Origin of the sequence: Streptomyces lomondensis, assembly GCF_014651035.1 — a bacterium.
Lineage (GTDB): Bacteria > Actinomycetota > Actinomycetes > Streptomycetales > Streptomycetaceae > Streptomyces > Streptomyces lomondensis.
Genome location: NZ_BMWC01000013.1, coordinates 1 through 57671 on the forward strand (window position 1 = coordinate 1; position 57671 = coordinate 57671).

Genomic DNA, 57671 nt, shown 5'->3' on the forward strand with positions numbered 1-57671 from the left:
CCGATGGTACTGCAGGGGGGACCCTGTGGGAGAGTAGGACGCCGCCGAACAAATATTGAATGGGTTGGACCCTGAACTTCGGTTCAGGGTCCAACCCTTTTTTGTTGCGCGTCACTTGAAGTTCACGTTGCGCAACCAGCATCCACAGCATGGGTACTGCTGCAATGCTCAGGGCCGCCGGTGTCGGACTCGGTGACGAGGTCGTCGTGCCGGCCTTCGGGAACGTCGAGGTCGCCGAGGCCGTGGCCATGGCCGGGGCGCTGCCGGTGTTCGCCGACATAGATCCCGTCACCTACTGCCTTGATCCCTTCGCTGTGGAAGCAGCGGTAACTCCGCGCACCGCGGCCGTCGTTGTCGTACACCGCTTCGGGCGGCTCGCCGACATCGCGCGGTTGCACGCGGTGGGACAGCGGCACGGGCTGCTGGTGCTGGAGCAGGGCGAGTCCGAGGCGCCGTACGACGAGATAGCCCAGCGCCGGGAGCGGGCGGCGTATCTCGACGCGAAGTTGAGGGGCGTGCGGACGCCGGACGACGGCGACGGGCACACCTACCAGCAGTACGTCGTGCGGGTTCCGGGCAACGGGCGACCGGACCGGGACGCCTTCGCGCGAGCCGTGCGGGCCCGGGGAGTCGAGGCCCGGGTGCCGGTGAAGACTCCGGTGCACCGGCTGCCCGAATTCCGGCGCTGTGTCTCTCTTCCGGAGACGGAGCGAGCTGCCGACGAGACGCTCGCGCTGCCGGTGGACGCCACGCTGACCAAGCGGGACATGCAGCGGATCGTGTCGGCCTGTAATGCCCTCGGAGGGCTTCTCCTGCCTGCCTTCTGACGTGGTTGGGAGCATGGGTCTGTTCGGGGTATGATCTATTCCGTTGCCGCGGGGGAAACCCGCAGAGCGACAGGCCCCTATAGCTCAGTCGGCAGAGCGTCTCCATGGTAAGGAGAAGGTCAACGGTTCGATTCCGTTTGGGGGCTCCAGCAGAAAAGGCCCCACCCTCGCGGGTGGGGCCTTTTGCATGTCCTAGTCCTTGTGGAGGCCCGGGACGCGCATCGCCAGGATCGCCATGTCGTCGGACGGGGCGTCCGACGCGAAGCGTTCCACCGCGCGCATGATGCGGGCCGCGACCGCGCCGGCCGTGAGGCCCGTGCAGGTCGTGAGGACGTCCGCGAGGCCGTCGTCGCCCAGCATGCGGGCGCCTTCGCGGCGTTCGGTGACGCCGTCCGTGACGCACAGCAGGACGTCGCCCGGGTCGAGGGTGACCGTCTGCTCGTACAGCTCCAGGTCCTCGATGACGCCGAGGAGCGGCTGGGGTTCGGCGGCCGGTTCGACCGTGCCGTCCTGGCGCAGGCGCAGCGGGAGCGGGTGGCCGGCGCAGACGACCTTCAGCTCGGCGCTGCCGTCCTCCTGGGGCCGCATCTCGCCGTAGAGCAGGGTGAGGAAGCGGCTGCGGGCGCCTTCGTCGAGGATGGCGGAGTTGAGGCGCTCCAGGACCGTCGGGCCGCTGAGGCCCTCGCGGGCCAGGAGGCGCAGGGCGTGGCGGGCCAGGCCCGTCACCGCTGCCGCGTTCGGGCCCGTACCGCAGACGTCGCCGATGGCGAAGCCGTAGGCGCCGTCGCGGATGGGGAAGACGTCGTAGAAGTCGCCGCCGACCTCGTTGCCCTCGCCGGCCGCGCGGTAGATGACCTCGACCTCGACGCCCTCGATCTCCGGCAGCTCCGGGGGCAGGAGGCTGCGTTGGAGGGACTGGCTGATCGCCGTGCGCTCGGAGTAGAGGCGGGCGTTGTCCAGGGCCAGGGCGGCTCGGCGGGAGAGGTCCTCGGCGAGTTCCAGGATCTCCTGGCGGAAGTGCTCGTCGGTCGGCTTGCCCAGCGTCAGCATGCCGATGACGCGGTTGCGGGCGACCAGGGGGAGGACGACCGTCTCGCCGCCGACGGCGGAGGCCGTGGCGAGGGTCGGGCCGATGCCGGGTGTGACCTGGCGGGTCGGGCCGCCGCTGAGGCCGAGGCTGCGCATGGAACTGCGCAGGGCCGCCTGGTGGGCCACCTCGCCGGGGGCCGTCCAGACGCGGGCGCCGGGCGTGGGCACCGGGTCGGGCGGCGGGACCTTCGACAGCAGGGACTTGATGCCGTCGATGAGTTCCTCGTCCTCGTGCAGGACGTACGACAGGTACGGCTCGGAGGCCTGGTCGGCGATCGTGTAGACGGCGCACCAGGTCGCCAGGGTCGGGACCGTCATCTGGGCCATCAGGGCCAGCGTCTGGTCGCGGTCGAGGGTGCCGGCCAGCAGGTCGGACGCCTCCACCAGGAAGCTCAGGGAGCCGCGGCGCAGGCGCTCCAGTTCGCCCAGGCGGGCCGACTCGACGGCCAGGGCGATGCGGTCGGCGGCGAACTGCAGGCGCAGCGCCTCCTCGTTGGAATATCTGCCGGGTGCCTCGGCGGCGACACCCAGGGAGCCGGTGAGGCGGCCCTCCACCTTGAGGGGGACCGTGACGACGGAGCGCATGCCCGTGCCGTTCAGCAGCGGCACGGCGCCCTGGACGGCCGTGAGGTCGTCGTGGACGGCCGGCATGCGGGCGGAGCCGTAGCGGCCGGTTCCAGCCTCGACGGGGACGCGGGCGAAGCGTTGGCGGGCCGAGGGCAGGCCCGTGGAGGCGCGGACCTCCAGTTCCGTCTCGTCATCCGTGGCGAGCAGGAGGAACGCCGAGTCGCCGTCGAGCATGTCGCGGGCGCGTTCGACCGTGCGCTGGAGGAGGCCGTCGAGGTCGTCCGGGGCGGGGGAGCCGATGAACACCTCGAAGGGGTCGGTGCTCTGGCCGTCGGAGCCGGTGGAGGTGTCGGAGGCGGGGATGCGCAGGGGCGTCTGAAGAACGGCCCGTTCGTGGTCGCGTACCAGGAGGCACACGGTTGACGGTTCGCCGCCGGTGTCGCGGACGCGCAGGTGGGAGGCGTAGACGGGGGTCACGCGGCCGCCCGCGTCGCGGATGCCGTAGCTGCCCTCCCAGCGGGAGAGCCGGAGCGCCTCCGCGATGCCCGTGCTGGTGCCGGGGGTGTGCGGCCAGGCCGCGAGGTCGGTCAGGGGCTTGCCGGTGACCTGCTCGGCGGGGTAGCCGAAGAGCTCCTCGGCGTCCTCGTTCCAGGCGGAGATGTGGCCGGTGCGGTCGATCTGGATGACGGCCACGCGGACCCGGCCGTCGGCGAGCGGGAGGAGGTCGGCGGGGAGAGCCGGGCCGGCCGCGCGGGTGCCCACCACGCGCGCGGGGAGGTCGAGTTGGAACCAGACCGTCTTGTGGGTGGGGGTGTACTCGACGCCCCAGCGGCCGGCCAGGGCCGCGCACAGCTGGAGGCCGCGGCCGCCCTCGCGGTCGGGGCTGCCCATGTTGACGGCCGTGCCCTGGAGGGGGATCTCCCGCTCGGGGTAGCGGTCGGCGACCTCGATGCGCACGCCCTCGTCGCTGCGCAGGCACAGCACGTCGGCGGAGGTGCCGGCGTGGACCACGGCGTTGGTCACCAGTTCGCTGGTGAGAACGACGGCGTCGTCGACGATGTCGGCGAAGCCCCAGCCCTGGAGGGTGTCGCGGACGAAGGAGCGGGCGCTCGCGACCGATCGCCCGACGGGCTCGAAACTGGCGGCCGCGCGCGCGGTGATCACAGAACTCCTCGACCGGTTCTCGACGTGCTGGGCTGCGGGGCCGACCGGCTCGCGCCGCTGATGCGGCAGGCCGCCCGTCGGCCGTGGGTCCGGGGGCTGTCCCCCCGGGATCAGTCCGGTGGTCATGTGTGCGGCCGCCCCTCCGATGCCCGCTCGTCTTCGTGCCACCGCCCAGGCCGGACGGACCGGCGCGGCTGGACAGCCGGATGCAAGGTTACTTACCTTCGCGGTCCATGCGGATGCCGGTCTGCAGTGTTTCCGTCCGGAGGGTGTGCGGACGATGTGCGAAGCTGCCGAACTGTTATGGCCTGGTTCGGCCGGGGTGAAACACTGGGCAAGCTTCTTGTGAAGGTCCGGGCAGGCTGCGTGCTGTAGGCGTACGGCGGGCAGCAGCCCCCTGGAACCGGCCTGGTATGCAGGGCAGAGAATACGCAGTAGTAACTGGTACGCCGAGCGGTACCGCGAGCACAGAGTGACGGTCGACCCCTGCGGGAGGGACACAGTGGAGTCTGGCGCAGCGACGCGTGGCACGAAAACGCGCGCGAAAGGCGGACAGTCCCCGAGGAACCAGGGCAAAGTGCGCAACGGCACCACTGAGGTGGACACGGCGGCGCTGAACCGGCTGATGGCGGCCCTGGTGTCCATGCGGGACGGGAACTTCCGCAAGCGGCTCACGGTGTCCGGCGACGGCGTGATGGCCGAGATCGCGGCGGTCTTCAACGAGGTGGCCGACCGCAATCTGCATCTGACGGGCGAGTTGTCCCGGGTGCGGCGGATGGTGGGCCGCGAGGGCAAGCTCACCGAGCGGCTGGAGACGGGCGCCTGCGAGGGCTCCTGGGCGACCGCGATCGACAACTCGAACGCCCTGGTGGATGACCTGGTGCGGCCGGTTTCCGAGGTGGGCCGGGTGCTGTCGGCGGTGGCCGAGGGTGATCTGTCGCCGCGTATGGAGCTGCGGACGCAGGTGTCGGACGGGAATAGCCAGCCGCTGCGGGGTGAGTTCCTGAAGGTCGGGCGGACCGTCAACAATCTGGTCGACCAGTTGTCGACGTTCACCGACGAGGTCACGCGGGTGGCCAGTGAGGTGGGCACCGAGGGCAAGCTGGGCGGGCAGGCCCGGGTGCGCGGCATGTCGGGTTCGTGGCGGGATCTCACGGACTCCGTCAACACGATGGCGTACCGGCTGACGGCCCAGGTGAGGGACATCGCGCTGGTGACGACGGCGGTCGCCAAGGGTGATCTGTCCCGGAAGGTCACGGTTCAGGTGGCCGGCGAGATGCTGGAGCTGAAGAACACCGTCAACACGATGGTGGACCAGCTCTCGGCGTTCTCCTCCGAGGTGACCCGGGTGGCCCGTGAGGTGGGCACGGAGGGCGCGCTGGGCGGTCAGGCGCAGGTGCCCGGGGTCGACGGTGTGTGGAAGGAACTCACCGATTCCGTGAACACCATGGCCGGGAACCTCACGGCCCAGGTGCGCGGGATCGCGGAGGTGACGACCGCGGTCGCCAACGGTGACCTGTCCCGGAAGGTGACCGTCCCGGCGCGCGGTGAGGTCGCACAGCTCGCCGACACGATCAACCAGATGACCGAGACGCTGCGGATCTTCGCGGACGAGGTCACGCGCGTGGCCAACGAGGTCGGCGCCGAGGGGCGGCTCGGCGGTCAGGCGAACGTGCCGGGTGCGGCGGGGACGTGGAAGGACCTCACCGATTCGGTGAACACGGTCTTCCGGAACCTGACCACCCAGGTGCGCGACATCGCCGCCGTGACGACGGCCGTGGCCAACGGTGACCTGTCGCAGAAGGTCACCGTGGACGTGGCCGGCGAGATGCTGGAGCTGAAGAACACCGTCAACACGATGGTGGACCAGCTGTCCGCGTTCGGTGCCGAAGTGACCCGTGTGGCACGCGAGATCGGTGTCGAGGGTGAGCTGGGCGGCCAGGCGCAGGTGCCCGGGGCGGCCGGCACGTGGAAGGACCTGACGGACTCCGTCAACACGGCGTTCCGGAACCTCACCGGTCAGGTGAGGAACATCGCCCAGGTGACGACGGCGGTGGCCAACGGTGACCTGTCGCAGAAGGTCACGGTCGACGTCTCCGGCGAGATGCTCAAGCTGAAGAACACCGTGAACACGATGGTGGACCAGCTGTCGAGCTTCGCCGACCAGGTGACGCGGATGGCCCGGGACGTGGGTACGGAGGGCCGGCTCGGCGGTCAGGCCCGGGTGGACGGCGTGTCGGGCACCTGGAAGGAGCTCACCGACTCCGTCAACTCGATGGCCGGCAACCTCACCTCCCAGGTGCGCAACATCGCGCAGGTGACGACGGCCGTGGCCCGGGGCGACCTGTCGCAGAAGATCGACGTCGACGCGCGCGGCGAGATCCTGGAGCTGAAGAACACCATCAACACGATGGTCGACCAGCTGTCCGCCTTCGCGGACCAGGTGACCCGGGTCGCGCGCGAGGTGGGTACGGACGGCCGGCTGGGCGGTCAGGCGCAGGTGCCCGGGGTCGCCGGTGTGTGGCGTGACCTGACGGACTCCGTGAACGGCATGGCCGGGAACCTCACCGCGCAGGTGCGCAACATCGCCCAGGTGGCGACCGCGGTGGCCCGGGGTGACCTGTCCCAGAAGATCACCGTGGACGCGCGCGGCGAGATCCTGGAGCTGAAGAACACCCTGAACACGATGGTGGACCAGCTGTCGTCGTTCGCCCAGGAGGTCACGCGTGTGGCCCGTGAGGTGGGTACGGAGGGCATCCTGGGTGGTCAGGCCGAGGTGCAGGGCGTCTCCGGCACCTGGAAGGACCTCACCCAGTCCGTGAACGGCATGGCGAACAACCTGACCATCCAGGTGCGCAACATCGCCGAGGTCACGACGGCGGTCGCCCGGGGTGATCTGTCGAAGAAGATCACCGTCGACGCCAAGGGCGAGATCCTGGAGCTCGTCACGACCGTCAACACGATGGTGGACCAGCTGTCGTCCTTCGCCGAGCAGGTGACCCGGGTGGCCCGTGAGGTGGGCACCGAGGGCATCCTGGGCGGCCAGGCGCACGTGCCGGGTGTCACGGGCATCTGGAAGGACCTGAGCGACAACGTCAACCTGATGGCCAAGAACCTCACCACTCAGGTGCGGAACATCTCCCAGGTGTCGGCGGCGGTCGCCAACGGTGACCTGACGCGGCAGGTGACGATCGAGGCGCGCGGTGAGGTCGCGCAGCTCGCCGACACCATCAACACGATGGTGAAGACGCTGAGTTCGTTCGCCGAGCAGGTCACCAAGGTGGCCCGTGAGGTGGGCACGGACGGCATCCTCGGCGGGCAGGCGCACGTACCCGGTGTGGCCGGTACGTGGAAGGACCTGACCGAGTCCGTGAACCAGATGGCGTCCAACCTGACCGGTCAGGTGCGCAACATCGCCATGGTGACCACGGCCATCGCCAAGGGCGATCTGACGAAGAAGATCGACATCGACGCGCGCGGGGAGATCCTGGAGCTGAAGACGACCATCAACACGATGGTCGACCAGCTGTCCTCCTTCGCCGAGGAGGTCACTCGGGTCGCCCGCGAGGTGGGTACGGAAGGACAGCTCGGCGGCCAGGCACGCGTGCGTGACGTCGACGGCACCTGGCGCGACCTGACGGAGTCCGTGAACGAGATGGCCGGGAACCTGACCCGGCAGGTGCGTGCCATCGCGCGCGTGGCCACCGCGGTGACCCGGGGCGATCTGAACCTGAAGATCGACGTGGACGCGTCCGGGGAGATCCAGGAGCTCCAGGACTACATCAACAAGATGATCGCCAACCTGCGCGACACCACGATCGCCAACAAGGAGCAGGACTGGCTCAAGGGCAACCTGGCCCGGATCTCCGCGCTGATGCAGGGCCGCCGGGACCTGGAGGACGTGGCCTCGCTGATCATGAGCGAGCTGACGCCGGTGGTCTCGGCGCAGCACGGCGCGTTCTTCCTCGCCATGCCACTCGTGGACGGCGAGGACATGAACGCCTCGGACGAGGACCAGTACGAGCTGCGCATGCTGGGCTCGTACGGCTACTCGATGGGCTCCATGCCGACGTCGTTCCAGCCCGGTGAGGCGCTGATCGGGACGGCCGCGACGGAGAAGCGCACGATCCTCGTGGAGAACGCGCCCAGCGGCTACCTGAAGATCTCCTCGGGGCTCGGTGAGGCGCCGCCCGCGCAGGTGATCGTGCTGCCGGTGCTGTTCGAGGGGAAGGTGCTCGGCGTCATCGAGCTGGCGTCCTTCACGCCGTTCACGCAGATCCAGAAGGACTTCCTGAACCAGATAGCGGAGATGATCGCCACCAGCGTCAACACCATCTCCGTCAACACCAAGACCGAGCGGCTGCTGGCGCAGTCGCAGGAGCTGACCGAGCAACTGCGCGAGCGCTCCGCCGAGTTGGAGCAGCGGCAGAAGGCCCTCCAGGCGTCCAACGCCGAACTGGAGGAGAAGGCCGAGCTGCTGGCCCAGCAGAACCGCGACATCGAGGTGAAGAACACCGAGATCGAGGAGGCGCGGCAGGTCCTGGAGGAGCGCGCCGAGCAGCTCGCGGTCTCGATGCGCTACAAGAGCGAGTTCCTGGCGAACATGTCGCACGAGCTGCGGACGCCGCTGAACTCGCTGCTGATCCTGGCCAAGCTGCTCGCCGACAACGCGGAGGGGAACCTCTCCCCGAAGCAGGTCGAGTTCGCCGAGACCATCCACGGGGCCGGTTCCGACCTGCTCCAGCTCATCAACGACATCCTCGACCTGTCGAAGGTCGAGGCGGGCAAGATGGACGTCTCCCCGACGCGGATCGCGCTCGTCCAGCTCGTGGACTACGTCGAGGCCACCTTCCGGCCGCTGACCGCGGAGAAGGGCCTGGACCTGTCCGTGCGGGTCTCGCCGGAGCTGCCCGCCACGCTGCACACCGACGAGCAGCGGCTGCTCCAGGTGCTGCGCAACCTGCTGTCCAACGCGGTGAAGTTCACCGACTCGGGCTCGGTGGAGCTGGTCATCAGGCCGGCGCGGGACGACGTGCCGCAGAAGATCCGGGAGCAGCTGCTGGAGACCGGGTCGCTGACCGACCCGGAAGCCGAGCTGATCGCGTTCTCCGTGACCGACACCGGGATCGGCATCGCGTCGAGCAAGATGCGGGTGATCTTCGAGGCCTTCAAGCAGGCCGACGGCACGACCAGCCGCAAGTACGGCGGCACGGGCCTCGGGCTGTCCATCTCGCGGGAGATCGCCCAGCTGCTCGGCGGTGAGATCCACGCACAGAGCGAGCCGGGCCGCGGCTCGACGTTCACGCTGTACCTGCCGCTGCACCCCAGTGAACTGCCGCCGCAGGGCTACCAGCAGCAGCTGCCCGTCCTGGAGGCCGGTGACCTGGTGGCGTCGACGTCCGACCTGTCCGAGCTCTCGGAGGTCGAGGTCGAGACGCCGGCCGAGGTGAAGTCGTACCGCGACACGCAGAACGGGCCGGCCGCCCTGTTCCGGCGGCGCCGCAGGATGCCCGAGCTGGAGGCACGCCCGGTGCAGCCGGAGCAGTGGACGGCGCCGGCGGAGCACGAGACGACGCCGAAGCCGCAGCGGGGTATCCGGTTCGGCGGCCAGAAGGTCCTGATCGTGGACGACGACATCCGCAACGTCTTCGCGCTGACCAGCGTCCTGGAGCAGCACGGCCTGTCGGTGCTGTACGCCGAGAACGGCCGTGAGGGCATCGAGGTCCTGGAGCAGCACGACGACGTGGCGGTCGTCCTGATGGACATCATGATGCCCGAGATGGACGGGTACGCGACGACCACGGCGATCCGCAGGATGCCGCAGTTCGCCGGACTGCCGATCATCGCCCTCACGGCGAAGGCGATGAAGGGCGACCGGGAGAAGGCGATCGAGTCGGGCGCCTCCGACTACGTCACCAAGCCGGTCGACCCCGATCACCTGCTGACGGTCATGGACCAGTGGATGCGAGGGGAATGAGGGGAACGTTGGGCTCTTACGCAACCGTGGCGGGAAGGTTCGGTGTTCACGCGGAGTTGCTGACTCGGTGTGCGCATAGTCGTGTAGAAGTACGAGATCTGGGGAACCTTCTGGTCTCCTGCTGCGTTTCTGCTACGTGCACAGTGACATCGCGGTGACAGGGTGTGGCGACGGGCGGGGTGCGGCTACGATGACCGGCACAAGGACGGGCGGCGCAAGGGAGTCGTCCCCTGGGGCGGCACCCACCGGTGCAACCTCAGGTCCTGCGGACAGGGGAGGCCCCACGCCGGGGCGAGGAGGGCGGGCCATGGTGCAGAAGGCCAAGATCCTCCTGGTCGATGACCGGCCGGAGAATCTGCTGGCGCTGGAGGCGATCCTCTCTGCGCTCGATCAGACGCTGGTGCGGGCATCGTCCGGGGAGGAAGCGCTCAAAGCGCTGCTCACGGACGACTTCGCGGTCATCCTGCTGGACGTCCAGATGCCGGGGATGGACGGTTTCGAGACAGCCGCGCACATCAAGCGGCGGGAGCGGACCCGGGACATCCCGATCATCTTCCTCACGGCGATCAACCACGGCCCGCACCACACCTTCCGGGGTTATGCGGCGGGCGCGGTCGACTACATCTCCAAGCCGTTCGACCCGTGGGTGCTGCGCGCGAAGGTCTCCGTCTTCGTCGAGCTGTACATGAAGAACTGCCAGCTCCGCGAGCAGGCGTCGCTGCTGCGGCTCCAGTTGGAGGGCAACGGCAAGGACGCGGGCGGCGAGGCCAAGGAGCCGGCCGGGCTGCTCGCCGAGCTCTCCGCGCGGCTCGCCGCCGTAGAGGAGCAGGCCGAAGCACTGACCAAGCAGCTCAACGACGAGTCGACGGACGCCGCCGCGGTGGCCACGGCGGCTCATCTGGAGCGCAAGCTCACGGGGTTGCGGCGGGCGCTGGACGCGCTGGAGCCGGGCACCGGGAGCACCTCTTCGGTGTCCTCGCAGAACTGACGCCCGGGCAGGCGGGGTTGCCCGCCCGTGAGCGCGCGTCAGTTTCGTGCCTCTCCCGGAGCGACACGAACGGGTGAAGCCGTAGGCACACGTGTCCCCTGTCGTCTCCACCGGTAACCTCACACCCATGGCCTCACGTCCCTCCGCAGCCAGGAAGTCGCCCGCGAAGAAGGCGGCCGCTGCAGCGAAGGCTCCGGCGAAGAAGGCCGCTGCCAAGAAGGCTCCCGCGAAGAAGGCGCCCGCCAAGAAGGCCGCGGCGAAGAAGCCCGCGCCCAAACCGGCACCCAGCCCGACCGGAGGCATCTACCGGCTCGTGCGCGCCCTGTGGCTCGGCGTCGCGCACGCGGTCGGCGCCGTGTTCCGCGGCATAGGGCAGGGCGCCAAGAACCTCGACCCGGCGCACCGCAAGGACGGCATCGCGCTGCTGCTGCTCGGCATCGCGCTGATCGTCGCCGCGGGCACCTGGGCCGACTTGAAGGGCCCCGTCGGCGATCTGGTCGAGATCCTGGTGACCGGCGCCTTCGGCCGGCTCGACCTGCTCGTGCCGATCCTGCTCGCCGTCATCGCCGTCCGGTTCATCCGCCACCCGGAGCAGCCCGAGGCCAACGGGCGCATCGTCATCGGCCTGTCCGCGCTCGTCATCGGCGTGCTCGGCCAGGTGCACATCGCGTGCGGCTCGCCCGCCCGCGGCGACGGCATGCAGGCCATAAGGGACGCCGGCGGCCTCATCGGCTGGGCCATGGCGACCCCGCTGTCGTACGCCATGGGCGACGTGCTCGCCGTACCGCTGCTCGTGCTGCTGACGATCTTCGGGCTGCTGGTCGTCACGGCCACGCCGGTCAACGCCATCCCCCAGCGGCTACGGCTGCTCGGGGTGCGGCTCGGAATCGTCCGCGACCCGGCCGAGGACGAGTACGGCTTCGCCGAGGACGACGAGCGGTACGAGGAGCAGTGGCGCGAGGCGCTGCCCGCGCGCCCGCGCGGCAGGCGTGCGCCGGCGCCCGCGGCGTACGACCCCGACAGCGCCGAGCAGGAGGCCCTCCAGCGGCGCCGTGGCCGTCCCCGGCGCTCGGCCGTGCCGCAGCCCGACATGGACCGGCCCAGGGACGCCGTGGACGTCGCCGCGGCGGCCGCCGCGGCGCTCGACGGTGCCGTGCTGCACGGGATGCCGCCCTCGCCGATCGTCGCCGACCTCACCCAGGGCGTGCGGGTGGGCGACCAGGAGCCGACCACGCCGACGCCCGTCCCGGCCGCCCGGCCCCAGCAGGACAAGCCGCAGCAGGACAAGCCCGAGCCGCAGAAGCCCAGGGCGGGCGTCCGCGACCTCACCAAGACCCCGCCCTCCGAGCCCCGCGACCTGCCCCCGCGCGCCGAGCAGCTCCAGCTGTCCGGCGACATCACGTACGCCCTGCCCTCGCTCGACCTGCTGGAGCGCGGCGGCCCCGGCAAGGCCCGCAGCGCCGCCAACGACGCCATAGTCGCCGCGCTGACCAACGTCTTCACCGAGTTCAAGGTGGACGCCACCGTCACCGGCTTCACCCGCGGGCCGACGGTCACGCGCTACGAGATCGAGCTCGGCCCCGCCGTCAAGGTCGAGCGGATCACCGCGCTGGCCAAGAACATCGCCTACGCCGTCGCCAGCCCGGACGTGCGGATCATCAGCCCGATCCCCGGCAAGTCCGCGGTCGGCATCGAGATCCCGAACACCGACCGGGAGATGGTCAACCTCGGTGACGTACTGCGGCTCGCGGAGTCCGCGGAGGACGACGACCCGATGCTGGTCGCCTTCGGCAAGGACGTCGAGGGCGGCTACGTCATGCACTCGCTGGCGAAGATGCCGCACATGCTGGTCGCCGGCGCCACCGGCTCCGGCAAGTCGTCCTGCATCAACTGCCTGATCACCTCGATCATGATGCGGGCGACCCCCGAGGACGTCCGGATGATCCTCGTCGACCCCAAGCGGGTCGAGCTGACGGCCTACGAGGGCATCCCGCACCTGATCACGCCGATCATCACCAACCCCAAGCGGGCCGCCGAGGCGCTCCAGTGGGTCGTACGCGAGATGGACCTGCGCTACGACGACCTGGCCGCCTACGGCTACCGGCACATCGACGACTTCAACCGGGCCGTGCGCGAGGGCAAGGTCAAGCCGCCCGAGGGCAGCGAGCGGGAGCTCCAGCCGTACCCGTACCTGCTGGTCATCGTGGACGAGCTGGCCGACCTGATGATGGTGGCGCCGCGGGACGTCGAGGACGCGATCGTGCGCATCACGCAGCTCGCGCGGGCGGCCGGCATCCACCTGGTGCTCGCCACGCAGCGGCCCTCCGTCGACGTCGTCACCGGCCTGATCAAGGCGAACGTGCCCTCCCGGCTGGCGTTCGCCACCTCCTCGCTGGCCGACTCGCGGGTCATCCTCGACCAGCCGGGCGCCGAGAAGCTCATCGGCAAGGGCGACGGGCTGTTCCTGCCCATGGGGGCCAACAAGCCCACCCGTATGCAGGGCGCGTTCGTCACCGAGGAGGAGATCGCGGGCGTCGTGCGGCACTGCAAGGAGCAGATGACGCCCGTCTTCCGGGACGACGTCGTCGTCGGCACCAAGCAGAAGAAGGAGATCGACGAGGACATCGGCGACGACCTCGACCTGCTGTGCCAGGCGGCCGAACTGGTCGTCTCCACGCAGTTCGGTTCGACGTCCATGCTCCAGCGCAAACTGCGCGTCGGCTTCGCCAAGGCCGGGCGGCTGATGGACCTCATGGAGTCCCGGAACATCGTCGGGCCGAGCGAGGGTTCGAAGGCTCGTGACGTTCTTGTGAAACCTGACGAGCTGGACGGCGTGCTCGCCCTGATCCGCGGGGAGTCTGAAGGGTAGGGAAGCGGGACACGATGGTCGCCACGCGGGGCGGTGTACGGCAATCGGGTGTCCGGATCGTGACTCACCCGTAAGGGATCATTGAGCAACCGTTTCCCTTCGGCGTACGTCAAGTTGAGGGAAGCGAAAAGCAGCGACTCCACCATCGGGATGTCGGGCCATTCCGATGGCGTACAAAGTGCCACCGCCCGGTTGCCCCACCCTTTTGCACCCCCCCTAGACTGAACCTCCAGCACAGGCGGCTACACGCTCGAAAGGCGCCCCCGTGTCCATCGGCAACTCCCCTGAAGACGAGCGTCCGTTCGAAGACGAGCGCGTCGAAGAAGACCGCGAGGAAGCCCGCCCCTCCATCGGCCGTGCCCTGCAGCAGGCTCGTATCGCCGCCGGGCTGACGGTCGACGACGTCAGTAGCGCCACCCGGGTCCGCATGAACATCGTGCACGCCATCGAGGCGGACGACTTCACCGCCTGCGGTGGGGACGTGTACGCCCGCGGACACATCAGGACCCTGGCCAAGGCCGTCCACCTCGACCCCGCACCGCTGCTCGCCCAGTACGGCGAAGAGCACGGCGGGCGCCCCGCACCCACCCCGGCAGCCCCCCTCTTCGAGGCGGAACGCATCCGTCCGGAGCGGCGGGGGCCCAACTGGACCGCGGCCATGGTCGCCGCGATCGTCGCCGTGATCGGCTTCGTCGGCTTCACCATGTTCCAGGGCGGCGACGACAGCGGCACCGGCGAGGCGAACGTGGCCGAGGGCTCCACGCCCAGCGACTCCGCCTCCCCGACCACCAAGACCAAGAAGCCCGCCGACCCCAAGCCCGACGCCTCGGACAGCGCCATCGCGGCCGCGCCGCAGGACAAGGTGACGGTCCAGGTGGCCGCCGCCGACGGCCGCAGCTGGATCGCCGCCAGGGACCACAACGGCCGGATGCTCTTCGACGGAGTCCTCAAGCAGGGCGACTCCAAGACCTTCCAGGACAGCTCCAAGATCCATCTGGTCCTCGGGGACGCCGGCGCGATCGACCTCTTCGTCAACGGCAAGAAGATCGAGGACGACTTCCAGCCCGGCTCCGTCGAACGTCTGACGTACACCAAGGGCGACCCCGAGGCCGGGTAACCGGCCCGAAGGGGTGCAGGACGTACGGGGTTGGCCATGATCGGCCAACCCCGTCGACGTGGGGTGTCAGCGGGACGAAGTAGTCTTGAGCCCATGCCTGAACGCCGTACCGTCGCACTCGTCACCCTTGGCTGCGCCCGTAACGAGGTGGACTCGGAGGAGCTCGCAGGCCGTTTGGAGGCGGACGGCTGGCAGCTCGTCGAGGACGCCGAGGCCGCGGACGTCGCCGTCGTGAACACCTGCGGCTTCGTCGAGGCCGCCAAGAAGGACTCGGTCGACGCCCTCCTGGAGGCGAACGACCTCAAGGGACACGGCAGAACCCGGGCCGTCGTGGCGGTGGGCTGCATGGCCGAGCGGTACGGCAAGGAACTCGCCGAGGCCCTCCCCGAGGCCGACGGCGTGCTCGGCTTCGACGACTACGCGGACATCTCCGACCGCCTCCAGACCATCCTGAACGGCGGCATCCACGCCGCGCACACCCCCCGCGACCGGCGCAAGCTGCTGCCGATCAGCCCGGCCGAGCGGCAGGAGTCGGCCACCGGCGTCGCGCTGCCCGGGCACGCCCCCGCCGACCTTCCGGAGGGCCTCGCTCCGGCCTCCGGCCCCCGCGCGCCCCTGCGCCGCCGGCTGGACGGCTCCCCGGTCGCCTCCGTGAAGCTCGCCTCCGGCTGCGACCGGCGCTGCTCCTTCTGCGCCATCCCGTCCTTCCGCGGCTCCTTCATCTCGCGCCGCCCGAGCGACGTGCTGAACGAGACGCGCTGGCTCGCCGAACAGGGCGTGAAGGAGATCATGCTGGTCTCCGAGAACAACACCTCCTACGGCAAGGACCTGGGCGACATCCGCCTGCTGGAGTCGCTGCTGCCCGAGCTCGCCGAGGTGGACGGCATCGAGCGGGTGCGCGTCAGCTACCTCCAGCCGGCTGAGATGCGGCCCGGCCTCATCGACGTCCTGACCTCCACCCCGAAGGTCGCGCCCTACTTCGACCTGTCCTTCCAGCACTCCGCGCCCGGCGTGCTGCGCGCGATGCGCCGCTTCGGTGACACCGACCGGTTCCTGGAACTGCTCGACACCATCCGCGGCAAGGCGCCCGAGGCCGGCGTGCGCTCCAACTTCATCGTCGGCTTCCCCGGCGAGAGCGAGGCCGACCTCGCCGAACTGGAGCGCTTCCTGAACGGCGCGCGGCTGGACGCCATCGGCGTCTTCGGCTACTCCGACGAGGAGGGCACCGAGGCGGCGACCTACGACAACAAGCTCGACGAGGACGTCGTCGCCGAGCGGTTGGCCCGCGTCTCGCGGCTCGCGGAGGAGCTCGTCTCGCAGCGCGCCGAGGAGCGGGTCGGCCAGACCGTGCACGTCCTCGTCGAGTCCGTCGAGGAGGACGGCGTCTACGGCCGCGCGGCGCACCAGGCGCCCGAGACGGACGGCCAGGTGCTGCTCACGAGCGGCGCCGGCCTGCGCGTCGGCCGTATGGTCGAGGCGAAGGTGGTCGGTACGGAGGGTGTCGACCTGGTGGCCGAGCCGCTTCAGAGCTCGTTCGGGTCGCCTGCGTGGAGTGAGGAGGCGGGCAGATGACCGGTGTCCCGGCAACTGCGGCGGGAGGCCCCTCCGGCGCGAGGAGGGCCGCGGCCGGTGCGGCCGCAGCGGCCGCGGGGAAGGTTCCCGGGGCGGCGGCCGGGCGTGCGGTCGCGCGGTCGGCCGAGGGCGGGCCGACCGGTGCCGGGCAGGGCGCGTCCTCCGAGGCGGGCCACGGCGTATCGCCCGGCGAGGTGCCCGGTGCGGATGGCGCCGGGGCTTCCGTCGGTGGGGTCTCGGAGACCGCCGCCGACGGCGCGCAGGGCGAGGACAGGCCGGCGCGGGGCGGGAAGCTGGCGGCAGCGGCCGTCAACCAGGCCAGTGTCTGGAACATCGCCAACCTCCTGACCATGCTCCGGCTGGTCCTCGTACCGGCCTTCGTCGCGCTGATGCTCGCCGACGGCGGATACGACCCGGCGTGGCGGGCCCTCGCCTGGGCGGCCTTCGCCATCGCCATGATCACCGACCTCTTCGACGGTCATCTGGCGCGCACGTACAACCTGGTCACGGACTTCGGGAAGATCGCCGACCCCATCGCCGACAAGGCGATCATGGGCGCGGCGCTGATCTGTCTGTCCGCGCTCGGCGATCTGCCGTGGTGGGTGACCGGCGTCATCCTCGGGCGGGAACTCGGGATCACCCTGCTGCGTTTTCTCGTCATTCGGTACGGCGTCATCCCCGCCAGCCGCGGCGGCAAGCTCAAGACCCTCACCCAGGGCGTGGCCGTCGGCATGTATGTGCTGGCGCTGACGGGGTGGCTGGCGACCCTGAGATGGTGGGTGATGGCCGCGGCGGTCGTGCTGACCGTGGTGACCGGGCTCGACTATGTGAAACAGGCCATTGTGCTGCGCAGGCGGGGAATCGCCGAGCGCAAGGCCGCGTTGGAGGAGAAGGAAGCGTGAGTTCCACGGCCACCGACGTGGTGCGACTACTCACGGTGAAGGGCGAGACGCTCGCCGTCGCGGAGTCGTTGACCGGTGGCCTCGTTGCGGCGGAGATCACATCCGTCCCCGGGGCGTCCAAGGTCTTCCGGGGCTCGGTGACCGCCTATGCCACCGAACTGAAGCATGACCTGCTGGGCGTCGACGCCACCTTGCTGACGTCACGTGGAGCGGTGGATCCGCAGGTCGCGGCCCAGATGGCGGTCGGCGTCCGCACGGCGCTCGGCACCGACTGGGGCATCGCGACGACCGGTGTCGCGGGTCCCGATCCGCAGGACGGACAGGCCGTCGGGACGGTCTTCGTGGCCGTGGACGGACCTGTCGGGACCGATTCCGGTTCTGCCGGCGGCGGAAAAGTGGAGGGTCTGCGGTTGAACGGCGACCGCGCGGAAATTCGTAGAGAGAGTGTACGGAGCGTACTCGCACTGCTCCTGAAGGAGCTTGCGAGCGAACAGACTGGGAATGAGCGGGCACAGGATACGGAACGGAACGGGGGGTTTTGATGTTTGCAGCCCTGAGTGAACACGACATCGCTCCCCGCACGGCCGCGGCGCAAGGCGGTACGGTGGGGCGTAATGGATGCGGCTACGCGGTCCGAGGAGGGAGCCACCGATGATTCTGCTCCGTCGCCTGCTGGGTGACGTGCTGCGTCGGCAGCGCCAGCGCCAGGGCCGTACTCTGCGCGAAGTCTCCTCGTCCGCCCGAGTCTCACTCGGCTATCTCTCCGAGGTGGAGCGGGGGCAGAAGGAGGCTTCCTCTGAGCTGCTCTCCGCCATCTGCGACGCGCTGGACGTACGGATGTCCGAGCTCATGCGGGAAGTGAGCGACGAACTCGCCCTCGCGGAGCTGGCCCAGTCTGCTGCGGCCACCCCCAGCGAGCCTGTGCCCACGCCGGTTCGACCGATGCTGGGCTCCGTTTCGGTGACCGGTGTGCCACCGGAACGGGTGACCATCAAGGCGCCCGCCGAGGCGGTGGACGTCGTCGCCGCGTGACGCTTCGCGCGTGCGCGGCATGAACGAGCGGTGCTGACCAGGCACCGAGACGTGGTGAGGCCCCGGCCGGGGTTCTCCGGGAGATCCGGAGGGGTGTCGGTCGGGGTTTTCGCTTGCCTGCGGGATGCCTGGCGGCGCTATGTCTGGCTTATTTGCGTTTGCCGGTGTGGCGTGCGGCCGTCATCGTTGAGGGGATGGCGGGGGGCAGCCCACGGAGGTGCGGATGTACGTCGTGAAGAGCCCGTTGTCGGACGCGAGCCTGAAGACCGTGTCCGAGGCGCTGCAAGGTGCCCTCGTCGATCTCGTGGACCTCGCCCTGGTGGCGAAGCAGATCCACTGGAACGTGGTGGGGCCGCGCTTCCGTTCCGTGCACCTCCAGCTCGACGAGGTCGTCGACACCGCGCGGAAGTACTCCGACACCGTGGCGGAGCGCGCCGCCGCGCTCGGGATCCCGCCGGACGGGCGGGCCGCGACGGTCGCCGTCGGCAGCGGGATCGGCGTGACCCCCGAGGGGTGGGTCGACGACACGACCGCCGTGGGGACGCTCGTCGAGGCGCTGGGTGCCGTGATCACGCGGATGCGGGAGCGGGTCGCTGCGACCGGGGAGCCGGACCCGGTGAGCCAGGACATCTTCATCGGGATCACCGCGGACCTGGAGAAGCATCACTGGATGTTCCAGGCCGAGAACGGGTGACCGGAGCGGGCGCGGCAACGGGCGAGGGGTCGGCCGGGGGCTTCACCGCTCGGCGTGGAGGGGTGCGCGGTGCGCCTGTGTGCCCGTGGTGCGCCCTGCCCGCGGCCCCGGGTGGCCGAATAGCGTCGGGCCGGAGGTGGCGGCCATGGCGGGGATAGCGCGCTGGGGGGCCTGGAGCTGGGGTGTCCGCGGGGCCGTGCTCGGGCTGGGGGTGCTGTGGTGGTGGGCCGTGCTCCGGCTGGCGGTCGTGCCCGGTGCGGGGGCGCTGGAGGCGGCGGTCGCGGCCGGGGGGTGGGGGCTGAGCGTGCTGCCGGTGCATTGCGTGGCGAAGGGGCGGGCCAAGGGGGCGGTCGGTTCGGGGCGGTGGCGCAGGCTCTGGGGTGTCGGGGGCCGGGGTATGCCCCTGGGGGACCGGGGTGCGGTGTCGCGGCGAGGGTGAGCGGCCATCGGTGGGCGAGCGGCGGGGCGTGATCTACCACGGCATGGCCACGCCTCCGTTGGGGCGGATGATCTGACCCGTCGTGAAGGCCGAGGCGTCGGATGCCAGGTGCAGGACCGCGTGGGCGATGTCCTCGGGTTCGCCGACCCGGCCCAGGGGTGACCTGCGGGCCATGACGGACTCCGTGCGTGCCTGGGCCTCGCTGTCGTGGCGGTCGGTCATCGGCGTACGGATCCAGCCCGGTGCGACCGCGTTGACACGGATGCCGTGCCGGCCGACCTCGGTCGCGAGGGTCTTCGTCAGCTGGACGACCGCCGCCTTGGCCGCGCCGTAGCAGAGCAGTCCGGGGCCGCCGGTGTCGACGGCGCCCGAGGCCATGGTGACGATGCTGCCCCGGGTGCCGAGGGCGATCATCAGACGGGCCGCCTCCTGGCAGGCGTACAGCACTCCCTTGAAGTTGACGTTCAGCACGCGGTCGAGGTCCTCGTCCCGGGTCTCCAGCACGGGGCTGCTGTGCATGATGCCGGCGATCGCGGCCAGGACCTCCAGGCGTGCGCAGGAGGTGATGGCCTGCCTCAGCCGGGAGCGGTCGGTGACGTCGAGGGCGTGGGTGCGGGCGGTGCCTCCGGCGGCCTTGATCAGCGTCGCCGTCTCGTGCAGGCCCTCGGTGTCGCGGTCCGCGCAGTGCACGGTCGCGCCCGCCTCGGCGAGCAGGAGCGCCGAGGCGCGGCCGATACCGCTCGCGGCGCCGGTGACGAACGCGGTCCGGCCGCTGAGGTCGTACGCCGTGACGGGCATGGGGTGACCGTACGAGCGTTTCTGACGGGTCGTCAATTACTAGGGTCGGATCCGTCTGGCCGGGGCGGGGCCCGGCTGGCAGGTGGGGCACCAGTAGGTGGGGCGTTCGCGGGAGCCGTCGCCCTGGTCGGCGACGCGGACGGAGGTGCGGCAGCGCAGGCAGGGGCGGGGTGCCCGGCCGTACACGAAGAGGTCCTGGCCGCGGCGGCCCGTCGTGCTGCGCAGGAAGCAGAGCTCGCTCTTGTAGACATTGCCGATGCCGGCGAGGTTGCGCTGGTCGAGCAGGGCCTCGCCGAGGGGGCGGGCGGGGTCCTGGAGGAGGTTGGCGAGGGCCCGGTCGGGGTCCCAGTCCGGGCCCAGGAGGTCGGGGCCGAGGTGGCCGACGGCGCGGTGCTCGTCGGTGGTGCGCAGGAGTTCCAGGACGGGGAGGCGGTAGCCGACGGCCGTGCGGTCGGCGGTGCCGAGGATCGCGCGGATCTGGTGGCCGGGCCCGCCGGTCCAGCGCCGGCCGGTGTCGTACACCTTCCATGAGCCGTCCATCCGCAGGTGGGAGTGGAGGGTCAGGCCGCCCTCGACACGGGTCAGGAGGTGCTTGCCGCGCGGGGTGACGTCGAGGACCGCACGGCCCGTGAGATCGGCCGTGGCCAAGCGGGGCACCCGGAGGTCGCTGCGGGTCAGCACCTTGCCCGCGAGGGCGCTGTGCAGCCGTCTCGCGGTCTGCCAGACCGTGTCTCCTTCGGGCATGGGTCAAGGGTGGCACGGGGGCCGGGTGGCCGGCCGGGGCGCCCGGTGGGCGGTGCGGCCGTCAGGCGCGCAGGCGGAGCCCTCGGGGTGTCGCGATGAAGCCCGCTCCTTCCAGGAGGGTGCCGATGGGGGAGGTCAGGGCCTGGGCGCCGTTGACGCGCTCCACCGTGACCGTGCCGAGGGAGCCCGCGCGGGCGGCTGCGGCGAGTGCCTCCGCGGCTGCGGTCAGGCGGGGGTCGTCGGCGGGGTCGCCGTCCGGGTCGGCGGCCCAGGCGAGCAGGGTCTTGCCGCCGCGCTCCATGTAGAGCGTCAGCTCTCCGTCGACCAGCACCACCAGGGAGCCCGCCTTGCGGCCCGGCTTGTGCCCGGCGCCGGTCGGGGGCTCGGGCCAGGGCAGGGCGGCGCCGTACGCGTTCGCCGGGTCGGCGGCGGCGAGGACGACGGCCCGGGAGGCGGCGTCCGGGCGGGTACGGCGGCCCGGGAACCCGTCGTAGCCCGCGCGTCCGCCGTTCTGCCAGGACGGGGTGCCCTGCGGGGCGTAGTCGCGGGGCGAGATCCACTCGCCCGGGGACGGCCTGGGAGTGTCGTAGGAGGAGCCCGGACCGGGGAAGCCGTCGTGGCGCGGGTCGTCGGTGTGGTCGGTGGAGGGGGCCGAGTCGTCCGGGTCGGCGAAGTCGTGAGCCGGGAACGGGTCGGGGTCGGGAACCGGAGGGGGGCCGGGCAGGTCCTCGCCGCGGTCGCGGGCGTTGGACACCGCGCGCAGGCGGTCCACGGCGCCGTCCATCGCGAACTGCGCCGCGCCGAGGCCCTCCACCACATAGCCGCGGCGGGCCTGGCCGCTCTCCTCGAAGGCCGACAGGACGCGGTACGTCGCCGAGAAGCCGCCCTCGACGCCCTCCGCCGCGACCGCGCCCCTGGTGACTACGCCGTGCCGGTCGAGGAGGGTGCGGGCGAGGGCGTGCGCCCGGACCGTCGGGTCCGGCTCGTGGGCCGGGAGCAGGGACCAGCGGCCGGCGACGGTCGGCGGGCCGGAGCGGGACGCCGGGCGGGCCGCGGCCGTCAGGGAGCCGTAGCGGCCGCGCGGGACGGCGCGCTTGGCGCGGTGGGCCGTGGAACCTGCCGTACGGCCCGAGCCGAGCAGGGAGCGCATGGGGGAGAGCGTGTCGTTCGTCAGGCGTCCCGACCAGGCCAGGTCCCACAGGGCGTCGGCCAGCTGGGGATCCGTGGCGTCCGGGTGAGTGGTGGCGCGGACCTGGTCGGCGATCTGGCGGAAGAACAGGCCGTAGCCCCCGGAGAGCGTGTCCAGGACGGACTGGTGGAGGGCGGTCAGCTCCAGGGGATGCGGGGGCGGCAGGAGCAGCGGCGCCGCGTCCGCCAGGTAGAGGGAGACCCAGCCGTCCTTGCCGGGGAGGGAGCCCGCCCCGGCCCAGACCACCTCTCCGGCGGCGGTGAGCTCGTCCAGCATCGCGGGCGTGTAGTTCACGACCCGGGAGGGCAGGACGAGCTTCTCCAGGGCGGAGGCGGGCACGGACGCGCCCTGCAGTTGCTCGATGGCGCGCACCAGTCCGTCGATGCCGCGCAGGGAGTGTCCCTTGCCGATGTGCTGCCACTGGGGGAGGAACTGGGCGAGGGCGGCCGGCGGCACCGGTTCCAGTTCGTGCCGCAGGGCGGCCAGGGAGCGGCGGCGCAGGCGGCGCAGCACGGCCGCGTCGCACCACTCCTGGCCGATCCCGGCCGGGTGGAACTCGCCCTGGACGATCCGGCCGGCCGCGGCGAGCCGCTGGAGGGCGCCCTCGGTGACGGCGACGCCCAGGCCGAAGCGGGCCGCTGCCGTGGCCGAGGTGAACGGGCCGTGGGTGCGGGCGTAGCGCGCGAGGAGGTCGCCGAGCGGGTCCTTGACCGGCTCCGTGAAAGCCTCCGGGACGCCGACCGGCAGGGCCGTGCCCAGCGCGTCGCGCAGGCGGCCCGCGTCCTCGATCGCCGCCCAGTGGTAGGCGCCGGCGACGCGGACCCGGATGGCGCGGCGGGCACCGGCCAGCTCCTGGGCCCACTGCGGCTCGGCGCCCCGCTCGGCCAGCTCCGCGTCCCTGAGCGGGCCGAGGAGGCGGAGGAGGTCCGCGACCCCTTCGGCGTCCTTGACGCGGCGGTCCTCCGTGAGCCACTGGAGCTCGCGCTCCAGCTCGGTCAGGACCTCCGCGTCGAGCAGCTCGCGCAGCTCCGCCTGGCCCAGCAGCTCGGCCAGCAGCCGTGAGTCCAGCGACAGGGCCGCGGCGCGGCGCTCGGCGAGCGGGGAGTCGCCCTCGTACAGGAACTGGGCGACGTAGCCGAAGAGGAGGGAGCGCGCGAAGGGGGACGGCTCGGGGGTGGTGACCTCGACCAGGCGCACCTTGCGGGACTCCAGGTCGCCCATCAGCTCGACGAGCCCGGGGACGTCGAAGACGTCCTGGAGGCACTCGCGGACCGCCTCCAGGACGATCGGGAACGACCCGAACTCGCTCGCCACCTGGAGCAGCTGGGAGGCGCGCTGCCGCTGCTGCCACAGCGGGGTGCGCTTGCCCGGGTTGCGGCGCGGCAGCAGCAGCGCGCGGGCGGCGCACTCGCGGAACCGGGAGGCGAACAGGGCCGAGCTGCCCACCTGGTCGGTGACGACCTGGTCGACCTCGCCCTTGTCGAAGACGACGTCGGCGGCACCCACAGGAGCCTGCTCGGCGTCGTACTCGCGGCCCATCTTCACCGGGTCCTGGTCCAGCAGGTCCAGGCCCATCAGGTCGGCGTCCGGCAGGCGCAGGACGATGCCGTCGTCGGCGTGCATGACCTGCGCGTCCATGCCGTACCGCTCGGAGAGCTTGGCGCCGAGCGCGAGTGCCCAGGGGGCGTGCACCTGGGCGCCGAAGGGGGAGTGCACGACCACGCGCCAGTCGCCCAGCTCGTCGCGGAAGCGCTCGACGACGATCGTCCGGTCGTCCGGGACGTGGCCGCAGGCCTCGCGCTGCTCGTCCAGGTACGAGAGCACATTGTCCGCCGCCCAGGCGTCCAGGCCGGCGGCAAGGAGGCGGAGCCGGGCGTCGTCCTTGGGCAGGGAGCCGACCTCGCGCAGGAACGCGCCCACGGCCCGGCCCAGTTCCAGCGGACGGCCCAGCTGGTCGCCCTTCCAGAAGGGCAGCCGTCCCGGCACGCCCGGGGCCGGGGAGACCAGGACGCGGTCGCGGGTGATGTCCTCGATGCGCCACGAACTCGTGCCCAGCGTGAAGACGTCGCCGACGCGGGACTCGTAGACCATCTCCTCGTCGAGCTCGCCGACCCGGCCGCCGCCCTTCTTCGGGTCGGCGCCGGCGAGGAAGACGCCGAAGAGGCCGCGGTCGGGGATCGTGCCGCCGGAGGTGACGGCGAGGCGCTGCGCGCCGGGGCGGCCGGTGATCTCGCCGGTGACGCGGTCCCAGACCACGCGCGGGCGCAGCTCCGCGAACGCGTCCGACGGGTAGCGGCCGGCCAGCATGTCGAGGACCGCCGTGAAGGCCGACTCGGGGAGTGAGGCGAAGGGGGCGGCCCGGCGGACGGCGGCGAGGAGGTCGTCGAACTGCCAGGTGTCCATGGCCGTCATGGCGACGATCTGCTGGGCCAGGACGTCCAGGGGATTGGCGGGCACCTTGAGGGACTCGATGGCGCCGGTGCGCATGCGTTCGGTGACCACCGCCGCCTGGACCAGGTCGCCGCGGTACTTCGGGAAGACCACGCCGGTGGAGACCGCGCCCACCTGGTGGCCCGCCCGGCCCACGCGCTGAAGACCGGAGGCCACCGAGGGGGGTGACTCGACCTGGACCACGAGGTCGACCGCGCCCATGTCGATGCCCAGTTCGAGGCTGGACGTGGCCACCACCGCGGGGAGGCGGCCCGCCTTGAGGTCCTCCTCGACCAGGGCACGCTGCTCCTTGGACACCGAGCCGTGATGCGCCCGGGCGATGACCTGGGGTGCGCCCTGGGCCGCCCCCGAGCCGCCCATGAGCTCGGCCGGGGAGTGGTGCTCGTCCAAGGGCACGCCCGTGGCCCGCTCGTACGCGATCTCGTTCAGGCGGTTGCACAGGCGCTCCGCGAGGCGGCGGGAGTTCGCGAAGACGATCGTCGAGCGGTGGGCCTGCACGAGGTCGGCGATCCGCTCCTCGACATGCGGCCAGATCGACGGACGCTCGGCACCCTCCGAACCGTCCGCCACCGGGGAGCCGCCCAGCTCGCCCAGATCCTCCACCGGGACGACCACCGAGAGGTCGAACTCCTTGCCCGACTCCGGCTGGACGATCTCCACCTTGCGGCGGGGCGAGAGGAACCGGGCGACCTCGTCCACCGGGCGGACCGTCGCGGAGAGGCCGATGCGGCGGGCGGGCTTCGGCAGGAGGTCGTCCAGCCGCTCAAGGGAGAGCGCGAGGTGGGCGCCGCGCTTGGTGCCGGCGACCGCGTGCACCTCGTCGAGGATCACCGTCTCGATGCCGGTCAGCGCGTCGCGGGTGGCCGACGTCAGCATCAGGAACAGCGACTCGGGGGTCGTGATCAGGATGTCCGGCGGGCGGGTGGACAGGGCGCGGCGCTCGGCGGCGGGGGTGTCGCCCGAGCGGATGCCCACCTTGACCTCGGGCTCGGGCAGACCCATCCGTACGGCCTCCTGGCGAATGCCGGTCAGAGGGCTGCGGAGGTTGCGCTCGACGTCCACGGCCAGGGCCTTCAGCGGCGAGACGTACAGGACCCGGCAGCGCTTCCTGGGGTCGGCGGGAGGCGGGGTCGAGGCCAGCTGGTCCAGGGCGGCGAGGAAGGCGGCCAGGGTCTTTCCGGAGCCGGTGGGGGCGACGACCAGCACGTCCGAGCCCTCGTGGATGGCCTGCCACGCGCCCGCCTGGGCCGTGGTGGGCGCGGGGAAGGCGCCCGTGAACCAGGCGCGGGTCGCGGGGGAGAAGCCGTCCAGGGCTCGGTGTGCGTTGCTGGGCATGCGTCCATCGTGCACCTCGCCACTGACAACGGCGGTCCGCCGCGTGTTCGCCGGCCGTCTCGCCGTGGGGCGGGGCCGCGTCAGGGGAACCGTCGGCTGCGGACAATGGTCGTATGAGCGAGCGCGCGCGGCATTGGCGGTACGACGAACTGCCCGGGGTCGACCTGCTGCGGGCCCGGTATGTGCGGAAGACGTTCGTGCGGCACACGCACGAGAACTTCGTGATCGCTGCCATCGCCGACGGGGTGGAGGTCTTCCAGCACGGCGGGGGCGATCAGTACGCCGGGGCCGGGGCGCTGGCGCTGGTCAATCCGGACACTCCGCATACCGGGCGGGCCGGGGTGCCCGAGGGGTGGCGGTACGGGGCCGTGTATCCGCCGGTGGACGTCGTGGCGGAGATCGCGGCGGAGACCACGGCTCTTCGGGGGACGCCGGGCTTCGTCAGCCCCGTGCTGGACGATCCGTATGCCGCCGGCTTGGTGCACCAGGTGCTGCGGGCCGCGGACGAGGGCAACGCGCTGGCCGCGGACACACTGCTCAGAGTCGCCGTGACCAGGTTGCTGCGGTTGAACGGGGGGCCCATGCCGCGGCGCACGGTGCGGACGGCGGGGGCTCGGATCGCGGCACGCGCGCGTGCTGTGCTGGAGGAGCGGATGGCACGGCCGCCCAGCCTGGAGCAGTTGGCGGCCGAACTCGGGACCAGTCCGTTCGCGTTGCTGCGGGCCTTCAGAAACGCCTATGGGATGCCACCGCACACATGGCTCACGGATGCCCGGGTCCGCAGGGCGCGTGGCCTGCTGGATGCGGGCACGGCACCTTCGGAGGTGGCCGTGGCCGTGGGCTTCACCGATCAGCCGCATCTCAACCGGCACTTCAGCCGGATCGTCGGTGTGCCTCCGGGGGCGTACCAGCGGGAGCGCAAGAACGTACAAGACGCGCTGCAAGGGCCGCCCGTAGGTTGCGGTGCGTGGCAGAACCAATAGCTCTCCAAGACGCAGGACCCAGTGAAAAACCCGACAGTGCCGTCGTGCGGGACGCGCTCGGCGTCGGGGTCGCCGTGGGATTGTCCGGATTCGCCTTCGGGGTGACCTCGGCCGGCAGCGGACTCTCCCTGCTCCAGACCTGCGCGCTCAGCCTCCTGGTGTTCACCGGGGCGTCCCAGTTCGCCCTGGTGGGGGCTCTCGCGGCCGGGGGCGGCCCGTTCACGGCCGCCGCCGGCGCCTTCTTCCTGGGCGTGCGGAACGCCTTCTACGGCTTGCGCCTGTCGCAGCTGCTGGTCCTCCCGCGCGCGGTACGGCCGTTCGCCGCCCAGTGGGTGATCGACGAGACGGCCGCCGTCGCGCTCGCCCAGCCCACGCGGCGCGCAGCGCGGATCGGGTTCCTGGTGACCGGGCTGACTCTGTACGTCCTGTGGAACCTCACCACGCTGCTCGGCGCCCTGGGCGCCGGTGCCCTCGGGGACACCGACGCGTGGGGGCTGGACGCCGCGGGGCCCGCCGTGTTCCTGGCACTGCTCGCGCCGATGCTCCGGACCGGCAGCGAGCGGGCCGTCGCCGGGCTCGCCGTGCTGCTGGGGCTCGGGCTGCTGCCCGTACTGCCCGCCGGAGTGCCGGTTCTGGCAGCCGCGCTGGCGGCGCCGGTCGTGCTGTGGGCGGACGGCCGGCGCAAGGGACAGGGGGACGAGCGGTGAACGTCTGGATCGCGATCGGTGTGACCGTCCTCGGGTGCTACGCCGTCAAGCTGGCCGGGCTGCTGGTGCCCGCAGGGGCCCTGGAGCGGCCCGTCGTCAAGCGTCTCGCTGCCTTGTTGCCCGTCGCGCTGCTCGCGGCCCTCACGGCCCAGCAGACCTTCGCCGACGGGCAGACCCTGGTCCTGGACGCCCGGGCCGCCGGGCTCGCGGCAGCGGCCGTGGCGCTGGTGCTGCGCGCGCCGTTCCTGCTCGTCGTCGCGGCGGCCGTGGTGGTGACCGCGGGGGCGCGGGCCCTGGGGGCGTGATCAGTCGATGGCGCGGCCGTGCGCGCTGAGGGCGCGCAGGGCCGCGATCGTCATGACCGGGCGCGCCTCCAGGGCGGGGGCCGGGGCCCAGCGGCGCCACCGGACCGGCCAGCCGCCGTCCTCCTGCTGCTGGGCCGCGAGGTGGTCCAGGGAGCGGGCCATCTCGTCGTCCGTGAACCACGCGCGCGCGAGGGAGCGCGGTGTCCGCGCGTAGTCGTACGGGAAGTGGTGCTCGCCCGGCGCGTAGCCGGGGGAGACCAGATACGCGTCCAGGTCGTCGGGGTCCAGAGCCGCGAGGCCCTGTGCGCGGACCAGGCGCCCCAGGCGGTCGGCGGCCGCCTCCGCGCGCGGGCGGTCGGGGGCGGAGTCCAGGAACGCCACGGCGGCCTCGACCTCGTAGGGGTGGGACTTCTCCAGGGACTCGACCGCCTGCCAGCAGAAGTCCGTGGCCCGGAACAGCCAGGCGTGCCACACCTCGTTGCGGTGCAGCAGGCCGACCACCGGACCGGTGGCCAGCAGGGCGCTGGGCGGGTCGTCCACGACCGGCACGAAGGGGGCCGTGGGATAGCCGCGCTGGCTGGGGTGGATCGCCGGGAGCGCGCCGTCCGCCGTGGAGACGGACGTCAGGTAGCGGCACATGCGCTCCACGCGCTGGCCGGCGCAGCGTCCGACGGCGTCCAGGACGCGCAGGGCGTGGGCGGTGTGCAGCGGCTGGCTGACCGGGCCGCGCAGATCCGGCTCCAGGGCGTGGCCGTACCCGCCGTCGTCGTTGCGGTAGGCGTCCAGGGCGGTCTCCACCGGGTCGGCGGCGCCGCCCCGGAAGTGATGCGCGAAGAGGCGTTGCTCCAGCACGCGCGCGGTGAGCCAGACGAAGCGTTCGGCGCGCGCCACGGGGGTGTGCGGCGGGGGCGTCGGGGGGAGTGGGGTAGCTCCTGTTGCGGCCATGGGTCAGACCGTAGGGCCGAAGCCGTCCCGGCAGGCGGTCCCGGCTCAGGCCCACCCCCAGGGGCGGGATACTGGAGTCATGCGGTTGACGGTCTTCTGGCAGCGGATGGCGGAGCACTTCGGTCCGGGATACGCCGACACCTTCGCGCGCGACCATGTGATGTCGGAGCTCGGCGGGCGCACGGTGAACGAGGCGCTGAACGCCGGCTGGGACGCCAAAGACGTCTGGCAGGTGGTCTGTTCGGTCATGGACGTGCCCCGGGAGAAGCGCTGAGACCACGGCCGGCCGGCCGCCGAGAGCGCTGACCGGTCACGAAGATCGCAGGCGGGCAGACGGCTGTCGGCGGCGTGGGCGAGACTTGGTGCGTGGCACCCTCTGACGAGACCGGGCAGGCAGCCCCGCAGTCCCCGTTCGGTACGACGCCGCCCGCCCGGCCCCCGGCCGACGGGGCCGCCGGGCCGAACGGCCGCATGCCCCGCTGGCTGCCGCGCGCGATGGTGCTCGCGCTCGCTCTGGTCGCCGTGTTCCAGCTGGGCAGCTGGGCCTTCCACCAGCTCACCGGCCTGCTGATCAACATCCTCATCGCGTTCTTCCTGGCGCTCGCCATCGAGCCCGCGGTGAGCTGGATGGCCTCGCGCGGCATCCGCAGGGGACTGGCCACGTTCGTCGTCTTCATCGGCGTGATGATCGTGTCGGCCGGTTTCGTCACGCTGCTCGGTTCCATCCTCGCGGACCAGATCATCAAGATGATCGAGGGCTTCCCGGCGTACCTCGACTCCGTCATCAACTGGATCAACACGCACTTCAAGACCGATCTGAAGCGCGTGGACATCCAGGAGGGCCTGCTCCGTTCCGACTGGCTGCGCAACTACGTGCAGAACAGCGCCACAGGCGTGCTGGACGTGTCCGCCCAGGTCATCGGCGGCCTCTTCCAGCTCCTGACGATCGCCCTGTTCTCGTTCTACTTCGCCGCCGACGGCCCGCGACTGCGCCGCGCGCTCTGCTCGGTCCTGCCGCCCGCCCGGCAGGCCGAGGTGCTGCGCGCATGGGAGATCGCCGTCAACAAGACCGGCGGCTACATCTACTCCCGCGGTCTGATGGCGCTGATCTCCGGCATAGCGCACTTCGTCCTGCTCCAGTTCCTGGACGTGCCCTACGCGCCCGTGCTTGCCGTGTGGGTGGGCCTGGTGTCGCAGTTCATCCCCACCATCGGCACGTATCTCGCGGGCGCCCTGCCCATGCTGATCGCGTTCACGGTGAACCCCTGGTACGCGCTGTGGGTGCTGATCTTCGTCGTGTTCTACCAGCAGTTCGAGAACTACGTGCTCCAGCCCAAGCTGACCTCCAAGACCGTCGACATCCACCCCGCGGTCGCCTTCGGCTCGGTCATCGCGGGGACCGCGCTCCTCGGCGCCGTCGGCGCGCTGATCGCCATCCCCGCCATCGCCACGCTTCAGGCCTTCCTGGGGGCCTACGTGAAGCGGTACGACGTCACGGACGACCCCCGTGTACACGGCCATCGCCGACGGGGGGAGGGGCCGGGCCTGATCACGCGCGCGAGGCTGCTGTGGGCCCGGCGGGGAGAGGCGGGGCGGCCCGAGAGCGGGGGGTCCGAGGGCGGAGGCCCCGGGAAGAGCCCGTCCTGAGTCGCTGCGCCCTGCCGCACGGAGGTGCCGTGTGGTGCGCTTGACACGAAAATCGAACATCCATTCTTATGGAGTCTCCGGCGCGGCTCAACGGAGGGCGTTTCGACGTACTTTGGGTGGAGAAGTGCCCGAGTTATCCACAGGCCGGACGGGCGTCGGGGCGCATTGTCAGTGGCAGGCGTTAGCGTCTTTGACGTGAAGCGATCGACTCAAGCAAATCGGGTGGAACCCATGGCAGGAACCGACCGCGAGAAGGCCCTGGATGCCGCGCTCGCACAGATTGAACGGCAATTCGGCAAGGGCGCGGTCATGCGCATGGGCGACCGGACCAATGAGCCCATCGAGGTCATCTCGACCGGGTCCACCGCCCTGGACGTGGCGCTCGGCGTGGGCGGCCTGCCGCGCGGCCGCGTCGTGGAGATCTACGGACCGGAGTCCTCCGGTAAGACCACCCTCACCCTGCACGCGGTGGCGAACGCGCAGAAGGCCGGAGGCCAGGTCGCCTTCGTCGACGCGGAGCACGCCCTCGACCCCGAGTACGCGAAGAAGCTCGGCGTCGACATCGACAACCTCATCCTCTCCCAGCCGGACAACGGCGAGCAGGCCCTGGAGATCGTGGACATGCTGGTCCGCTCCGGTGCCCTCGACCTCATCGTCATCGACTCCGTCGCGGCGCTCGTGCCGCGCGCGGAGATCGAGGGCGAGATGGGCGACAGCCACGTCGGTCTTCAGGCCCGCCTCATGAGCCAGGCCCTGCGGAAGATCACCAGCGCGCTCAACCAGTCCAAGACCACCGCCATCTTCATCAACCAGCTCCGCGAGAAGATCGGCGTGATGTTCGGTTCCCCGGAGACCACGACCGGTGGCCGGGCGCTGAAGTTCTACGCCTCGGTGCGTATCGACATCCGCCGCATCGAGACCCTGAAGGACGGCACGGAGGCGGTCGGCAACCGCACCCGCTGCAAGGTCGTCAAGAACAAGGTAGCGCCGCCCTTCAAGCAGGCCGAGTTCGACATCCTCTACGGCCAGGGCATCAGCCGCGAGGGCGGCCTGATCGACATGGGCGTGGAGCACGGCTTCGTCCGCAAGGCCGGCGCCTGGTACACGTACGAGGGCGACCAGCTCGGCCAGGGCAAGGAGAACGCGCGCAACTTCCTGAAGGACAACCCCGACCTGGCCAACGAGATCGAGAAGAAGATCAAGGAGAAGCTGGGCGTCGGCGTGCGACCGGAGGAGCCGGCTGCCGAGCCGGGTGCGGACGCCGCGGTCTCCCCCGCACCGGACGACGCGAAGACGGTGCCCGCTCCGGCGGCGGCCAAGGCGGCCAAGACCAAGGCCGCTGCTGCCAAGAGCTGACCCGTGACACGACGAACCGACTGGGCGGAGTACGAGTACACCGCCTCCGGTGTCCCACGGGGGAGGGGCACCGGAGGCGACACGGGCTCAGCCGTGGACGGGGAGGACGGGCACGCACGGCACGAGCACGCCCTGTACGAGGGCGACTGGCCGCACTTGGACGAGGCGTACGTGGACGAGGCGTACGTGGACGAGGCGTACGGTGGCGACGAAGGGCCGCACGGGGGCGACGAAGGGCTGCACGGGGGCGGCCCGGAGACCGGCCGGGGCGCGGACCTCTCCGGCGTGGACGATCCCGGCGGCAGGGACTCGGGCGTCGGCCGACGGCGTGGCGACGGCGGGGCGCGGCGCGGGGACGGCTCACGTGACGGTGGGTCGCGTGGCGGCGGACCGCGCGGGGGACGCGGGCGGCGCCGACGCGGCTTCGGTGAGGCGGCCGACGCCGAGGACGGAGGCGCCCTCTCCTCGTCGAGGGCCGAGCAGGGGGCGCCTCCAGGGGACCCGGTCGAGCAGGCTCGGGCGATCTGCCTGCGCCTGCTCACCGGGACCCCGCGGACCCGCAAGCAACTCGCCGACGCCCTGCGCAAACGGCAGATCCCGGACGACGCCGCCGAGGAGGTGCTGTCACGGTTCGAAGAAGTCGGCCTCATCGACGACAGCGCCTTCGCGGACGCCTGGGTCGAGTCGCGCCACCACGGCCGGGGGCTGGCCCGGCGCGCGCTCGCCCGGGAACTGCGCACCAAAGGCGTGGACCCGACCCTCATCGACGAGGCCGTCTCCCAGCTCGACTCCGAGCAGGAGGAGGAGACGGCGCGTGAACTCGTCGCGCGCAAGCTCCGCTCCACCCGTGGGCTCGACCGCGACAAGCGACTCCGCCGTCTCGCGGGCATGCTCGCCCGCAAGGGCTACCCCGAGGGCATGGCCCTGCGCGTGGTCCGGCAGGCACTGGAGGAGGAGGGCGAGGACACGGACTTTCTGGCGGACGAGGGATTCTGAGCCGGAAGCCGGCTGACCCACCGCACGGGCATCCGGCTCACTCCACCGGAAGCCCCGCCCTCTGCCAGGCCTGAAACCCCCCGACCAGATCCGTGGCCTGGTGCAGTCCCAGCTGGTGCAGGGACTGGACCGCGAGGCTGGAGGCGTACCCCTCGTTGCAGATCACGACGATGCGCAGGGCGTGGCTCGTGGCCTCGGGAAGGCGGTGGCTGCCCTGCGGGTCGAGGCGCCACTCCAGTTCGTTGCGCTCGACGACTGCGGCGCCGGGGATGAGGCCGTCCCGTTCGCGCAGGGCGGCGTAGCGGATGTCCACCAGCAGCGCGTCGCCGGCCCGGCCGGCCTCGTACGCCTCGTGCGGCTCGATCCGCTGGTAGCCCGCGCGTACGCGCTCCAGCAACTCGTCGATGCCCACGGGAGGTTGGTCCTCACCGTTCGCAGGCCGGTGAGTGCTCACTGCCAGTCCTCCGGTCGCTCCACCTGCTCCAGGCGCAGGATCGGCCCGCTGCGGCTGTAGCGGCGGATCTGCGGCAGGGGCGGGTAGTAGGCGTGGACGGAGATCGCGTGCCGGTCGGAGGACTCGTTGAGCACCTCGTGGACGTGGTGCCGGCCGAAGGCACGGCCCTGCCCGGCCGGCAGCCGCCGCTCCCGGTCGACACCGTCGGTGAGTTCCAGGGTCTTCCAGCCATCGGTGGGCAACCGCGCGGCGAGAGCGTTCTCCTTGAGCTCGCCCGACGCGGTCAGGAAGGCGCCGACGGAGTCGGCGTGGTCGTGCCAGCCGGTGCCCGTGCCGGGCGGCCAGCCGATCAGCCAGGCCTCGCTGCCGCCGGGGCCCTCCAGCCGCACCCAGGTGCGACCTTCCGGGTCGAGGGGCAGGGAGGCGATCAGCTCCCTGTCGGCGGCCGTACGCCGGACGAAGTCGAGGAGGTCGGCCTGCGTGGGAGCCGAAGCCGCGGACGAGACGGAGGAGGGGACAGAAGGCGATGCGGAAGGGGATACAGACACGGGTGCCGTCCTGAGGGTCCTGATGAGGGTTCGCGAGACGGCGCGTCAGCCGGTGGAGAGAGCGCGGCGCGCGCACAGGGGGAGGAAGGATGCGAGGTCAGCAGGACGGACGACACACGCAGCCCGCATAGCGGACGAGGTCCATATGGACCCTCCGCCACAGGCGCACACAGGTGTCGGTCACGCACCGGAGTACACCATGACCGTCCGGGCCGGTCAACTCACTGTCACCATGCGGACGCACTGTGACAGTGAGCACGTCACCGGGGTGTCGGCGTCAGTGCGAGCCGGCCGAAGCACCGGCCCCTGCCTGCGCTTTCGCCGGTCCGCCGACGGTGGCCTCCGCCGCCGCGTACAGGTCCTCCGGGCGTACTCCGCTCAGGGCGGTGACGAGGTGCCCGTCGGGGCGGATCAGGAGCACCGTGTGCGCGGCCGCGCCCGGATAGCTCTCGGCGACCAGCAGTTCGGCGGGGTGCGGCAGTGCCGTGACGGCCGCGGCGAGCCGGGGCATGATGCCCGCCCTGGCCCAGTGCTTGCGTTCCCACACGCCCGTGCCCGGCGCGATCAGCACCACGAGCAGGGCGCCGCGGCCGAGCCGGTCCCGCAGCCGTACGAAGGTGCCGTCCTCCGCGGTGACCCGGACATCGGTGACCGGTGCTCCGGGCGGTGTGTAGACCGGGGTCTCCCCTTCGAGGTGCGGGGGCGCGAGTGGCGAGTCGGCGTACGCCCCCGGCGCACCGAGCTGGCCGTGCCCCAAGTGGCCGTCCGTGAGGAGGCCGTCGTGGCCCCGGGCCGAGCCGGGGACGTAGGAGCGCAGGCCTCCGCCTCCGCGCAGCAGCGGCAGGACCTGGTCGGCGGCGCGCAGCCGGGCGGCGACGACCGCCCGGCGCTCGGTCTGGTAGCTGTCGAGCAGCGCCTCGTGCGGTCCGTGGTGCCAGGCCACGGCCAGCTTCCAGGCGAGGTTGTCCGCGTCCCGCAGGCCCTCGTCCAGCCCGTGCGTGCCCAGCGCCCCGAGCAGGTGGGCCGCGTCCCCGGCGAGGAAGACGCGGTCGGCGCGCCAGCGGCGGGCCAGACGGTGGTGGACCGTGTGGACTCCCGTGTCCAGCAGGTCGTACGGCGGGGTCGAGCCGCCCGCCCAGCCGGCCAGGGTCTCCCGGATGCGGGTCAGCAGCAGCTCGGGGGTGACCAGGTCCTTGCCGGGCGGCAGGAGCCAGTCGATGCGCCAGACGCCGTCCGGCAGGGGGCGTGCGGTGACCTCGCCGGCCGAGGGGCCCGACATGCGCCACGGCGGCACGCGGTGCAGCAACGCCTCGTCCTGCCAGGGCAGTTCCGTGCGCAGCGCGGCGACGGCGTGACGTTCCACCGCCGTACGGCCCGGGAAGCGGATGTCCTGGAGCTTGCGCACGGTCGAGCGGGGGCCGTCGCAGCCGACCAGGTAACTGCCGCGCCACCAGGTGCCCTTGGGGCCGCGGGTGTGGGCCGTGACACCGGAGGACTCCTGTTCGATGCCGTCGAGCCGGCTCTCCACCGCGACCTTGACGAGCCGTTCGTCCGCGAGGGCGGCGCGCAGGGCGCCGGTCAGGACGTGCTGGGCGATGTGCAGCGGGGCGGGGTCGGTGCCGTCGAAGACGATCTCGCGCATCACCTGCTTGCGCCGCATCGACCGCCATCCGGCCCAGTGGGAGCCGAGCCGGGCCAGGGGGATGCCGGTCAGCCGTTCGATGAGCGCGGCGGTGTCCTCGCGCAGGACGACGGTGCGTGCCGCACGGGTCTCGTCCTTGCCCGGCCCCTCGTCGAGAACGACGCAGGGCACCTCCTGCCGCGCCAGCGCCAGGGCGAGCGTGAGCCCGACGGGCCCCGCTCCGACGATGATCACCGGGTCCACGGCGCGGCGCCCCCTGCCCGCGGTGATGTCCTGAGAGACGTAGGTGAACAGGAAGTTGGAGCAGGGTGCACGATCACAGAACGTATGCAACCCATTGCCGGTGCTTGCGTCAAGTGACCGGCGGTCGGTGGCGATCATGCCGCCGCCCCAAGGGTAGCCGGGCGACACGTCCGTCACTTGATGGGGTGTCGGGTCGGCCCGAGCCGGATGGTTCGGGCTCGGCACGTCTGTGGCCCGCCGGGTTCCCGGCGGGCCACAGACGTAGCGGTTGTCGAGCGGTCAGATCCTGCCCTCGGCTCCCGTGCCGTAGGTGTCGCCCACCTCAGCCGCGTTCACATCGTCGACCTTGTCGGCGCCCAGAACGGCTCCCGTGCTCCGCTTGCTCCGGCGCAGCCTGCCCTCCAGCCAGGAGGCGAAGGACGTGAGGATGAAGTTCAGCACGATGAAGATGACCGCCACCACGATGAAGCTGGGGATGACGTTCGCGTAGTTGGCCGCGAGGGTGCTCCGCGTGTTGAGGAGCTCGGTGAAGCCGAGCATCACGCCGCCCAGCGCGGTGTCCTTCACGATGACGACCAGCTGGCTGACGATGGCCGGCAGCATGGCGGTGACGGCCTGCGGCAGCAGGATGCTGGTCATCGTCTGGCTCTTGCGCAGGCCGATCGCCATCGCCGCCTCCGACTGCCCCTTGGGCAGGGAGAGGATGCCCGCGCGGACGACCTCGGCGAGGACGGACGCGTTGTAGAGCACCAGACCGGTGACGACCGCGTACAGGGGCCGCTCATCGCTGGGGATGCCCGTGGAGCGTACGTAGAACTCGTTGGCGAACAGCATCAGCAGCAGCACCGGGATGGCCCGGAAGAACTCGACCACCGCGCCGGCCGGGATGCGCACCCAGCGGTGGTCGGACAGGCGCAAGATACCGAGGACGGCGCCCAGCGGGAGAGCGATGACCATGGCGAGCGCCGCGGCCTTCAGCGTGTCGGCCAGGCCCGGCAACAGATAGGTCGTCCACGCCTCGGACGTGGTGAACGGCTTCCACAGGGACCACTGCAGCTGGTTCTTGTCGTCCAGCGTCTGCCAGACCCACCACAGGAGCAGGGCGAGCAGGACGAAGAAGATCACCGAGAACAGCAGGTTGCGCCGCTTGGCCTTCGGGCCGGGGGCGTCGTAGAGAACGGACGTCATCGCTTCACCGCCAGTCGCTTGCTCAGCCAGCCGAGGATCAGGCCGGTGGGCAGAGTCAGTACCACGAACCCGAAGGCGAAGATCGCGCCGATGAGCAGCGTCTGTGCCTCGTTCTCGATCATTTCCTTCATCAGGAGGGCGGCCTCCGCCACGCCGATCGCGGCCGCCACGGTGGTGTTCTTGGTCAACGCGATGAGCACGTTGGCCAGCGGTCCGATGACGGAGCGGAACGCCTGCGGCAGTACCACGAGCCTCAGTACCTGGCTGAAGCTGAGCCCGATGGCCCGTGCCGCCTCAGCCTGCCCGACGGGCACCGTGTTGATGCCGGAGCGGATGGCCTCGCAGACGAAGGCAGCCGTGTAGGCAACGAGACCGAGGAGAGCCAGTCGGAAGTTCTTGACTGCGAAATCCTCGGACGCGCCCATCGTCATGCCGAAGATGTCGGCGAGGCCGAGCGACGTGAAGACGATGATGACGGTCAGCGGGATGTTCCGGACGATGTTCACGTAGGCAGTGCCGAAACCGCGCATCAGCGGGACGGGGCTGACCCGCATGGCCGCAAGGAAGGTGCCCCAGATCAGGGAACCGATGGCCGACAAGACGGTGAGCTGAATGGTGACCCAGAAAGCGCCCAGCACGGACGGGTCGTCATATTTTGAAAGAAAGTCGAACACGATCTCCCGCGCTTCCGGGTGGGTGGCGTAGGTGGCGGACGTGGCGCGCCGCCGTCAGAGACGTGATGGCGACGCGCCTGCGGATCCCCGCAGCGACTGCGGGGATCCTGCGTCGGCGGAGTTCCGCGTTACTGGACGATCTGGCCGATCTTCGGGGCGGGCTCGTTCTTGTAGTTCGCCGGGCCGAAGTTCTCCTTGACGGCCTTCTCCCAGGAACCGTCGCTGACCATCTTCTCGAGGGCGGCGTTGATCTTGTCGAGGGTCGCCTTGTCGCCCTTCTTGACACCGATGCCGTAGTTCTCGTTGCTCAGCTTCAGGCCGGCCAGCTTGAACTGACCCTTGTACTGCTCCTGCGCGGCGTAACCCGCGAGGATCGAGTCGTCGGTCGTCAGCGCGTCCACGCCACCGCTCTGCAGAGCGGCGAGGCACTCCGAGTAGCCACCGCGCTGGTCCAGCTGGGCCTTCGGCGCGAAGTCGTCCTTGACGTTCTGCGCCGAGGTCGAGCCGGCGACCGAGCACAGCTTCTTCTCGTTGAGGTCCGTGGCCTTGGTGATGTCCGAGTCCTTCTTCACCAGCAGGTCCTGGTGGGCCAGCAGGTAAGGACCGGCGAAGTCGACCTTCTGCTTGCGCTCGTCGGTGATCGAGTACGTGGCCGCGATCATCTTCACGTCACCGCGGGACAGCGCGTTCTCGCGGTCCGCGCTCTTGGTCTCGACCCACTCGATCTGGTTGGGCTCGTAGCCCAGTTCCTTGGCAACGTACGTCGCCACGTCCACGTCGAAGCCGGAGAAGGAACCGTCGGGCTCCTTCAGGCCCAGACCGGGCTGGTCGTACTTGATACCGATCTTGATCTTGTCGCCGCCGCCGGAGCCGGAGCCGTTGGAGTCACCGCCGTTGTCGCCACCACAGGCGGTGGCGGTCAGAGCGAGGACGAGAGCGGTGGCGGCCGCGGCGGAGACCTTGCGGAGCTTCATGGTGAACATCCTTTGCCGTGAAGAGAAAACCGTCGTTGCGGGTGACGCGGATCGTCGCGGGCGCGACGCGCGCCTCAGTGATGCAGGATCTTCGAAAGGAAGTCCTTGGCACGGTCGCTGCGCGGATTGCTGAAGAACTGGTCGGGCGCAGCCTCCTCGACGATTCGGCCGTCTGCCATGAACACCACGCGGTTTGCGGCCGATCGTGCGAAACCCATCTCATGGGTGACGACGATCATCGTCATGCCGTCGCGGGCGAGCTGCTGCATGACCTCCAGCACCTCGTTGATCATCTCGGGGTCGAGCGCGGAGGTGGGCTCGTCGAAGAGCATCACCTTCGGCTCCATGGCCAGCGCCCGCGCGATCGCCACGCGCTGCTGCTGGCCGCCGGAGAGCTGTGCCGGGTACTTCTCGGCCTGCGCGCCCACGCCCACCCGGTCGAGCAGGGCCCGGGCCCGCTCCTCGGCCGCCTTCTTGTCCTTCTTGCGGACCTTGATCTGGCCGAGCATCACGTTCTCGAGCACGGTCTTGTGCGCGAAGAGGTTGAAGGACTGGAAGACCATCCCGACGTCGGCCCGCAGCCGGGCCAGCTCCTTGCCCTCGGCGGGCAGCGGCTTGCCGTCGATCGTGATCGAGCCGGAGTCGGTCGTCTCCAGGCGGTTGATGGTGCGGCACAGGGTGGACTTGCCGGACCCGGAGGGTCCGATGACCACGACGACTTCACCGCGGGCGATCGTCAGGTCGATGTCCTGGAGTACGTGCAACGCGCCGAAGTGCTTGTTGACGCTCTTCAGGACGACCAGTTCGCCGGTCGCGGCCACATCTTCCTTGGCCACCGATACTTCGGTCATCGCTCTCAGGCTCCGTCCTCCTCGGTTTCGGAGGACAGTAGTAACCCTCTACGACCTGCGTCATTACATCTGAGGGGAATCTGAGCATCACGATCCGATAGCAATCGGACACGTGTCGTAGCACTTGTGAGCAGTGCTCATATCGGCCGGGTAACGGAAGGGCTCCGCAACCGGAACCCTCTTGACGCCGTCCTCATCCATCAGCGTGACTGCACAAGGTGCACGCGCGCGTGCACGCGTTTTTTGTACACAACCAGATCGTACGGCCAGTGAACCGAAGGGGGCCCGGATGAGACTGCTGCTCGTCGAGGACGACAACCACGTCGCCGCCGCCCTGTCGGCGGTCCTGGCACGGCACGGGTTCGACGTCACGCACGCGCGCAGCGGCGAGGAGGCCCTCCAGGCGCTGGTCCCCGAGAGCGACGGCTTCGGTGTCGTCCTGCTCGACCTGGGCCTGCCCGACCAGGACGGATACGAGGTCTGCGGCAAGATCCGCAAGCGCACCAGCACCCCGGTGATCATGGTCACCGCGCGCTCCGACGTGCGCTCCCGGATCCACGGCCTCAACCTCGGCGCCGACGACTACGTGGTGAAGCCCTACGACACCGGGGAACTGCTCGCCCGCATCCACGCGGTCAGCCGGCGCACCTCCCACGAGGACACCTCCAGCGGCATCGAGACCGAACTGCGTCTCGGCCCGGTGCACATCGAGCTGCCCACGCGCCGGGTCAGCGTGGACGGGTCGGTGATCCAGCTGACCCGCAAGGAGTTCGACCTGCTGGCCCTGCTCGCGCAGCGGCCCGGGGTGGTGTTCCGCCGGGAGCAGATCATCAGCGAGGTGTGGCGGACCAGCTGGGAGGGGACCGGGCGCACCCTGGAGGTGCACGTCGCGTCCCTGCGCGCCAAGCTGCGCATGCCCGCTCTCATCGAGACCGTACGCGGAGTCGGCTACCGGCTCGTCGCGCCTGCCGGGTAGCGGGGCCGGGTGCGCACTCGTCTGCTCCCGCTGCTGATCGTCCTGATGGCGGCCGTGCTGCTCGCGCTCGGCGTGCCGCTCGCCGTCAGCCTGGCCGGCGCCCAGCAGCAGAAGGTCGTCGTGGACCGCATCGACGACACCGCGCGCTTCGCGGCCCTCGCCCAGTTCGTCACCGACTCGCCCGACGGGACCGCGGGCGCGTTCGAGAACGAGCGCCTGGCGACGCTCAGCAGCGAACTCGACAGCTACCACGAGGTCTACGGCATCCGGGCCGGTGTCTTCTACCGCAGCGGCACTGCCATGGCCCACGCCCCGGCCAGGTGGTCCCTGCCGGAGGAGGGCGAGGTGCGCGAGGCCTTCGACGAGGCGCTGCTCAGCCGCCGCAGCCACGACCCCGAGCAGGTGTGGCCCTGGCAGCGCCGCAACCTCGTGGTCGCCTCGCCGGTCATCCGGGACGGGGACGTCGTCGCGGTCGTCGTCACCGACTCGCCCACGGGGCAGATGCGCTCGCGCACGCTGCACGGCTGGCTGGTCATCGGCGCGGGCGAGTTCGCCGCGATGCTGCTGGCCGTCGGCGCCGCCCTGCGGCTGACCGGCTGGGTGCTCAAGCCCGTACGGGTCCTGGACGCCACCACCCACGACATCGCCACCGGGCGGCTGAAGTCCCGGGTGGCCGCGGCCGGAGGGCCGCCGGAACTCAGGCGCCTGGCCCGGTCGTTCAACGAGATGGCGGACAACGTCGAGGACGTGCTGGAGCAGCAGCGCGCCTTCGTCGCCGACGCCTCGCACCAGCTGCGCAACCCGCTCGCCGCGCTGCTGCTGCGCATCGAGCTGCTCTCCTTCGAACTGCCCGAGGGCAACAAGGAGATCGCCTCGGTCCAGGCCGAGGGCAAGCGCCTCGCGCAGGTGCTGGACGACCTGCTCGACCTGGCGCTGGCCGAACACACCGAGGCGGACCTGAGGATCACCGACATCGGCGAGCTCGCCGCCGAACGCGTCGCGGCCTGGGCCCCGACCGCCGACGCCAAGGGCGTGCGCCTGCTGGGCGACTGCCCGCCCACGACCGCGTGGGCCGACCCGGTCGCGCTCTCCAGCGCGCTGGACGCGGTGATCGACAACGCGGTGAAGTTCACGCCCGAGGACCAGACCGTCGAGGTGACCGTCGCCTCCAACGGCGGCACCTCCACCATCGTCGTCACCGATCACGGCCCGGGCCTCACCGACGAGGAGCTGGCCCGGATCGGCGACCGCTTCTGGCGCAGCGGCCGGCACCAGAACATCAAGGGCTCGGGCCTCGGACTGTCCATCTCCCGGGCGCTGCTCGCCGCGGGCGGCGGCTCGATCGCGTTCGACCGCAACGAGCCGCACGGACTGCGGGTGACCCTGCGGGTGCCCCGCTCCGGGCCTACGGCTTGACCGACTGGTAGTAGCGCTGGGCGCCGACGTGCAGCTGGAGCGGGTCGGTGTAGATCGCCGTGCGGACGTCGACCAGCTGGGCGGAGTGGACGGTCGCGCCGATGCCGTCCCGGCTGTCGAGCACCGTACGGGTCAGCCACTCGGTGAGCCGGGGATCCATGTCGCTCCGGGTGACCAGCAGGTTGGACACCGCCAGGGTGGGCACCGGGTCGCCGCGCTGGATGGTGGGGTAGGCCGACTCCGGCATCTTGGTGGCGCGGTAGTACCGCGTGGCGCCGCCCTGGTCGTGCAGCTTGGCCACGAGTCCGGCGTCGATCGGCACGAACCGGAAGGCCGACGCCGACTTCTTGGCCAGCCGGCTGAGCCCGTCCGTGGGCAGTCCGCCCGACCAGAAGAAGGCGTCGAGGCCGTGTCCCAGCCGCTTGGGCCCGGTGTCGATGCCGTCCGACGACGGCTTGATGTCCTTCTCCGGGTCGATTCCGGCCGCCTTGAGCACGCCGTTCGCGATCAGCCGCACACCGGAGTCGGGCAGCCCTATGGCCACGCGCTTGCCCCGCAGGTCCGCGACGGAGCGGATGTCCGAGTCCGGCGGTACGACGAGCTGCACGTAGTCGTCGTACAGGCGCGCGACACCGCGCAGCCGGCCGGCGCCCGCGCCGTTGTCGAGCTTGTACGTGGCGACCGCGTCGGCCGCGGCGATCGCGAAGTCGGCCTTGCCGGTCGCCACGTCCGCGACGTTCTCCTGCGAACCGGCACTGGTCAGCAGCCGCACCTTCAGATCCGGCATGTCCTTGTCGATCTCGGCGCGCAGGAGCTCGCCGTACTCGTGGTAGACCCCCGCGCGCGTGCCCGTGCTGAACGTGATCGTGCCGGCCGGCGGCGCCTCGGCCCAGGGGCGCAGCCACCACAGCAGCAGCCCGAGGACCACGAGGGAGGCGGCACCGCCCTGGAGGGCCCGGCGCCTGCCGATACGGGGGAAGGTCCTGGACATGCGCGAGATCCTGCCAGCCCCGGTGCCCCTCTGACCAGGGGCGGGCCCCGGCCGGGCGGAGGGGAGTGTCAGTGGCGGCCACTACAGTCGGCCCCATGAGCTCCTCGCCCGCCGACCTGGTCCGTGAATTCCACCGCGCCTTCGGCCTGGACGCCCGCAGCACCCCGACGGAAGTCTCTCCGGAACTCGCCGCCCACCGCGGCGAACTCCTCGCGGAGGAGGCCGCGGAGGTCGCCGAGGTGTCGGTGACCGGCCCGCTGGACCGGCTCGCCCACGAACTGGCGGACGTCGTCTACGTCGCGTACGGCACGGCCCTCGTCCACGGCATCGATCTCGACGCGGTGCTCGCCGAGGTCCACCGCTCCAACATGACCAAGATCGGCCCCGACGGCTCTGTCTCCCGCCGTGAGGACGGCAAGGTCCTCAAGGGCGAGCACTACGAGGCACCGGATGTGCCGGGGGTACTGCGGAAGCAGGGATGGGTGCCGGGCGGAGTGACTGACCTTCCCGGGCCGCGGGGTGGCTGACCCGAGCTGCCCGGGCTGCCCGGGCTGCGGGGTGGCTGACTCGGGCCGCCCAGACCGCCCACCCCCTCCTCAGTCCGCCACCGGTGCCTCCGCCTCCGTCGCCCGGGGCGCCGCCTCCGGGCGACCAGGCTCGCGGCGGCGCGCCCACCAGGTCGCCACGGGCTCCGTGTAGCGCGCGGTGAGCGGGCCCAGGACGACCAGAATCAGGACGTAGGCCGTGGCCAGGGGGCCGAGGGACGGTTCGATGCCGGCCGCGACCGCGAGCCCCGCGATGACGATCGAGAACTCGCCGCGGGCCACCAGCGCGCCGCCCGCCCGCCAGCGGCCCTTGACGGAGATCCCGGCCCGCCGGGCCGCCCAGTACCCGGTGGCGATCTTCGTCAGCGCGGTGACGACGGCCAGGCCCAGGGCCGGCAGCAGGACGGGCGGGATGCTGGACGGGTCGGTGTGCAGCCCGAAGAAGACGAAGAAGACCGCCGCGAACAGGTCACGCAGGGGGCTCAGCAGGGTGTGCGCACCCTCCGCCACCTCGCCCGACAGCGCGATGCCCACCAGGAAGGCCCCGACGGCCGCCGACACCTGGAGCTGCTGCGCGACACCCGCGACCAGGATCGTCAGGCCCAGCACGACCAGCAGCAGCTTCTCCGGATCGTCGCTGGAGACGAACCGCGAGATGACCCTGCCGTAGCGCAGGGCCAGGAACAGCACGAGCCCCGCCGCGCCGAGCGCGATCGCCAGGGTCATGCTGCCCGCCAGCAGCCCGGCCCCCGCCACCAGCGCCGTCACGATGGGCAGGTACACCGCCATCGCCAGGTCCTCCAGCACCAGCACGCTGAGGATCACCGGCGTCTCCCGGTTGCCGACCCGGCCCAGGTCGCCGAGCACCTTCGCGATCACGCCGGACGACGAGATCCAGGTGACACCGGCCAGGACGACGGCGGCCACCGGCCCCCAGCCCAGCAGCAGCGCCACCGCGGCCCCGGGCAGCGCGTTGAGCGCGCAGTCGACCAGACCGGACGGGTAGTGGGTCTTGAGGTTGGAGACCAGATCGCTCGCCGTGTACTCCAGGCCCAGCATCAACAGCAGCAGGATGACGCCGATCTCGGCGCCCGTCGCGATGAACTCCTCGCTCGCGCCCAGCGGCAGCAGACCGCCCTCGCCGAACGCCAGACCGGCCAGGAGGTACAGCGGTATGGGCGACAGCTGGAAACGGGCGGCGAACCGGCCGAGGAGGCCGAGGCCGAGAATGATGGAACCGAACTCGATCAGCAGGACCGCGGAGTGCACCGGCTCACTCCCGCCCGAGTATCGTCGCGGCCGCGTCGACGCCCTCACGGGTGCCGACGACGATCAGCGTGTCACCGCCCGCCAGCCGGAAGTCCGGCGCGGGCGACGGGATGGCCTCGGCCCGGCGCAGCACCGCCACGACCGACGCGCCCGTGTCCGTCCGCATCCGAGTGTCGCCCAGCACCCGCCCGTTCCAGCGCGAGGTCGCTGCCACCTCGACCCGCTCGGCGACCAGCCCCAGGTCCGTGGTGTACAGCAGACTCGGGCTGTGGTGGGAGGGCTTCAGCGCGTCGATCAGCGAGCCCGCCTCCGAGCTGGTCAGCCGCAGCGACTGCGCACAGGAGTCGGGATCGTCGGCCCGGTACACGTTCACCGTGCGCGTGCCGTCGCGGTGCGCCACCACCGACAGATGGCGGTGTTCCCGGGTCTCCAGGTCGTACTGGACCCCGATACCCGGTAGCGGCGTCGCCCTCAGGCGCGGAGCTGACACGTTTCTTCCCCTAGTTCGTCTTGTTTGTATTGCTTTTGCCGGTGTTGTGACTGGTGTCGATCATCGGACGGGCCACGTCCGCATGCTGTCATCCGGCCGTACGGTGACGACATGGGTGTCGTGACGGATATACGCGGCGGCCGGTCGCCGGAGAGGGTGGAGCGGGCGGTGTCGTACGCGAGGGCCGGAAAGGGCGGATCCAGGAACGTGTCGTTGTTCTGGCGGATCTTCTCGCTCAACGCCGCGGGCCTGGTCGTGGCCACCGCGCTGCTGCTCGGCCCGGTCACCGTCTCCACCCCCGTCCTGGCGGGTGAGGCGGTCGTCCTGCTCGGCGGCCTGGCGGTGCTGCTGGCGGGCAACGCCCTCGTACTGCGCTTCGGCCTCGCGCCCCTGCAACGGCTGGACCGGGCCATGGCCACCGCCGACCTGCTGCGCCCGGGGTCCCGCCCGGTGGTGGCCGGCCCGGCGGAGGCGGCCGGGCTGATCACGACGTACAACACGATGCTCGACCGGCTGGAGGCCGAGCGGGCCGCGGGTGCCGCCCGGGCGCTGTCCGCCCAGGAGAGCGAGCGGCACCGGATCGCCCGGGAACTCCACGACGAGGTCGGGCAGACCCTGACCGCCGTCCTCCTCCAGCTCAAGCGCGTCGCGGACCGGGCGCCCGAGGACCTGCGCGAGGACGTGGGCCAGGCGCAGGAGGCCACCCGGGCCGGCCTGGACGAGATCCGGCGCATCGCCCGCCGGCTGCGCCCCGGTGTCCTGGAGGAGCTGGGACTGGCCAGCGCCCTGCGCTCGCTCGCCACCGAGTTCACCACCCACGGGCTGACCGTGCGCCACCACGTCACCGGCGACCTCCCCGCCCTCACCCCGGAATCGGAACTCGTCGTCTACCGGGTGGCCCAGGAAGGCCTCACCAACACCGCCCGGCACGCCGCCGCCGACCGAGCCGAACTCCGGCTCCGGCCGGTGCCCGGCGGCGTCGAACTCCTCGTACGCGACAACGGCACCGGCCTCGGCACCGCATCCGAGGGCGCCGGCATCACGGGGATGCGTGAACGCGCCCTCCTGGTCGGCGCCGCCCTCACCGTGGAACCGGCCCCGGGCCGGGGCACCGACGTGCGGCTGCGCGTCCCCGTGACGGAAGGACCCCGCTGATGTCCCCTCCGATCCGCGTCCTGCTCGCCGACGACCACACCCTCGTCCGCCGGGGGGTGCGCCTCATCCTCGACGGGGAACCGGACCTGACCGTGGTGGCCGAGGCCGGAGACGGGGCCGAGGCCGTCGCGCGGGCCCGGGACACCGCCGTGGACCTGGCCGTCCTGGACGTGGCCATGCCCCGCATGACCGGCCTCCAGGCGGCCCGCGAACTCTCCCGCCGGCTGCCCGATCTGCACATCCTGATCCTGACGATGTACGACAACGAGGAGTACTTCTTCGAGGCGCTCAGGGCCGGAGCCAGCGGCTACGTCCTCAAGTCCGTCGCCGACCGCGACCTGGTCGAGGCGTGCCGGGCGGCCGTGCGGGACGAGCCGTTCATCTACCCGGGCGCCGAGCGGGCCCTCGTCCGCTCCTACCTGGAGCGGCTGCACCGGGGCGACGGCCTGCCGGAACGCGCCATCACCGAACGCGAGGAGGAGATCCTCAAGCTGGTCGCCGAGGGTCACACCTCGAAGGAGATCGGCGAACTCCTCTTCATCAGCGCCAAGACGGTCGAACGCCACCGCGCCAACCTCCTGCAGAAGCTCGGCATGCGCGACCGCCTGGAGCTGACCCGGTACGCGATCCGGGCCGGTCTCATCGAGCCCTGAGCGCGCGAGCCGCGTTGTCCACAGGCGGCCGGGCCACGTCCGCCGACCGCCTACCCTTGTCCCCATGAGCAGCATCGACCGGAGCCAGTCAGTGGGCGGCACGCGCACGTACGAGGTACGCACCTACGGGTGCCAGATGAACGTCCACGACTCCGAGCGATTGGCCGGACTGCTGGAGGACGCGGGCTACGTCCGCGCCCCCGAGGGCGCCGACGCGGCCGACGTCGTCGTCTTCAACACCTGCGCCGTGCGCGAGAACGCCGACAACAAGCTGTACGGCAACCTCGGCCACCTCGCGCCGAAGAAGGCGAGCCGCCCCGGCATGCAGATCGCGGTCGGCGGCTGCCTGGCGCAGAAGGACCGCGACACCATCGTGAAGAAGGCGCCCTGGGTGGACGTCGTCTTCGGCACGCACAACATCGGCAAGCTCCCGGTCCTGCTGGAGCGCGCCCGCGTGCAGGAGGAGGCGCAGGTCGAGATCGCCGAGTCCCTGGAGGCGTTCCCCTCGACGCTGCCCACGCGCCGCGAGAGCGCGTACGCGGCCTGGGTGTCGATCTCCGTCGGCTGCAACAACACCTGCACGTTCTGCATCGTCCCGGCCCTGCGCGGCAAGGAGAAGGACCGCCGCCCCGGCGACATCCTCGCCGAGATCGAGGCCCTGGTCGCCGAGGGCGTCTGTGAGGTCACGCTGCTCGGGCAGAACGTCAACGCGTACGGCTCCGACATCGGCGACCGCGAGGCCTTCAGCAAGCTGCTGCGCGCCTGCGGGAGGATCGACGGCCTGGAGCGCGTCCGCTTCACCTCCCCGCACCCGCGCGACTTCACCGACGACGTCATCGCCGCCATGGCCGAGACGCCGAACGTGATGCCGCAGCTGCACATGCCGCTGCAGTCCGGCTCGGACCCGGTCCTGAAGGCGATGCGCCGCTCCTACCGCCAGGAGCGCTTCCTCGGGATCATCGAGAAGGTCCGCGCCGCCATCCCGCACGCCGCGATCAGCACGGACATCATCGTGGGCTTCCCCGGCGAGACCGAGGAGGACTTCGAGCAGACGCTGCACGTGGTGCGCGAGGCCCGCTTCGCCCAGGCGTTCACCTTCCAGTACTCCAAGCGCCCCGGCACCCCGGCCGCCGAGATGGACGGCCAGATCCCCAAGAAGGTCGTCCAGGAGCGCTACGAGCGGCTCGTCGCCCTCCAGGAGGAGATCTCCTGGGAGGAGAACAAGAAGCAGGTCGGCCGCACGCTGGAGCTGATGGTCGCCGAGGGCGAGGGCCGCAAGGACGACACGACCCACCGCCTGTCCGGCCGCGCCCCCGACAACCGCCTCGTCCACTTCACCAAGCCGGACCAGGAGGTCCGCCCCGGCGACGTGGTCACGGTGGAGATCACCTACGCCGCCCCGCACCACCTCCTCGCCGAGGGCCCCGTCCTCGACGTGCGCCGCACGCGCGCGGGCGACGCCTGGGAGAAGCGGAACGCGGCCGAGCAGGCCAAGCCGGCCGGCGTGATGCTGGGCCTGCCGAAGATCGGCGCCCCGGAGCCGCTGCCGGTCGCGGCGAGCGGCTGCGGCTGCGACTGAGGGCGGCTGCGTCAGCCATTGCGGCTGCGTCGGCCCTTGCGGCCGCGTCAGCCGTAAAACAGGGCTCGGGTTCCCCGGGCGCAGGAGGCGCCCGCAGCAGGTGGGACGCGGCCGTGGTCGGCGTGCGTGGTCGGCGTGCGTGCGGGCGGACCCTGAGGACTACCCTGCCGATCATGCTTGTCGCCGCCGCTGTCTGCCCCTGCCCGCCCCTGCTGGTTCCCGAGGTCGCCGCGGGCGCCGCCCCGGAGCTGGACGCCGCGCGAGCCGCCTGTACGGACGCACTGGGCGTGCTCGCCGCCGCCCGGCCGGACCGGCTCGTGGTCCTCGGGCCGGTGGACGGCGCCGGGTTCGAGCCGTATCCGGAGGGCGCGCGAGGGTCGTTCCGGGGCTTCGGCGTCGATCTCGACGTACGGCTGGGACGGGCCGAGGGCGCCGACGCCGAACGGCCGCTGCCGTACGCGCTGGCGGTGGCCGCCTGGCTGCTGGAGCGGACCGGGTGGTCCGACGCGCCGGTCGAGGGACTCGGCGTGGGGGATCGGCTCGCGCCCGAGCGGTGTGTCCGGACCGGCCGGGACCTCGCCGGACGGGCCGGGCGGGTGGCCCTGCTGGTGATGGGTGACGCCAGTGCCTGCCGGACGCTCAAGGCCCCGGGCTATCTCGACGAACGGGCGGCGCCTTTCGACGCGGAGGTCGCGCGGGCGCTCGGCGCGGCGGACCGGGCCGCCCTCACCGGGCTGGACACCGGGCTCGCCCACGAGCTGAAGGCGTCCGGCCGGGCGCCCTGGCAGGTCCTGGCGGGCGCGGCCGAGGGCGCGGGCCTCGGCGGATCACTGCTGTACGAGGACGCGCCGTACGGAGTGGGCTACCTCGTCGCCAGCTGGTCGTAGACCGGCCCGGCAGGGCACGGGAAACGGCGGACGGCCGGGAGCGCTCATGCTCCTCGGCCGTCCGCCGATGTGCCCTTCAGTGTGCCGTTGTGCGTTCAGGAAGCGGGCGGGGGTGCGTCCGGAGGCGGTGTGGTGCCGCTCGCGCCGGGCGGCGGTGTGGTGCCGCTCGTGCCGCTCGGCGGTGTGGTGCCGGGTGGCGGTGTCGTGCCGCTCGGCGGGGTGGTACCGCTCGGCGGTGTCGTGCCGCTGGGGCCGGGCGGCGACGTCGTGCCGCCCGCGTCCCGTCCGCTGTCACTCTTGTGCGCGAGTCGGTCCATGGCCTCCTTGGCCCTGCCCGTGCCCGACTGGATCCTGTCGCTGTACTTGCCCTTGGTCCTCTTGTCGACGACCTGCGCGGCCTTGTCGAGGCCGTGCTGGATCTTGTCCTCGTGCCGCTGTGCGAGGTCCGAGACCTTGCCCTTGGCCGGGCCCAGCTTGGCCTTCACGTTGTCCAGGAGACCCATGGTTCACCTTCCCTCGCGCGGGGCGGTCACGTGCGGGCGCCCTCACCGGCCTCGTTGTCGGCCGCCTTGTCGGAGGACTGCTGCTTGGGGATGTCGACGCCTTCGGTCTCGGTGACCTCGGCGGCGGCCTCGGCAGCCGGCTTGTCCGCTTCCTTGGCCCCGTCGGCCCCCTTCGCCTCCGCAGCCTCGGCTGCCTCCTCCGCCTCGGCACCGGCCTTCGCCGTGTCGGCCTGGGCCTCGGCGGCAGGCGTCTCCGCCGTAGCCTTCGACCGCCGGAGAAGTCGTGCAAAAACGCCCATATCCACTCCATACGTTACTCGTGCGGGCGAAATCCCGCGTTGCCCGGTGCGTCCGTTTGCGCTGCCCGGGCCACCGCCTCTGTGATCCGGCGGCAGGAACCTCGCAACGGGCAACGACCCCGGGGCCGTGGCGTCACGTAACTCGTTCGAGACCGGGGTTCGAGGTTTGCGAGACTGGGTCGGTGAGCAGTGCACCCCCCGCCCCCCGCGTCATCGCCGTCGTCGGCCCAACAGCGGCCGGAAAGTCCGATCTGGGCGTCTTCCTGGCCCAGCGTCTCGGCGGCGAGGTCGTCAACGCCGACTCCATGCAGCTCTACCGAGGGATGGACATCGGCACCGCCAAGCTGACGCCCGAGGAGCGCGGTGGCGTCCCGCACCACCTCCTGGACATCTGGGACGTGACCGTCACGGCGTCCGTCGCCGAGTACCAGCGCCTGGCCCGGGAGCGGATCGAGGCGCTGCTCGCCGAGGGCCGCTGGCCGATCCTGGTCGGCGGCTCCGGGCTGTACGTGCGCGGAGCCGTCGACAACCTGGAGTTCCCCGGCACCGACCCCGAGGTCCGGGCCCGCCTGGAGGAGGAGCTGACCCTGCGCGGCTCGGGCGCGCTGCACGCCCGGCTGGCCGCCGCCGATCCCGAGGCCGCCCGCGCGATCCTGCCGAGCAACGGCCGCCGGGTCGTCCGGGCCCTGGAGGTGATCGAGATCACCGGCAGGCCCTTCACCGCCAACCTTCCCGGCCACGACTCGGTGTACGACACCCTCCAGATCGGCGTCGACGTGGCCCGGCCCGAGCTGGACGAGCGCATCGCGCGCCGGGTCGACCGGATGTGGGACGCCGGCCTCGTGGACGAGGTGCGCGCACTGGAGGCGCAGGGGTTGCGTGAAGGGCGTACGGCCTCGCGCGCGCTCGGCTACCAGCAGGTGCTCGCGGCGCTCGCCGGGGAGTGCACGCTCGACGAAGCGCGGGCCGAGACCGTCCGTGCCACCAAGCGCTTCGCGCGCCGTCAGGATTCATGGTTCAGGCGGGATCCGCGGGTGCACTGGTTGAGTGGGGCTGCGGCCGATCTCACAGAACTTCCGCAGCTCGCGCTGTCCTTGGTCGAACGACCGGTTACAGCCTGATCACGTCATGGCATCGGGACGCCCAGGCCGTCATCCGGTCCTTCGACGGCGTGCCATCATCGAGCTTCGATCGACCGAGTTGAGTCCTAGTTGGGAGGGCGCGTGGCGATGGAGGCCGGCCCTCGCGACACCGCACAAGGCACCGATCACATCACCGCCGACCGGGATGAACCGGAGCGCCGGGACGACCCGGAGTTCGGGGACGGACCGGAGCAGGAGACGGACCGTCTCAGCTCCGACGGGCCCGACGAGACGCAGGGTGTGACGGACGACGGCCCCGAGCCCGACGAGATGTTCGCGGGCGAGGTCGAGGTCGAGCTGCGCCCGCAGCGCCGGCTGCGCATCTGGCAGCTCGCGCCCATCGTGGGCCTGGCGGCGCTCGGCTCCCTGATGTTCGCGTTCCCGCTCGCCTTCGACTTCGGCGACAGCGGGGCCGTCATCGCCATGCTCGGCCTGCTGATCTGCTCGTGCGCGGCCGGCTGGGGCATGATGGCGGCCCGCCGCGTCGGCTACACCTGGCCGGGCCTGCCGGCCAGGGGCTCGGGCCGCAGACCCGACTGGCGCGTCGTCCTCGCGTACGCCGTGATGGTGGCGGCGGTGGTCGTCCTGGCCGTGTGGCGGGTAGCCAGACTCCGCTGAAGGCGCCCGTCAGGGGCGCGGGGAACTACGCGACAAGCCACGACGCACCCGCACACCGCGACGCACCCGCACACCGCGACGCACCCGCACACCGCGACGCACCCGCACACCCACGACGAATCCGCCCCGCCCCCACCGCGGAGCAGACCGTACGATCGAGGGCATGAGCACGCGGATCGCCTTCCTCAAGGGTCACGGCACCGAGAACGACTTCGTGATCGTCCCGGACCCCGAGAACGCCATCGACCTGCCCCCGGCCGCGGTCGCCGCCCTGTGCGACCGCCGCGCGGGCATCGGCGGTGACGGACTGCTGCACGTGGTGCGGTCCGCCGCGCACCCCGAGGCCCGGCACCTGGCGGCCGAGGCGGAGTGGTTCATGGACTACCGCAACGGCGACGGCTCGATCGCCGAGATGTGCGGCAACGGCGTGCGGGTGTTCGCGCGCTACCTCCAGCGCGCCGGGCACGCGACCGAGGGAGACCTCGCGGTCGCCACGCGCGGGGGCGTGAAGACCGTCCACATCGCCAAGGACGGCGACATCACCGTCGGCATGGGCAAGGCGCTGCTCCCCGAGGGCGAGGTCACCGTGAGCGTCGGCGAGCGCAGCTGGCCCGCGCGGAACGTGAACATGGGCAACCCGCACGCGGTCGCCTTCGTCGACGACCTGGCGCACGCCGGCGACCTGTACTCCCCGCCGCCCTTCAGCCCGGCCTCCGTCTACCCGGACGGGGTGAACGTCGAGTTCGTCGTCGACCGTGGCCCCCGGCACGTCGCGCTGCGCGTGCACGAGCGCGGCTCCGGCGAGACCCGCTCGTGCGGCACGGGCGCGTGCGCGGTCGCCGTGGCCACCGCCCGCCGCGACGGCACCGACCCCGCGGTCACCGGCACGCCGGTGACGTACACCGTGGACGTCCCCGGCGGCACCCTCGTGATCACCGAGCGGCCCGACGGCGAGATCGAGATGACGGGCCCGGCGGTGATCGTGGCCGAGGGCGAGATCGACGCGGACTGGCTGGCGACCGCCGCGGCCGGATGAGCAGGGGACGACCGGCCTGAGCTGTGACGCGTGCACGGCCGCTCGACCCGAAACAGCCGTTGATAACCGGCCACTTGGCGGGAATCGGGTCGCTGCGGGCTGGATGCAGGGGGGTACAAACCTCACATTCGTCCCTCGAATGGGTGATCAGTTTCACGCTCGGCGAGAGGCGGTCAGCCGCACGTGGTGGGCTCGATAGCATCAAGCACCGGCCCGGACGGGGAACCGAAGCCGCCCCCTGAGCCGTGTCCGCCCTGGGGCACCCCGTCCGCCGGTTGACGCAGCCGGAGGTGCCCATGAGTGCGGAGGCCACGAATTCCGTGACCCCAGGCCCGATGCCGGGCGCGGTGTCAGGACCGGTGACGCCGACAGCCCCCCGCAGAAAGGCCCGCCCCCGGATCGACCTGCGCCGCCTCGGCCGTGCCGCGCTCCTCGGCCCCGCCGCCCGCGGCCGGCTGCCCGACGCCATCAGCCACGTCGTCGAGGCCCACCGCGCCCACCACCCCGACGCGGACCTCGAACCCCTGCGCCGCGCCTACGTCCTGGCCGAGTCCTCGCACCGCGGCCAGATGCGCAAGAGCGGCGAGCCGTACATCACGCACCCGCTCGCCGTGACCCTGATCCTCGCCGAACTCGGCGCCGAGACCACCACGTTGACCGCGTCCCTGCTGCACGACACCGTCGAGGACACGGACGTGACGCTCGAACAGGTCCGCGAGCAGTTCGGCGAGGAGGTCCGCTACCTCGTCGACGGCGTGACCAAGCTGGAGAAGGTCGACTACGGCGCCGCCGCCGAGCCCGAGACCTTCCGCAAGATGCTCGTCGCCACCGGCAACGACGTCCGCGTCATGTCGATCAAACTCGCCGACCGGCTGCACAACATGCGCACCCTCGGCGTCATGCGCCCCGAGAAACAGGAGCGCATCGCGAAGGTGACACGTGACGTGCTCATCCCGCTCGCCGAGCGGCTCGGCGTCCAGGCGCTCAAGACCGAGCTGGAGGACCTGGTCTTCGCGATCCTGCACCCCGAGGAGTACGCGCACACCAGGGAGTTGATCGTCCGCAACGCCGCCCGCGCGGACGACCCGCTCGCCGAGGTCGCCGACGAGATGCGCACCGTCCTGCGCGAGGCGGACATCCCGGCCGAAGTCCTCATCCGGCCCCGCCACTTCGTCTCCGTGCACCGGGTCTCGCGCAAACGCGGCCGGCTCCGCGGCTCCGACTTCGGCCGCCTGCTGGTCCTGGTGAACGAGGACGCCGACTGCTACGGCGTCCTGGGTGAACTCCACACCTGCATGACGCCGGTGGTCTCGGAGTTCAAGGACTTCATCGCCGTACCGAAGTTCAACCTTTACCAGTCGCTGCACACCGCCGTCGCCCGTGCGGACGGCCAGGTCGTCGAAGTCCTCATCCGCACGCACCAGATGCACAAGGTCGCCGAGGCCGGAGTCGTCGCCCTCGGCAACCCGTACGCGCCCGCCCCCGACGACCCGGCCGACGGTGAGCGGGTCGACCCCACCCGCCCCGGCTGGCTCTCCCGGCTCCTCGACTGGCAGGAGGCGGCACCCGACCCCGACCACTTCTGGTCGACCCTGCGCGAGGACCTCGCCCAGGACCGCGAGATCACCGTCTTCCGTCCCGACGGCGGCACGCTCGGCCTGCCCGAGGGGGCGACCTGCGTGGACGCCGCGTACGCGCAGTACGGGGATGACGCGCACGCGTGCATCGGCGCCCGCGTCAACGGCCGCCTGGCGACGCTGAGCACGGTCCTGAAGGACGGCGACACCGTCCAGCTCCTCATGGGCCAGGACCCGGCGTCCGAGCCCTCCCGGGAGTGGCTGGAGCACGCGCACACGCCCGCGGCCCGGATCGCCATCCAGCGGTGGCTGGCCGCCCACCCGGCGCAGGCCGAGGCCCAGCAGTCGGACGCGCGGGACGCCCAGGACCGGGCCGCGCACCGGCCGGCCGTCGACGTACCCGAACCGGACGGGGCCGCCGAGCAGCCCGCCGACCGGTCCGCCGCCGGCAACGTCCTCACGGACCGGCCCGGCGCGGCCGTCCGGCTCGCCGGCTGCTGCACGCCCGTACCGCCCGACGAGATCACCGGCTTCGCCGTACGCGGGGGAGCGGTCACCGTGCACCGCGCCGAGTGCGCCGCGGTGGCGCGCATGAGGGACGGGGGGCGTACGGAGGTCGGCGTGCGCTGGGGGGAGGCCACCGAGTGCCGGGTCACGCTGGTCGCCGAATCGTTCGTCCGTCCCCATCTGCTCGCGGACCTCACGGAGGCCATGGCCCTCGAAGGCGCCGAGATCGTCTCCGCGACCGTCGAGCCCCCGACCCAGCAGCAGGTGCGTCACACGTACACCGTGCAGCTCCCGGACGCGGCCCACCTGCCCGCCCTCATGCGCGCGATGCGCAACGTGGCCGGGGTGTACGACGTGAGCCGGGCGCAGCCGCAGACGCAGGGCGGCTGAGGCGGCAGGCGGCGCAGGCCCCCGTCCCCGGTTCGGGTGGGCCGGTCGCGCGTCGCCCCGGCCGGGCACGCGCGCGCTGATAGCCGTGGGGCATGCTCCCGACCCCCCACCGTCAAGCCACCACCCACGCCCGCCGGCGCCGGACGGCCGCCGTCCTGCTCGCCTCCGCCGTCTCCGTCTGCCTCGTCGCCGCGAGCGCCCCCGCCGTCCCGCTCGGCGTCGGCGACCGCCTCTTCCCCTACCTGGGCAACCCCGGCTACGACGTCGCGTCGTACGACCTCTCCTTCACCTATCCCGGCAACAACAGCGAGCCGCTGCGCGCCGTCACCACCATCGACGCCTGGACGACCGCCGACCTGGACCGCGTCAACCTGGACTTCGCCCACGGCACGGTCCACTCGGTCGAGGTCGACGGCGAGCCCGCGGAGTTCCGCACCGCCGGCGAGGACCTGGTGATCACGCCCGAGGACTCCGTGTCGGACGACAACTGGATGCGGATCATCGTGCGGCACACCAGCAATCCCGTGCCCGCCAAGGGCCGCGAGGGCGGCTGGGTGCGCACCGCGGACGGCCTCGCCATGGCCAACCAGGCCGACGCGGCCCACCTGGTGTTCCCCTGCAACGACCACCCCTCCGACAAGGCGGTGTTCACCATCAGGGTCACCGCGCCCGACGGCCACACGGCGGTCGCCAACGGCCTGCCCGCCGGCGTGGACAGGTCCGGCGGCTCGACCACGTGGACGTACCGGACCCAGCACCCCATGGCCACCGAGCTCGCCCAGGTCTCCATCGGCCGCTCCACGGTGCTGCACCGCACCGGCCCGCACGGGCTGCCCGTACGGGACGTCGTGCCGACCCGGTACCGCAAGGCCCTCGAACCCTGGCTGGCGAAGACCCCCGCCCAGATGGAGTGGATGGAGAGCAAGGTCGGCCGCTACCCCTTCGAGACGTACGGCCTGCTCATGGCCGACGCCTCGACCGGCTTCGAACTGGAGACCCAGACGCTCTCCCTTTTCGAACGGGAGCTGTTCACCGAGCCCGCCTACCCCGCCTGGTACGTCGAGTCGATCATGGTCCACGAGCTGGCCCACCAGTGGTTCGGCGACAGCGTCACCCCCCGCACCTGGTCCGACCTGTGGCTCAGCGAGGGACACGCCACCTGGTACGAGGCGCTGTACGCCGAGGAGCAGGCCGACAAGCCGATGCGGGACCGCATGAAGGCCGCGTACGGCGCCTCCGACCGCTGGCGCGCCGCCGGCGGACCGCCCGCCGCCCCCAAGGCCCCCGAGCCCGGCCGCAAGACCGGCATCTTCCGGCCCAACGTCTACGACGGCGCCGCGCTCGTCCTGTACGCCCTGCGCCAGGAGATCGGCCGCCCGGCCTTCGAACGCCTGCAACGCGCCTGGGTCGGTCGCCACCAGGACGACACGGCCACGACCGAGGACTTCGTCCGGCTCGCCGCCGAGATCTCCGGGCGCGACCTCGACGGCTTCTTCCAGGGCTGGCTGTACGGAGAGAAGACCCCGCCGATGCCGGGGCACCCGGACTGGAAGCCGGAGGCACCCGCGAAGCCGGCCGCTCCGGCCGTGGTGGCCGCTGCGGCGGGAACGGCTCGCCGATAACACAGTGACGAGACGCCCCGTGCCGTGCGACCATCGTCATGTCGGCGCGGCACGGAGCGCCGGGAATCTCCCGGAGCGCCCGTACGTTGTGGACAGTGACGGCACAGCTCACAGCGCTCCGCCGCCGACATCGGTTTCCCAGCTACGTAAGGATCCAATGACCTCCTCTTCTTCCCCTTCCCAGGACACCAAGCGCTTCGCGCACAGCCACCCCGAGGGTCTTCGGGCCGATGCCCTGATGGAAGAGGACGTCGCCTGGAGCCACGAGATCGACGGAGAGCGGGACGGCGACCAGTTCGACCGCTCCGACCGCGCGGCTCTGCGCCGTGTGGCGGGCCTCTCCACCGAGCTCGAGGACGTCACCGAGGTCGAGTACCGCCAGCTCCGCCTGGAGCGGGTCGTCCTCGTCGGCGTCTGGACGTCGGGGACCGTGCAGGACGCCGAGAACTCCCTCGCGGAGCTCGCGGCCCTCGCGGAGACGGCGGGCGCGCTGGTGCTCGACGGTCTGATCCAGCGCCGCGACAAGCCCGACGCGGCCACCTACATCGGCTCCGGCAAGGCCGAGGAGCTGCGGGACGTCGTCCTGGAGACGGGCGCGGACACCGTCATCTGCGACGGTGAGCTCAGCCCGGGCCAGCTCATCCACCTCGAGGACGTCGTCAAGGTCAAGGTCATCGACCGTACGGCCCTGATCCTGGACATCTTCGCCCAGCACGCCAAGTCCCGAGAGGGCAAGGCGCAGGTCGCGC

48 protein-coding genes, 1 tRNA gene and 1 pseudogene (1 of these 50 running past the window's edge) are annotated in these 57671 nt (G+C 71.5%); 32 read left to right on the forward strand and 18 right to left on the reverse strand.

What is annotated here, in order from left to right; all coding sequences use genetic code 11:
• Positions 1-164: 164 nt before the first annotated feature.
• Entirely contained in the window at positions 165-827 is a 663-nt protein-coding gene (locus IE255_RS32670) for a DegT/DnrJ/EryC1/StrS family aminotransferase (RefSeq protein WP_190054159.1), read from the forward strand.
• A 73-nt stretch (positions 828-900) separates the two neighbouring features.
• Positions 901-976: transfer RNA gene (locus IE255_RS32675), tRNA-Thr, on the forward strand.
• Between the two features lie 43 nt (positions 977-1019).
• Here the strand turns inward: IE255_RS32675 and IE255_RS32680 are convergent.
• Positions 1020-3773: a SpoIIE family protein phosphatase gene (locus tag IE255_RS32680; RefSeq protein ID WP_190054021.1), complete on the reverse strand. Its 2754-nt coding sequence runs from the start codon at positions 3771-3773 to the stop codon at positions 1020-1022.
• Between the two features lie 376 nt (positions 3774-4149).
• On the opposite strand from IE255_RS32680, the gene IE255_RS32685 reads away from it, so the two are divergent.
• The 10 genes from IE255_RS32685 to IE255_RS32730 all read left to right on the forward strand — a co-directional run bounded on the left by IE255_RS32685 (position 4150) and on the right by IE255_RS32730 (position 19237).
• Positions 4150-9624, forward strand: a complete 5475-nt coding sequence (locus IE255_RS32685) for a HAMP domain-containing protein (RefSeq protein WP_190054022.1) — start codon at positions 4150-4152, stop codon at positions 9622-9624.
• A gap of 307 nt (positions 9625-9931) precedes the next feature.
• Entirely contained in the window at positions 9932-10612 is a 681-nt protein-coding gene (locus tag IE255_RS32690) for a response regulator (RefSeq protein ID WP_190054023.1), read from the forward strand.
• A 127-nt stretch (positions 10613-10739) separates the two neighbouring features.
• The gene (locus tag IE255_RS32695; RefSeq protein WP_190054024.1) at positions 10740-13481 is read left to right on the forward strand and encodes a DNA translocase FtsK; all 2742 of its coding nucleotides are present in this window, start codon (positions 10740-10742) and stop codon (positions 13479-13481) included.
• Positions 13482-13746: 265 nt separating this feature from the next.
• On the forward strand, positions 13747-14598 hold the full coding sequence (locus IE255_RS32700) for a helix-turn-helix domain-containing protein (protein ID WP_190054025.1): 852 nt from the start codon (positions 13747-13749) through the stop codon (positions 14596-14598).
• Positions 14599-14691: 93 nt separating this feature from the next.
• A complete protein-coding gene (gene rimO / locus IE255_RS32705) occupies positions 14692-16170 on the forward strand; it encodes a 30S ribosomal protein S12 methylthiotransferase RimO (protein WP_190054026.1) in 1479 nt (492 codons plus the stop codon).
• Positions 16167-17072 carry a CDP-diacylglycerol--glycerol-3-phosphate 3-phosphatidyltransferase gene (pgsA, locus tag IE255_RS32710; RefSeq protein ID WP_190054027.1) on the forward strand — a complete coding sequence of 302 codons (906 nt, stop codon included), beginning with the start codon at positions 16167-16169 and terminating at the stop codon, positions 17070-17072. The genes rimO and pgsA overlap by 4 nt, the downstream gene beginning before the upstream one ends.
• Positions 17069-17614 carry a CinA family protein gene (locus IE255_RS32715; protein ID WP_190054028.1) on the forward strand — a complete coding sequence of 182 codons (546 nt, stop codon included), beginning with the start codon at positions 17069-17071 and terminating at the stop codon, positions 17612-17614. Before pgsA ends, IE255_RS32715 begins: the two co-directional genes overlap by 4 nt.
• A gap of 109 nt (positions 17615-17723) precedes the next feature.
• Positions 17724-18104, forward strand: a complete 381-nt coding sequence (locus tag IE255_RS32720) for a helix-turn-helix domain-containing protein (protein WP_003993396.1) — start codon at positions 17724-17726, stop codon at positions 18102-18104.
• Between the two features lie 223 nt (positions 18105-18327).
• A complete protein-coding gene (locus IE255_RS32725; RefSeq protein WP_190054029.1) occupies positions 18328-18798 on the forward strand; it encodes a Dps family protein in 471 nt (156 codons plus the stop codon).
• A gap of 145 nt (positions 18799-18943) precedes the next feature.
• Positions 18944-19237, forward strand: coding sequence for a hypothetical protein (locus tag IE255_RS32730; protein ID WP_190054030.1), 294 nt, complete (start codon positions 18944-18946; stop codon positions 19235-19237).
• Between the two features lie 33 nt (positions 19238-19270).
• Here the strand turns inward: IE255_RS32730 and IE255_RS32735 are convergent, their stop codons facing one another.
• The 3 genes from IE255_RS32735 to IE255_RS32745 all read right to left on the reverse strand — a co-directional run bounded on the left by IE255_RS32735 (position 19271) and on the right by IE255_RS32745 (position 25754).
• The gene (locus IE255_RS32735; RefSeq protein WP_190054031.1) at positions 19271-20035 is read right to left on the reverse strand and encodes an SDR family NAD(P)-dependent oxidoreductase; all 765 of its coding nucleotides are present in this window, start codon (positions 20033-20035) and stop codon (positions 19271-19273) included.
• A gap of 39 nt (positions 20036-20074) precedes the next feature.
• Complete coding sequence (locus IE255_RS32740) at positions 20075-20779, reverse strand: DNA-formamidopyrimidine glycosylase family protein (RefSeq protein WP_190054032.1); 705 nt, start codon at positions 20777-20779, stop codon at positions 20075-20077.
• A gap of 61 nt (positions 20780-20840) precedes the next feature.
• Positions 20841-25754: an ATP-dependent helicase gene (locus IE255_RS32745; RefSeq protein ID WP_190054033.1), complete on the reverse strand. Its 4914-nt coding sequence runs from the start codon at positions 25752-25754 to the stop codon at positions 20841-20843.
• Positions 25755-25867: 113 nt separating this feature from the next.
• Between IE255_RS32745 and IE255_RS32750 the strand changes: the two are divergent.
• The 3 genes and pseudogenes from IE255_RS32750 to IE255_RS32760 all read left to right on the forward strand — a co-directional run.
• Positions 25868-26704 (forward strand): annotated as a pseudogene (locus tag IE255_RS32750) (AraC family transcriptional regulator); the annotation flags it as partial.
• 17 nt (positions 26705-26721) lie between these two features.
• Entirely contained in the window at positions 26722-27444 is a 723-nt protein-coding gene (locus tag IE255_RS32755) for an AzlC family ABC transporter permease (protein ID WP_190054035.1), read from the forward strand.
• Entirely contained in the window at positions 27441-27749 is a 309-nt protein-coding gene (locus IE255_RS32760) for an AzlD domain-containing protein (protein WP_190054036.1), read from the forward strand. The genes IE255_RS32755 and IE255_RS32760 overlap by 4 nt, the downstream gene beginning before the upstream one ends.
• Here IE255_RS32760 and IE255_RS32765 read toward each other — a convergent pair whose 3' ends face one another.
• A complete protein-coding gene (locus tag IE255_RS32765; RefSeq protein WP_190054037.1) occupies positions 27750-28694 on the reverse strand; it encodes a hypothetical protein in 945 nt (314 codons plus the stop codon).
• A gap of 79 nt (positions 28695-28773) precedes the next feature.
• Here IE255_RS32765 and IE255_RS32770 point away from each other — a divergent pair, with 79 nt between their 5' ends.
• The 4 genes from IE255_RS32770 (at position 28774) to recX (ending at position 32693) form a co-directional block, all read left to right on the forward strand.
• Positions 28774-28968, forward strand: a complete 195-nt coding sequence (locus tag IE255_RS32770) for a DUF3046 domain-containing protein (RefSeq protein WP_190054038.1) — start codon at positions 28774-28776, stop codon at positions 28966-28968.
• A gap of 92 nt (positions 28969-29060) precedes the next feature.
• Entirely contained in the window at positions 29061-30341 is a 1281-nt protein-coding gene (locus IE255_RS32775) for an AI-2E family transporter (RefSeq protein ID WP_190054039.1), read from the forward strand.
• A gap of 231 nt (positions 30342-30572) precedes the next feature.
• Positions 30573-31697, forward strand: a complete 1125-nt coding sequence (gene recA, locus IE255_RS32780) for a recombinase RecA (protein ID WP_190054040.1) — start codon at positions 30573-30575, stop codon at positions 31695-31697.
• Positions 31698-31700: 3 nt separating this feature from the next.
• Positions 31701-32693 carry a recombination regulator RecX gene (gene recX / locus IE255_RS32785; protein WP_190054041.1) on the forward strand — a complete coding sequence of 331 codons (993 nt, stop codon included), beginning with the start codon at positions 31701-31703 and terminating at the stop codon, positions 32691-32693.
• Positions 32694-32730: 37 nt separating this feature from the next.
• Here recX and IE255_RS32790 read toward each other — a convergent pair whose 3' ends face one another.
• The 8 genes from IE255_RS32790 to IE255_RS32820 all read right to left on the reverse strand — a co-directional run bounded on the left by IE255_RS32790 (position 32731) and on the right by IE255_RS32820 (position 39267).
• Positions 32731-33153, reverse strand: a complete 423-nt coding sequence (locus IE255_RS32790) for a rhodanese-like domain-containing protein (protein WP_267975416.1) — start codon at positions 33151-33153, stop codon at positions 32731-32733.
• Positions 33144-33695, reverse strand: coding sequence for a cupin domain-containing protein (locus tag IE255_RS32795; protein ID WP_190054043.1), 552 nt, complete (start codon positions 33693-33695; stop codon positions 33144-33146). Before IE255_RS32795 ends, IE255_RS32790 begins: the two co-directional genes overlap by 10 nt.
• Positions 33696-33792: 97 nt before the next feature.
• Complete coding sequence (locus tag IE255_RS40460) at positions 33793-33954, reverse strand: putative leader peptide (RefSeq protein ID WP_372487612.1); 162 nt, start codon at positions 33952-33954, stop codon at positions 33793-33795.
• Between the two features lie 18 nt (positions 33955-33972).
• Positions 33973-35580, reverse strand: coding sequence for an FAD-dependent monooxygenase (locus IE255_RS32800; RefSeq protein WP_190054044.1), 1608 nt, complete (start codon positions 35578-35580; stop codon positions 33973-33975).
• 279 nt (positions 35581-35859) lie between these two features.
• Entirely contained in the window at positions 35860-36768 is a 909-nt protein-coding gene (locus tag IE255_RS32805; protein ID WP_190054045.1) for an amino acid ABC transporter permease, read from the reverse strand.
• Positions 36765-37442, reverse strand: a complete 678-nt coding sequence (locus IE255_RS32810) for an amino acid ABC transporter permease (RefSeq protein WP_190054046.1) — start codon at positions 37440-37442, stop codon at positions 36765-36767. The genes IE255_RS32805 and IE255_RS32810 overlap by 4 nt, the downstream gene beginning before the upstream one ends.
• Before the next feature lie 128 nt (positions 37443-37570).
• The gene (locus tag IE255_RS32815) at positions 37571-38416 is read right to left on the reverse strand and encodes a glutamate ABC transporter substrate-binding protein (RefSeq protein WP_190054047.1); all 846 of its coding nucleotides are present in this window, start codon (positions 38414-38416) and stop codon (positions 37571-37573) included.
• A 74-nt stretch (positions 38417-38490) separates the two neighbouring features.
• Positions 38491-39267, reverse strand: a complete 777-nt coding sequence (locus tag IE255_RS32820) for an amino acid ABC transporter ATP-binding protein (RefSeq protein ID WP_190054048.1) — start codon at positions 39265-39267, stop codon at positions 38491-38493.
• Positions 39268-39556: 289 nt separating this feature from the next.
• Here IE255_RS32820 and IE255_RS32825 point away from each other — a divergent pair, with 289 nt between their 5' ends.
• On the forward strand, positions 39557-40243 hold the full coding sequence (locus tag IE255_RS32825) for a response regulator transcription factor (protein WP_190054049.1): 687 nt from the start codon (positions 39557-39559) through the stop codon (positions 40241-40243).
• A 9-nt stretch (positions 40244-40252) separates the two neighbouring features.
• On the forward strand, positions 40253-41659 hold the full coding sequence (locus tag IE255_RS32830; RefSeq protein WP_190054050.1) for a sensor histidine kinase: 1407 nt from the start codon (positions 40253-40255) through the stop codon (positions 41657-41659).
• On the opposite strand, the gene IE255_RS32835 is transcribed toward IE255_RS32830, so the two are convergent.
• Positions 41649-42650: a TAXI family TRAP transporter solute-binding subunit gene (locus IE255_RS32835; RefSeq protein ID WP_190054051.1), complete on the reverse strand. Its 1002-nt coding sequence runs from the start codon at positions 42648-42650 to the stop codon at positions 41649-41651. The genes IE255_RS32830 and IE255_RS32835 overlap by 11 nt on opposite strands.
• A gap of 95 nt (positions 42651-42745) precedes the next feature.
• Here IE255_RS32835 and IE255_RS32840 point away from each other — a divergent pair, with 95 nt between their 5' ends.
• Positions 42746-43177 carry a pyrophosphohydrolase domain-containing protein gene (locus IE255_RS32840; protein WP_190054052.1) on the forward strand — a complete coding sequence of 144 codons (432 nt, stop codon included), beginning with the start codon at positions 42746-42748 and terminating at the stop codon, positions 43175-43177.
• A gap of 69 nt (positions 43178-43246) precedes the next feature.
• Here the strand turns inward: IE255_RS32840 and IE255_RS32845 are convergent, their stop codons facing one another.
• Together IE255_RS32845 and IE255_RS32850 are read right to left on the reverse strand one after the other, a co-directional pair.
• The gene (locus IE255_RS32845) at positions 43247-44464 is read right to left on the reverse strand and encodes a cation:proton antiporter (protein WP_190054053.1); all 1218 of its coding nucleotides are present in this window, start codon (positions 44462-44464) and stop codon (positions 43247-43249) included.
• Between the two features lie 4 nt (positions 44465-44468).
• Positions 44469-44954 carry a cation:proton antiporter regulatory subunit gene (locus IE255_RS32850; RefSeq protein ID WP_114255686.1) on the reverse strand — a complete coding sequence of 162 codons (486 nt, stop codon included), beginning with the start codon at positions 44952-44954 and terminating at the stop codon, positions 44469-44471.
• Positions 44955-45065: 111 nt separating this feature from the next.
• Here IE255_RS32850 and IE255_RS32855 point away from each other — a divergent pair, with 111 nt between their 5' ends.
• The 4 genes from IE255_RS32855 (at position 45066) to IE255_RS32870 (ending at position 49228) form a co-directional block, all read left to right on the forward strand.
• Positions 45066-46109 (forward strand): sensor histidine kinase, encoded by a 1044-nt coding sequence (locus tag IE255_RS32855; protein WP_229906690.1) that lies wholly within the window; start codon positions 45066-45068, stop codon positions 46107-46109.
• Entirely contained in the window at positions 46109-46762 is a 654-nt protein-coding gene (locus tag IE255_RS32860) for a response regulator (RefSeq protein WP_190054054.1), read from the forward strand. The genes IE255_RS32855 and IE255_RS32860 overlap by 1 nt, the downstream gene beginning before the upstream one ends.
• A 64-nt stretch (positions 46763-46826) precedes the next feature.
• On the forward strand, positions 46827-48341 hold the full coding sequence (miaB, locus tag IE255_RS32865; protein WP_190054055.1) for a tRNA (N6-isopentenyl adenosine(37)-C2)-methylthiotransferase MiaB: 1515 nt from the start codon (positions 46827-46829) through the stop codon (positions 48339-48341).
• Positions 48342-48514: 173 nt separating this feature from the next.
• Entirely contained in the window at positions 48515-49228 is a 714-nt protein-coding gene (locus IE255_RS32870) for a class III extradiol dioxygenase subunit B-like domain-containing protein (RefSeq protein WP_190054056.1), read from the forward strand.
• Between the two features lie 95 nt (positions 49229-49323).
• Here the strand turns inward: IE255_RS32870 and IE255_RS32875 are convergent, their stop codons facing one another.
• Entirely contained in the window at positions 49324-49731 is a 408-nt protein-coding gene (locus IE255_RS32875; protein ID WP_190054057.1) for an antitoxin, read from the reverse strand.
• 26 nt (positions 49732-49757) lie between these two features.
• Positions 49758-50030 carry a hypothetical protein gene (locus IE255_RS32880; RefSeq protein WP_190054058.1) on the reverse strand — a complete coding sequence of 91 codons (273 nt, stop codon included), beginning with the start codon at positions 50028-50030 and terminating at the stop codon, positions 49758-49760.
• A 182-nt stretch (positions 50031-50212) separates the two neighbouring features.
• Between IE255_RS32880 and miaA the strand changes: the two genes are divergently transcribed.
• The 6 genes from miaA to hflX all read left to right on the forward strand — a co-directional run.
• Positions 50213-51151: a tRNA (adenosine(37)-N6)-dimethylallyltransferase MiaA gene (miaA, locus tag IE255_RS32885; RefSeq protein ID WP_031116931.1), complete on the forward strand. Its 939-nt coding sequence runs from the start codon at positions 50213-50215 to the stop codon at positions 51149-51151.
• A gap of 108 nt (positions 51152-51259) precedes the next feature.
• Positions 51260-51790 (forward strand): hypothetical protein, encoded by a 531-nt coding sequence (locus tag IE255_RS32890; protein WP_190054161.1) that lies wholly within the window; start codon positions 51260-51262, stop codon positions 51788-51790.
• Positions 51791-51953: 163 nt separating this feature from the next.
• Positions 51954-52826, forward strand: coding sequence for a diaminopimelate epimerase (dapF, locus tag IE255_RS32895; protein ID WP_190054059.1), 873 nt, complete (start codon positions 51954-51956; stop codon positions 52824-52826).
• Positions 52827-53122: 296 nt separating this feature from the next.
• Positions 53123-55300 carry a RelA/SpoT family protein gene (locus tag IE255_RS32900; protein WP_190054060.1) on the forward strand — a complete coding sequence of 726 codons (2178 nt, stop codon included), beginning with the start codon at positions 53123-53125 and terminating at the stop codon, positions 55298-55300.
• A gap of 92 nt (positions 55301-55392) precedes the next feature.
• Complete coding sequence (locus IE255_RS32905) at positions 55393-56922, forward strand: M1 family metallopeptidase (RefSeq protein WP_190054061.1); 1530 nt, start codon at positions 55393-55395, stop codon at positions 56920-56922.
• A gap of 157 nt (positions 56923-57079) precedes the next feature.
• Positions 57080-57671: the beginning of a GTPase HflX gene (gene hflX, locus IE255_RS32910; RefSeq protein WP_190054062.1), read on the forward strand. Its footprint extends 902 nt past the window's final position; the window shows 592 of its 1494 coding nt (coding positions 1-592); its start codon is at positions 57080-57082; the stop codon falls past the right edge of the window.

Bases quoted from the DNA above. Each gene is read 5' to 3' on its own strand.
- IE255_RS32735 (WP_190054031.1), bottom strand. From the start codon at position 20,035: ATGCCCGTCACGGCGTACGACCTCAGCGGCCGGACCGCGTTCGTCACC.
- IE255_RS32815 (WP_190054047.1), bottom strand. From the start codon at position 38,416: ATGAAGCTCCGCAAGGTCTCCGCCGCGGCCGCCACCGCTCTCGTCCTC.
- IE255_RS32765 (WP_190054037.1), bottom strand. From the start codon at position 28,694: ATGGCCGCAACAGGAGCTACCCCACTCCCCCCGACGCCCCCGCCGCAC.
- IE255_RS32730 (WP_190054030.1), top strand. From the start codon at position 18,944: ATGGCGGGGATAGCGCGCTGGGGGGCCTGGAGCTGGGGTGTCCGCGGG.
- IE255_RS32670 (WP_190054159.1), top strand. From the start codon at position 165: ATGCTCAGGGCCGCCGGTGTCGGACTCGGTGACGAGGTCGTCGTGCCG.
- IE255_RS32680 (WP_190054021.1), bottom strand. From the start codon at position 3,773: ATGACCACCGGACTGATCCCGGGGGGACAGCCCCCGGACCCACGGCCG.
- IE255_RS32825 (WP_190054049.1), top strand. From the start codon at position 39,557: ATGAGACTGCTGCTCGTCGAGGACGACAACCACGTCGCCGCCGCCCTG.
- recA (WP_190054040.1), top strand. From the start codon at position 30,573: ATGGCAGGAACCGACCGCGAGAAGGCCCTGGATGCCGCGCTCGCACAG.
- IE255_RS32855 (WP_229906690.1), top strand. From the start codon at position 45,066: ATGGGTGTCGTGACGGATATACGCGGCGGCCGGTCGCCGGAGAGGGTG.
- IE255_RS32725 (WP_190054029.1), top strand. From the start codon at position 18,328: ATGTACGTCGTGAAGAGCCCGTTGTCGGACGCGAGCCTGAAGACCGTG.
- pgsA (WP_190054027.1), top strand. From the start codon at position 16,167: ATGACCGGTGTCCCGGCAACTGCGGCGGGAGGCCCCTCCGGCGCGAGG.
- IE255_RS32805 (WP_190054045.1), bottom strand. From the start codon at position 36,768: ATGACGTCCGTTCTCTACGACGCCCCCGGCCCGAAGGCCAAGCGGCGC.
- IE255_RS32740 (WP_190054032.1), bottom strand. From the start codon at position 20,779: ATGCCCGAAGGAGACACGGTCTGGCAGACCGCGAGACGGCTGCACAGC.
- IE255_RS32720 (WP_003993396.1), top strand. From the start codon at position 17,724: ATGATTCTGCTCCGTCGCCTGCTGGGTGACGTGCTGCGTCGGCAGCGC.
- IE255_RS32870 (WP_190054056.1), top strand. From the start codon at position 48,515: ATGCTTGTCGCCGCCGCTGTCTGCCCCTGCCCGCCCCTGCTGGTTCCC.
- rimO (WP_190054026.1), top strand. From the start codon at position 14,692: ATGCCTGAACGCCGTACCGTCGCACTCGTCACCCTTGGCTGCGCCCGT.
- IE255_RS32690 (WP_190054023.1), top strand. From the start codon at position 9,932: ATGGTGCAGAAGGCCAAGATCCTCCTGGTCGATGACCGGCCGGAGAAT.
- dapF (WP_190054059.1), top strand. From the start codon at position 51,954: ATGAGCACGCGGATCGCCTTCCTCAAGGGTCACGGCACCGAGAACGAC.
- IE255_RS32905 (WP_190054061.1), top strand. From the start codon at position 55,393: ATGCTCCCGACCCCCCACCGTCAAGCCACCACCCACGCCCGCCGGCGC.
- IE255_RS32900 (WP_190054060.1), top strand. From the start codon at position 53,123: ATGAGTGCGGAGGCCACGAATTCCGTGACCCCAGGCCCGATGCCGGGC.
- miaB (WP_190054055.1), top strand. From the start codon at position 46,827: ATGAGCAGCATCGACCGGAGCCAGTCAGTGGGCGGCACGCGCACGTAC.
- IE255_RS32890 (WP_190054161.1), top strand. From the start codon at position 51,260: ATGGAGGCCGGCCCTCGCGACACCGCACAAGGCACCGATCACATCACC.
- IE255_RS32875 (WP_190054057.1), bottom strand. From the start codon at position 49,731: ATGGGTCTCCTGGACAACGTGAAGGCCAAGCTGGGCCCGGCCAAGGGC.
- IE255_RS32695 (WP_190054024.1), top strand. From the start codon at position 10,740: ATGGCCTCACGTCCCTCCGCAGCCAGGAAGTCGCCCGCGAAGAAGGCG.
- IE255_RS32840 (WP_190054052.1), top strand. From the start codon at position 42,746: ATGAGCTCCTCGCCCGCCGACCTGGTCCGTGAATTCCACCGCGCCTTC.
- IE255_RS32880 (WP_190054058.1), bottom strand. From the start codon at position 50,030: ATGGGCGTTTTTGCACGACTTCTCCGGCGGTCGAAGGCTACGGCGGAG.
- IE255_RS32860 (WP_190054054.1), top strand. From the start codon at position 46,109: ATGTCCCCTCCGATCCGCGTCCTGCTCGCCGACGACCACACCCTCGTC.
- IE255_RS32745 (WP_190054033.1), bottom strand. From the start codon at position 25,754: ATGCCCAGCAACGCACACCGAGCCCTGGACGGCTTCTCCCCCGCGACC.
- IE255_RS32835 (WP_190054051.1), bottom strand. From the start codon at position 42,650: ATGTCCAGGACCTTCCCCCGTATCGGCAGGCGCCGGGCCCTCCAGGGC.
- IE255_RS32820 (WP_190054048.1), bottom strand. From the start codon at position 39,267: ATGACCGAAGTATCGGTGGCCAAGGAAGATGTGGCCGCGACCGGCGAA.
- IE255_RS32770 (WP_190054038.1), top strand. From the start codon at position 28,774: ATGCGGTTGACGGTCTTCTGGCAGCGGATGGCGGAGCACTTCGGTCCG.